This window comes from Trueperella abortisuis (assembly GCF_030811095.1).
In the GTDB taxonomy this organism is placed as follows: Bacteria; Actinomycetota; Actinomycetes; order Actinomycetales; family Actinomycetaceae; genus Trueperella; species Trueperella abortisuis.
Genome location: NZ_JAUSQL010000001.1, coordinates 1890718 through 1946493 on the forward strand (window position 1 = coordinate 1890718; position 55776 = coordinate 1946493).

Here is a 55776-nt window from a genome sequence, read left to right on the forward strand (position 1 = left end):
CTATCCCGGCGGTTTACCGGGCAGGGCGGGGAGGGGAGACCTGCCCCCCTTAGTCTAAACTACGACACAATAAAAAAGAAACACTTTTCCGATTTCATATCCGCGACAGCTTCGCTCAGCCTTTCAAACCTGGATGCTTTTCTGCAGGTCTTAGCCGCGTGCGAGCCCGGCTGCGCGCTGCGGCCTCCCGTGCAGTCTTAGCCTGGTGACAAGCTTTCGATAGCCATTGCAGATTTGCGAGGCTGTGATCGTCGCCGGGAATGATGTGGTCGCATTCGGCGCCGGTGCCGGGGCATCGTGGGTGGTGGTGGGTGGCCTGGCATTGCCCATGGGCTCGATCGCGCACTTGGGTGCGACGTTTGGCCCAGTCTTTGGGGAGTCGCTTGCTGCGCGTTGAGGTTGCCCAAGCCATTACTTCACCACCGTGGTCGGGTGTCGTGGTATGGAAAATGGGCGCACTGGACGCCCATAGCCGTGAGTATAGCACATGGGCGGGGTGTGATGGGTTTTCGTTGAGGGGCTGGTGGTGCCCCACCTTGCGTATGCATATATAAATGTGTATACTGGTGGTGTTGGAAGAAAGGAGGACAGCGATGGACACACTAACCGGGACCGCAGCGATCATCGCGGCACTAGCCGCACTCATCAAAGCGGTAGCGGACCTTATCGAAGCCCTGACAAAGCGAAAAGATAAGAAATAACCCGCTCGGCGCCCAGTCTACACCGATTGGGCGCCGCCCGCCATCGCCGAAAAACAATGACCACATGGCTTATCATCTTCGCCGCAGTTCTCACGATCCTGGCCACCATCAAAGGAGCCAGCACCCTCGCGTTCATCAGCGGGGTCATCACTCTCGCGGCCACAGTCGTATCCCTCATGGCCAAGCGAGTTGATCGCCGTGAGTGAGGTATACCTATCCCGATCCGAGTTCGCTCAGCGCATCGGCGTGAAGGTTGGCACCTTATCGCGCTACAACCTGCCAGCGCCTGACGTGATCGTCGGATCAGGCAAGCGCCCCACCTTCGGGTGGAGCAAGCACACCATCGACCAATGGCAAGCCTCCCGACCATCAGCCAGGGCAGCTACCTCCGGCGGGGTAAGGCGCGTAGCTCCGCCGTGCTGACCAGGCCACCGTCTGGGTGGAGGTTACCCGCCCTGATATGCCATTTAATCTGGTCGCGCGTGAGACCGAATAGGGCACAGGCGGTTGCCCGGTCGACCCATAGGTCGGCGGATCGGATGCGCCACAGTGCAGCGTTTCGGACGTGCTCGACCGTGCCGGTGTAGTCGCAGGCGGGGCAGCGGTAGAGGCGCTCTGTGTGGTGCCAGTGGAGTGTGGTGGTGCCGCAGGCGGGGCATAGGTGGTCTGACGCTTCGGTGTCTGGTGCGGCCGCTGTCTTCCAGCGTGCATGGATGCGTTCGACGTCGGCTTGTAGGTCGGGCCAGGCGGCGAGTGTGGTGGCGTGCTCAGCGAGCACCACGGCCACTTTGTCGATAGGTGTCTGGCCGTGGTCGGTGTCGGCCAGGACGCCCGCGATCTGTCGCAGCTCACCGAGCTCATGTTCGAGGCGCTCGCGGGCGTAGGTGGCGCGCTCGGGGAGGCTGTCGGCTTGGGTGCCGGTGGTGTGGGCTGCCGTGTAGCGGATGGCGTGGAGGGTGGGTTCGGTGAGGTCGAGTAGGTGCTGGTAGAGGGTGGGTAGGTCGGCACAGATGGTGGTGATGGTTGGGTTTTTGTTCATTACGATTCTCCTACATTAGTTGTCTATAGGGCTTGACTTGCGCAAGTCTATGGGGGTAGAATAAAGTTATGAAGCGGAGAGACCTCATCAAACAGCTCGACAAGATCGCCAAGGCTAAGGGCGAAACGCTCCACCTAACTGAAGGAGGAAACCACACCCGGGCCACCATCGGAACCTGGAGCGAACCAATCCCCCGCCACCGCGAGGTAAACGAGCTCACCGCGAAAGCAATCATCAGAAGGGCAAAGAAATGACACACGTTAACGCAACTGCCACCCGCTGCGATGGGTGGTGGGCTGCCGACTTCACCGTAGACGACCACGAATACTCCACCCAGGCTCGCCGCCTGGATCAACTCGAAGCGATGATTAAAGACGCTGCGGCGCTCATGACCGGCCAGCCCGAAGAAAGCTTCACTGTCAGCATCGAACCGTGCGGGCTTCCGGTCGAGGCTATTGACCGTTATAAGAGCGCCACCAAAGCCGCCCAGGAAGCAGAACGCGAGCTTTCCGATTCCTCGCGCACAGCAGTGCAACTGTTGACTCGCGCAGGGCTTTCCATGCGTGACGTGGGCACGATCATGGGCGTATCTGTCCAACGCGTCTCCCAGCTGGCAAAGGCCTAACATGGATCTGCCTACGTGGATTAACGCTGGAGCCGCCGTTGTGTCGCTCGTAGGCGCTGCCTTCTCGTGGTGGCGCTCGAACCTGTCAAAGCAGGCGCGAGAACAAGCCCGCCTCGACAAAGAAGCAGCACAGGCCGCGACAATCCAGGCGGATGCGTCCCAACGCCAAGCCGAAACAGCAAAGACTGCTGCTGAGCAGTCAGCCCGGCAAGGCGTTGAGCAACTGCAGCGCTTGGACGAAATGACGACGAGCTTGAACCAAATCGTGCAGGCCCTCAGGGAGTCTGGGGCACGCCCCGACGTGGTTGGCTTTCCTGCGGATGCCCCTTCTGGGAGGCGCTTCATTGAACGCGCCGGGAAGACGATGCTCGTCATCAAAAACGACTCGGCCGCACCCTTCCATGTCGAGCATGTGAGGAACCGAGACCAGTTCGCGCGAGTTGAGCTGAATGATGACTTCATCATTCCTCCGTTCGGTCAGAAGAGTTTCTTTGCGCTTGAGGCATGGGGCTATCCGTTCCCGGACCATTTGGTTCTCGATGAGGTGGGAAGCGACGAACCGACGTATCTGGCGATCCCTCGATGACTGCCTGGTAGGCGAACCATGCGGACACGAAAGCCCCACCGATTGAAAAGATCATGAAGATGACGCTCACTTTTCCTCCTCGTCTTCGTGGGTGCCGTGTTTGGTGCAGCTAGGCCGGGCATAATGCTGTTCGGTCATGGTTTTCCTTTCATTGATTGAGTTCGGCCTTCACCGCATCAATAAGCGCAGCCTGCGTCGTGTCCTTCTTTCGGATAGAGAGGGGTCACGTCCTCAAGTTCGGACCAGTGCGCCTTGAACTCTCCCTGTTGGAACGGCCATTCCCACATGCCTTCACCGCCGGGTATCCATAGCCCGATCGGCTCTGTGTCTGCGCAAAGAGGGTGACTGGCGAGCACGGCTGGTGCGTCGAGCCAGTCCGGTTCAGGGTCTGGCAACGGGTCGAGCGTGCGGAATACCGGCGCGAGGTCGGGGTCGATCTTGATGTCGCACTGTGCGGTGTATTCCTTCAGCCCGGAGTCATAAAATTCCAGAAATCGATCGCCTTTGGGGATGACCTGCCCCGGTTTCACTTCGTGCGCGAGTTCCCATGCGAGGTCGAGTGCTTCACTTGCCGTAACGGGCGCAGACGGGTCGAGCGCGAAATCACGAGACGCTACTTCTTCGTCGCTCAAATAGCCCCCCCTCGGGGTGATCCAATACTGGCCGCCGTCGTTTATTTTCATGACCCGGAGGCCCATCGTCTCGTGGGTCGCCGTCGCGCCGACTGGCGCGTTCTCAAAATCTTTAATCGTGCTCATTTCGTCTCCTTGTCCTGTGGGTAAATAACTGTGAGTGGTAGCAGTCGTGGGCTCGTGACTGGGGAGTAAACCATCGTCGCGTCGGTGCGCGCCCAATACCTGTTGCCGCGTTTTTCTTCCGGGGTGGCATGCCCGGACAGTATGCGGAGTTGTGCGGCGATGCCGTCGCCCATGATGACGACCGCGTCGAGTGGGAGAGCGTTTTCGTCCCAGCCCGCGTGGTGTTCGCCCTCAAGTGTCATGTTTTTCGTCATTAGTGCTGCTCCTCGATGAGTTCTTCTAACAGGGTTGCGATGATTGGGTTCATTCCTGGTTTTCCTTTCGTGTGCAGTAAGGGCATGTGATTAGCCGGAGTGTTTTCGAGTCACGGACAACCCCAGACCCGCGACACTTACGACAACTACTGCTGGCTGTCACGGTGTGCCTCCTGTGCTAGTTCTGTTTTGACCGCTTCGACAAGCGCGGCCTGCGTCGTGTCCTTCTTGTCGAGTGAGGCGAGGACTCGGGCGTCGATCGTGTCCTCGGCGACAAGGTGGGTGATGGTGACGGGATGTTGCTGGCCTTGCCGGTGCAATCGCGCATTGAGTTGCTGGTAGAGCTCGAGGGACCAGGTGAGGGTGAACCACACGAGTAGGTGTCCGCCCGCTTGGAGGTTCAGGCCGTGCCCAGCCGAGGCGGGGTGGATCAGTCCGATCGGGATCAGGCCCTTGTTCCAGTCCTCAAAATCTTGTGCTGTGTCTAGTAGGCGGGCGTTCGGGAAACGGTCCTTAATCCTCGCAAGGTCATGGGTGTACCAGTAGGCAACGAGCAGGGGCTGGCCGTTGGCTGCCTCCACGAGGTCTTCGAGGCCGTCGAGTTTGGCGTCGTGCACGTCGACCCATTCGGCGCTGGTGGGGTCGGTGTAGATCGCTCCGGCGGAAAGCTGGAGGAGTTTACCGGCCAATGTGGCTGCACTGGAGGCGTCGATCGTTTCGGTGTTGATGTGGGTGACGAGGTCGCGTTTGAGGGTGTCGTAGGTGGCGCGTGCTTTGGGCGGTATGGCCACCGCATGATTCACGAAAATTGCTTCTGGGACGTCCAAATAATCCTCGGCGGTCATAGATATGGTCACTGGTCTGATCGCTTCGTAGATCGCGTCCTGTGCACCCTGGCGGGGTTCCCACCCGACCGGGCGGCCATACACGTATGTGGTCGGCTGAAAATAACGCTCACGGTATGTGGTGATGCGGGTGCCGAAGATCGACGGGTCGATGAGTTTGTATTGGCCGAAGAGATCTAGGAGGCCGTTGGGTGTGGGTGTGCCGGTCAGGCCGATCATGCGGTGGATGTGTGGACGGACGCGGCAGAGTGCCCGGTTGCGTTTCGAGGACGCGTTTTTGAAGCTGGAGAGTTCGTCGATGACGACGGTGTCGTACGGCCACGCATTGCCGAGGGTCTGGACGAGCCAAGGGATGTTCTCGCGGTTGATGATGTGCAACGGGGCAGGATCCTCGAGTAGCGCCTGGCGTTTAGCTGGCGAGCCGGTGAGGACCACCGCATCAAGCCCGGCCAAATGATCCCACTTGGCAAGCTCTGCCGGCCAGGTATGAGTGGCGACGCGTTTGGGGGCGACGACAAGCACTTTGTGGGCGAGCTGGTTTGCCAGGAGGCTTGTGAGGGCGGTGAGGGTGATGACGGTTTTCCCGAGGCCCATGTCCAAAAGGAGGACGCTGTTGGGGTGGAGGAGGATGTGTGCGATGGCTTGGCGTTGGTAGTTATGCGGTGCGAATCGCATCGAGGGCCTCCTGTATTTGGTCGGGGTGGTCAATGATGAGGGCGGTAGCTCCAAGGGCGTGGAGTTGGTGGATGCGGTGTTGCTGGATTGGTCGTGGTTGTTGCCCGGGGGCTTTGACTTCAATGAAGCCGACATGCCCGCCGGGGAGGATCACGAGCCGGTCGGGGACTCCTGCGGTGCCGGGGCTGGTGAATTTCCAGCACAGCCCACCGGCGGCGTGGACTGCCCGGATCAGGGCTTGTTCGACGACGGTTTCACGCATAGGGGTTCCTTTCTAGGCGGCGAGAGTGTTGGCTGCGATCGTGTAAAGGTCACGTGCGGCGGGCGGGGTGACGGCGTTGCCCCACATCCGCACCTGCTCACGGCCATTTCCCACGGCTTGGTAGTGGGCGGGGAAAGCCATGCCGAGTTTGACCTCGTCTGGGGTGAGCATCCGAAAATAGGTGTCCTCAATGCGTGGCGTAGTCCAGCTGGTTGTGAGGGCGTATCTGTCGGTGGTGGTGATCATCGTGGGGTCTCCTTTATGAAGGGTGGGTTGGGGTGCCTGAAACGGACGCGCTACAGGTGCTACAGATGTTTTTGAATCGGTCGTGAATATATGGTTTTTACTCTCTAACCTGTGGATAAGTGGCACATATTCTGTGGATAACTCTTTTTCTTTATGCGCATAGATTTAGATCTATCTGTAGATCTGTAGCGGTCGTTAATGAAATAGCTAGATAGCAACGAAAAGTGGGCACTACAGATCGTGAAAAAATCTGTAGCGATCTGTTGCATCTGTAGTGTTCCACTACAGATCCACTACAGATCCACTACAGATCAATCCAGGCATCTGTAGTGAGCTTGCATTACTCATCGAGGGCCTCCTGGAGGGAGTCATCCGGCAGCGACAAGCCAACATAGAAACGCGCCCTATGGCCGACCTTGTTTTCGACACCTTCCCGCTTCATGCGCCTGCCGAACACGATCGGGGCCACCGGCGTGTACCCGTTCTGCTCACACCACCGCTCGTAGGCTGCCCGCACCTTAGGGACAGGGGCCTGGAAGAGGTCCTTGTTGGTTTCGTGCAGGGTGCATACTTCGGTGAGGAATTGGCGGACGGTATTCTGGTCGGCTTCGTAGTCGACGGTAGCCCTTGTGACGGCGGCCGGGTCGGGTAGGCCGTGCGTGAGGTAGTCGAGGGTGCCGTTGATGACCCATTGCAGGATGCCGGGAGCCTCCTGGAGTAGTTCGTTTTCGAGGTTGGGGTTTCTTTCTGGTTTGGGGACGACGTAGAGGAAGGGGATGAGGCGGACGCGGCGCCATAGGGCCGGGCTACCGCCGCCGGGGGTTTCGAGGGTGGTGTTGGTCAGGGCGACGATGGTGTGGGTGGGTGTGAAGGTGAAGAAGTCTTTGCCCATGAAGCGGGCGGTGAGGGTGTCGCCGCCGGTGAGTTCTTTGGTTTTTGCTTCGGCGATGCGTTGTCCTTCTTCGAGTTCGGAGACGACGGCGAGGCGGACGCCTGAGAGTGCGGCGATTTCGGTGGGGTGACGGTTGGTGGCGGTGAGGATTTCGGCGGGGCTGGTGGTGGAGTAGCCGGTTTGGCCGGTGCCGAGGATGGTTTGGAGGACGTTGAGCATGGTGGTTTTGCCGTTGGCTCCGGTTCCGTAGAAGAAGGGGAGGAGTTGTTCTTTGGTTTGGCCGATGATGGCTTGGCCGAAGAAGCGTTGGATGTAGGTGATGAGGTGGGTGTCGTTCATGAAGATTTGGTCGAGGAATTGGTTCCAGCGGGGTGTGGGGCAGTTGGGGTTGGGTGCGGTGGTGGTGGAGCGTAGGCAGAGGGTGTTGGGGTTGGGTGGGGTGAGTTGGCCGGTGTGGAGATCAATGGTGCCTTTGGGGGTGTTGAGGAGGTAGGGGTCGGCGTCGTATTGGGTGATGGAGGTGTAGATGCCTTGGGTGTTGCGGGCGAGGGCGAGCATGGCGCGGATGGCGGTGTTGGAGAGGGAGTGTTTGCGGTGGGTTTGGTCTGCTTTGTCATCTACTGGGAGGTTGCGGGCGAGGTGGCGTGCGGCTTCGATTGCTTTGGCGTCGCCTCCGTCGAGGTCCCATTTGTGGCCGTCCCAGTGCGCCCATTTGCCGTGTTCGTTGATGTATTTGAAGGTGGGCGTGTAGGTGTCGGCGAAGCGGAGGGCGTTGCCGTCGTCGGTGCGCGTGTAGGTGTCGGGCTCTGTGATGGTCGGCGTGGGCGTGGCTGCAGCCTCAGGCACAGTGTCAGTGTGAGTGTCAGTGTCAGTGTGAGTGTGAGTGTGAGTGTCAGTGTGTTTGTGGGTGATCCATGCGTCCAACCCGGTCGTGTCCCGCACGTGTTCAGCCTGCCGGCCGTAGCCCTCCTTGGCGAGCTGCTTGGCTGCGGCGGTGTGGTTACCGTCGTGTTCGAGGACAGTATTATGCGAAACGAGACCTTCAGCGATAAAGGTCCTAGTGTCGGTCATAAATGCGGCAACTTCCCGTTCTCCAACGAATTTCACGCTTTTCACGGTTGCGTTGGGGACGGCCTGGGTCCAGGCTCCTCGACCAACCCAACTACGTTTGTCTACGAGGCGGGTAGGTTGGAGGGACCCTAAGAGGCGCATTCCTTCTCCAATGGTCTGAATGAGAATGTTGATAACGCCATCGTTTTGGTGCTGCTTGATATTGGGCTGGAACCCACGTTCTTTGAGTAGAGCGATTGCTTTTTGTGCTATCGGGCCATCTTTTTGGGAGAGTCCGACATTACCGCGGGATGTCCAACCTTCGCCGTCATACATTCCGGAAAGCCAGCCGCTATCGAAATCGTTCGCGGTTTCCCACGTGCCGTCGATTAGCGTGCTGATGCGTTGGCCTTTACGTAGGTTTTGCGTTTGGATCCAGCGCATGTTTCCGCCCTTGCCGGCTGATGAAGCAAGCCATGGATGTTCATCTGTGCATACGATCTTGAGTCCGTTTTCAAGCTCTAGTTCATAACAAGGCAAAATGCGGGTTTCTGCTGCTTCAACTGTTGCGACTCGGAGTTTTCTCTTTCCGTGTTTCTGTGTGGGGTATTCATCGATTCCAACGAGTTCATCACCTTCTTTTACGGTTCCTGCTTCTACCCACGTGAGGTCGGCTGTCAGGATTTTAGTTTCTGGCGCGACACAGTATGCCCCGAATTTTGTGTACGGGGTTTCGGCCTCGAAGGCGGTGGAGGTGGACCATATGTAGAGGCGGTCGCGGTCGGTGGCGTGGCCGGTGGAGGCGCTGATGCCGGTGGTTTTGCCGGGGCGGCGCCAGAAGGTTTCGTTGCCGCGGGTGAAGACGGGGGCCCAGCCGTGGGGGGTGAGAATATCTGCCCAGGTGGTGCGCGTCTCGTAGTCATCCCCGGGCGTGACACCAGTGTGCGGGTCGCGTACTACCGGGGTTTGTGTGGGTTGTGGTGTGGGTGTTTGGTCGAGGGTGCGGAAAACGGTGAGGAGGTCGTCGAGCTCGTCGAGGGTGAAGGTTCCTGCGGTGGTGGGGCCTCCTTGGAGGAGGCTCCATGCGCCTTTGCCGGTGTGGTGGAAGTGCTCCCCGTCGAGGGGTGCGACGACGCTGTAGCCGCCGTTTTCACGGGTCTCAGCGAGAACGCGGCCGTCGGCGGTGCGGGCGAGCTTACGGTTACCATGGGTGTTGTCGGGGGCGTAGATGTACCAGTGGTAGCCCCCGGTGGGGGTGGTTTCCCACCAGCCGAACATGCGGTGCCAGAGGTCTGCCAGGCCGGAGTCGTTGGCGAGGGTGATTAGGTCAGTGAGGGTGTTGGCGGCTTTGCCTTCGAGTTCGATCATCATCAGGCCGCCTGAGATGTGGCCCATGATGACACCGATGCCGTATTCGCCGGTGGCGAACCATGTGTCTATATCGGTGCTGGCCAGGCGCTGGGTTTGGAGGTTTTTCCAGCTGATGGCGGGCCTTTTGTCGCCACGTTCCGGGTCATATTGGAGAATGGGGACGATGGAGATGCCAGCCGCGTAGAGCTCTTTTGCTCTCTGGTATGTGTTCAACGCTTTTTCGTCCTTCCTGTTGTGGTTGTCGAGTTTGGTGGCCGTGCCCGGATTCGAACCGGGATCTTCCCTATCCGTTTTGTGCGCGCGGTTGCTCTACCTCGTTTAGCTACACGGCCGGGGTGCCCGCATGGGGTCCAGCTGCGGGCTGGCTGGCCGCCCCTGGTGTGGGGGCGGGGTTCTTTTGGTTAGTTGTCGCGGATCGCGGCGATCACGGACGGTTCGAGGCCGGTGGCGATGGCGATGGCGGTGTCGTCTAGGCCGACCGCGATGAGCTGGCGGGCCTTGGTGACGGCGTTATCCGGGGACGGTGCCGGTGCCGGTGCTGGTGCCGGTGCTGGTGCCGCAGCCGGTGCCGCAGCCGGGGACGGTGCCGGTGGGGTGGTGTTGAGGGCACCACCAATGTTCGAACGCGGCGTAATCACATACTCATAAAGCTTGACCGCGTTGAACTTGGGTTTCTTCTCGTTCGGCTTCTCACCCCGGTAGGTGACGGTCATCGTGTTGCCGGGTGCGAGGGCGTGGTCGGCGTCCAGTCCAGTGTCACGGATCGCAGCCAGAAGCGCCTGCTTTTGCTCACCCCAGGTCTTGATGTAGATCTTGCCAAGCTCGTCTTCACCGTCGTCGGTTTTGTTGCCGGTGGTGACGGTGATGACGATCTGCATCTGGGGTTTGCCGTCTTTCCAGGTCTTGGGTTCCTGCGTGGAGAAGTCCATGACTTGGCGGGATTCGGCGGCGACGATGGTCCCGCCGAGGGTTTCCCCAATGGTGGTGGGCTTGAGGGTGACTCCTTCGCCGCCGGCGAGCAGAGCATTGAATGACATAATGGGTTTCCTCTTTCTATTGTTGGTTGGTGCCCAGCAGGGCGGTCAGGTTTGTGGTGCCGTCTGGGTTTTTGTGCCAGTCGGCATATTTGGGACAGTCCCAGCAGCCTTTGGCGCGTGGCAGGCTGTTGATCCACGCGTCCCTCGCCTCGGTGCTGATGGTTTCGAGGGCGGCGAGGTTGGTGGCGAGCCGGTTAGCGCGATCGAGTGCGGCTTGGGCGATCTCGGGGCGGTATTGGTCGACCCAGACGTAGCCGTCGCCCAGGGTCATGGCGTTGCGGGGCATGAAGTACACGCACACATGGCTGGTGGGGTGGCCGGCCTCGTTCCAGCCCTTGGCATACAGGTGTGCCTGGGCCTCATATTTGGGGCCTGGGCTGGCGGAACTACGCACTTTGTTAAGCGTGCTGGTGCCGACGATCTTCCAATCCACCGTCATCCCCGCGCTCGCGGTGTCGTATTGGGTGGGCATGTACAGGTCAGTTGAGCCGGTGATGTCAACCCCACCGATTTGACCCACTGTTACTTTTTGTTCGCACCAGAACACCGGCCCGCGCCCCCGGTTTTCTTCCTCCGCGTTGATGGTGGTGAAGAGGTTTTCGAGGTAGGCGTGGACGCAGGTGCCGATGAAGGGTAGCCAGGCCACGCCGGGTTCGTGTTTGTCCCAGCCGGCGAGTTTGGCTGCTAGGCAGTGGTCGCACGGGTCCCCGATTTCGGATGGGCCGATTCTTTTTTGTAGGGACCTGGGTTGGTGGGTGATGTGGTTTTCGATGAGGGTGCGGATTTGTGTCATGACCTCCTGCTGTGTGGTGGTGTCGGGTGGCACGATGGTGGGTTGGAGCCCGATCGTGGTGGTCATCGGATGCTCACCGTTGCTTGTGCCCGGTACTCGTCCAACTGTGCCGGGGCGATCATGGCCTGTGCCTTGTCCTGGTCGAGTACGATTTCTTGCCGGTAGAGTTGGGGGAAGTCAGCCACGGGGTAGGCTTTGCGGACTGTGTTCCAGTTGATGCGGCCGCGGACCATGGTGACCTTGTGGCCGTCAATTTCTCCGCCGTTGGGGAGGGCTTGGGCGAGCTGGGCCTTAACGGTGTCCATTGCGGTTTTGATGGCGTCGGCCTGGGCTTTGAGCTCCAGGTAGGTGCGCATTAGCGTGGCTGGGGTGGGGTTCATGAGTGGTGTTCCTTCCGTTGGGGTTAGATGTTGGGGTCGATATGGGCGTGAGTGTTGGTGCGGGCCCACACACGGACGGTGGCGACGAGGAACTCGAGGCGGCCGGCCACCCGGTCACGGGTGACCTTAGGCCGGCTGGTGGTGAACATGACCAGCTCGTTGTCTGCTAGCCGGTTGAGCAGAGTGTCGAGTAGGTGGTCGAGTGCCTGGTTGTAGTCGTCGTTGTCTTTGAGGCGGGTGCGCATGCTCACCGTGTGTTCGGTGGGGTGGAGCATGTGCTGCGGGGGCGGGGCTTGGGTGAGGTCAGGCAGGTGGGTGTGGTTGTCGACGATTTTGGCGATGGGGACTTGGCCAACGATGTCGGTGAGGCTGCTCTGCTCTCCTTTGGGTAGTTCGGGTAGGTGGGCGACTATGCCGGACCATAAGGCGGTGTGACGGTCCGTGTACAGTTCGAGTGCGCTGGTCAGCCGGTACTGGTTGGCCTGGCAGTGGTCGAACAGGGTGAACGCACTGTGACGCAACCGGAAATCCAACGTGTCGGGGATGGACCGGTCGGGTAGTGGGATTTCGATGGTGATGGGAACCAGCTCACGCCGGGAAAACACATGCACCGGCTTAGGGGTAGCACCCATCACTGCTCCGCCTCCCCAGCCTCGTCACTGTCCCACTTGTCGGCCAGTCTCTGTATCAGGCCGTGGTGGTGGAGCATATGGGTCGCACACATGTCAATGATGGCGAACAAGAGTGGGCGACGGTGTTTGATTTCGTCCCCGGTGGCTTCTGGCCACCCCTCATCCCGGTTAGCCAGGCGGAATAGCTCATCGACGGTGCCCTCCCAGCACCCGATTTTCAGGCGCCACCCGGTGGGGGTCGGGATCAAGGTCGCTGCATAGGGGTAAAGGCCCGTGATTTGCAGGACGCCACCGGCGGCGGCCGCGAGGTTCGTGCTCCGCAGGTAGACGCCGTCCAGGTTAGCGTCCGTCAGGTCAGCATCTTGTAGGCAGGCTTCCGTCAGGCCCGCGTTTCGCAGGTTAGCTAGCCGCAGGTCAGCGGCCCGCAGGTCAGCACCCCCCAGGCTGGCGCCCTGTAGGTCGGCCCTCTCCAGGTTAGCGCCCTGTAGGTTAGCGTCCGTCAGGGCAGCGGCCTGTAGGTTAGCGAACGTCAGAGTAGCCAACCGCAGGTCGGCTCTCCGCAGGTCGGCACGCCGCAGGTCAGCGTCCCACAGAGTGGCTTCCCGCAGGTTGGCGCCCGCCAGGTCGGCACTATGTAGGTTCGCTTTACGCAGGACAGCACCCACCATGACGGCTTCCCACAGTTCGGCGTCCATCAGGGCGGCCTCCGTCAGGTTGGCATCCCGCAGGTCAGCGGCCCGCAGGTCAGCACCCCGCAGGTTGACGTTTCCCATGTCGGCGTCCGTCAGGTGGGCACAGGTGAGGTTGGCGCCTTGTAGGTTAGCGTCAACCAGTGTTGCCTTTTCCAGGAAGGTGTGCTCCAAGGTGGCGCCGCGCAGGTTAGCACCCGTCAAGTCAGCCCTTTCGAGCCGGGCACTTACCAGGTTAGCGTTGTGCAGGTTAGCACCCGCCAGTTTAGCGCCCCCCAGGTCAGCGCCCCGCAGGTCAGCACCCCGCAGGTCATCCACTGAAAGGCAGTCCGAGAGCACCTCGACTGTCAACTGCTCACCCTTGTGTGCGTCTTTCCAGGCTTGGATTTTCTCCGCGTACATCATCGTGTCACCTCCTGTTTGCCGTAAGAGATGGCGCGGGATAGTAGCTCAGCTACGATCTTTTGAGGGTTCATTTTGTGTTTTCCTTTCGGGGTTGGATGAGGAGGAAGTGTGGGTTGGGTCAGTGTGCTCATTGCTGGCGTCTCGGCTGGGATCGCTTTCGGGGCGGTCGTGGTCGCACTGCGCGCTAATAAGATCGCGAAGGATGGTAACCAGATCGCTCAGCGGGCGCAGGGCACTGCGGTTGACGCGAATCGCCTGGCTGTACAGGCCAACGAGATAGCTCGCGACGCGAATTTGATCGCGCAGCGGTCGGTTAATATCGCTGAAGACCAGACTGATTACATCTGGGCTGTCAAGTTCGATCATGATAAGTCCGTCGCTGTTGTCCGCAATGATTCCCGCTTCACTGCTCGTGAAGTGACCGTTGTTGTCCGGTTTGAGGATTCGACGGCGGGTGAGGGTAGGGCCGATGATCTGCCCGGTTTCAGTGAATTTGTTTTCCCGGTTGATGGCGTGCGTGAGGCACTCGCTAAAAAGCCACCTGCTGGCGCTAGTAGCAGTGGTGGTATTACGGTCATTCGTTCGTGCCCCTCGGTGCCGTTGACTGCGTGGATTGCGTGGCTGAGCGAGCTCGGGGTGCGCCGTAGTTGCCGCGTCGAGTTCCGCGCGTCCAATGTGAAGAAAGGCAAGGGTCGGATCTGGTGACTGTCCGCGAGTGCGGGTGAAGGTGTGCACGGGGGTGGTGTTCATTCGTGGTTGGCCTCTTCCTTTTTGAGCCATTCGGTCTCCTTGCGGTCGAGCGTGTTGAGGGCGTGGTGTGTGATGGGCATGAGTGCGGCGCTGGTGAGGCAGAGGGCGATGTAGGTGGCGCCGAGTGGGGCGGCGCGCCATGCCGCGATAGTCCAGGCGATGGTGGGGAGGACCCACAGGTAGCGAAACACGGCTAGCCCTCCATGATCTGGTTGAGAAGGTTGCGGGCCTTAGACAGTTCGGTGATGGTCTGGTCTAGCTGGGAGTCGAGGTTTTCGAATGCGGTTTCTACGCCTGGGTAGATGGATGAGGTGGCGAGCTGGTAGTTGCCGAGCTGTGCGCTGAGTTCGGGTAGGACTTTGGTGTGTAGGGTGTGGACGTGTCGGGCGAGGTAGGCGAGGGTTTCACGGTCGGGGTTCATGGCGTGCTTTCTTGCTAGGCGTCGGGTAGGAGGTTGATGAAGTCGGCGAGTGCGTCTTCGGGGATCAGGTAGTCGTAGCCGCGGCCGCGTGGTCGGCCGCGTTTGGCTGCGAGTGGCGGGTATTGGTATTCGCCGGGCTCGTAGTCTTGGGCGATGATTTTTTTGAGGGTTGGGATGGGGATTGCGAGGCGTTCGGATGCTTCAGCCAGAGAGAAAACACGAGTGCTCATGCCGCGTCACCGCCTTGGCGGGTGTCGTATTCTTCTGCGCGGCGCATGAGTTCTGATGCGGGGACTCCAAGCACCTTGCTGGCTTTTTCTAGTTCGGTTGTCTTGAGTGCTCGTTCGCCGTTGAATGCGCGGGACAGGCGCTCGGGGTATGTGCCGATGAGGGCTGCGAGGTCGCTGATTTTGATTTGTTGCCGTGTTGCTTCGGCTTTGATTTCGAGTTCGATACTCAAGGCTCCACCTCCTTCGGTCTAGTGTTCTATTTGGAACAGATAGCTTAAGGTTAGGTTCTAAATAGAACTATGTCAAGCTTTTAACGCCTTGGTATTTTTATTGACGCACGATTCCCTAAATGGAACAATCGCAGCATGGGACGCAAAGCACTAGAAATTGGCGAGATAGAGCGGATTGCCATCTCGAACCTCGCGCAAGTATTTGAAGAATCTACCCTCACACACCAGGTGGTCGCGGATCGAGCCGGGATTTCGCGTAGTGGGGTACTCAAAACGCTCGCAGGTCAGCGTGCGACGTCGGTGAGTGAGTTCGTTGCCCTATGCCACGCCCTGGGCCTCACCCCGTGGCGTGTGTTGCGCCAGGCTGAGGACGCTGTCCGCGCCCAGGCTGACGACGCGCGTGCCTACACTGCTGAGGCTGAGGCGAAGCTTCAGGCCGTTCTCCAAGGTGGCTACGTGCCGGCTGCTCGCCATCACGAGCCCGACCCGTATGAGGGGGTTGGGGAAGAAAACCAAGACGAGGAAGAAAACTAGCATGCAAGAAATCATCCAGATCGACGGACTCAACATCGGAGTACAACCACAATCCGGTGAAGATTTCATCTCCCTAACCGATCTCGCACGTAAGAAAACAGACGACCCAAAAATCGCTATTGCTAACTGGATGCGCAACCGTAACACCATCGAACTACTCGGCATCTGGGAGACCGTCAATAACCCCGATTTTAAAGGTATCGAATTCGATACCTTTAGAAAGCAAGCTGGGCTGAACTCCTTCACTATGACCCCTACTAAATGGATTAACTCCACCAACGCTCGAGGAATCAGAGTCAAGCGGGGCCGTTACGGTGGGACGTTCGCCCATGTTGATATCGCACTCGATTTCGCGACGTGGATCAGCCCAGAATTCCGCCTCCGCGTCTTCCAAGAATACCGACAGCTCAAAGCCGACGAAACCAGCAGGCTCAACCTCGAATGGCAAAAGAACCGTCTCTTTTCTGCACTCAACTACCGTATCCATACGGACGCGATCAAAGACTCGTTACCTGAAAATGTGTCATCCCAGCTTGCGAGGCTTACCTATGCCCAAGAGGCAGACGTGCTCAATCTTGCCGTGTTTGGCATGACCGCGAAAGAATGGCGAGATAACTGCCCCGGTTCGTCTGGGAACATGCGCGATCATGCTTCGGCCACGCAGCTACTTGTGTTGAACAATCTTGAGGCGATTAACGCGATGCTTATTAGGCAGGGGGTGGGGCGTGAAGAGCGCTATCGGCAGCTCTTTGAGGTTGCTCGTCAGCAAGAGAAGAGTTTCGAGAATCTTAAGCAGTTGCGTGACACCAATGAAAGCTAGCCATCTCTGTTGAAGCGTTGACTTTGTCGAAGCGTTTCCCGTGGGGGATATAGTTAAAGCCAGCTATCGTGCCGTCCTTGCGGACGACCCGAAGAGGATACCGACCCTCTTATCACTGGCAGTTCTAAGTATCCCCTAGGCTGATCGTGCGGGCAAGGCCCGCCTGTATCTCTTTTGTCGGAGGTGGCCCGTATTCTCTGGTGGTATGAGTGAAGAGGAGCTGATCCTAGCCTGCGCACGGGTCGGCGTGCATGTGGTGTTTGTGCCGTTTCCCCTGGCGGGCGCCTACTACCATGATCAGGGGCTGATCGTTATCGATTCTCGGCCTTCTGCGGCCGTACAGCGGGCGGCGTTGGCGCATGAGTATGTTCACGCCACTTTGGGGCATGATGGGCCGCAGGAGGCGCACACAGAGGCGCGTGTGGATCGGCGAGCGGCCTGCCTGCTGGTCTCACCCGCCGAGTACGTCCTGGCTGAGCGTCTCTATGGGTGTGATGTTGGGGCGATTGCTGAAGAGCTCGAGTTGCCAGTGTGGGTGGTGGCTGCTTACCAGACATGGCTAGCTACGCAGCCCCCCGAAGCCCTTTCTGACATCTCGAATCTGAGGGAATCTGCAGCGCCCGACGCTCTGGGCGATGCGCATGCCGACGAGAGCCTACTCGAACCTGCACACTCTCCAGAAAGCTAACTACTCGCCGATTTGTAAAAGGTCTCCGACGGCCGCGAGCGCGTCCCGTTTCATATCCGAGCCTACGGTCATGTATCCGCGTGAGGTCACAATCGATGAGTGGCCGAGAATCGAAGTGATGATTTGGGGATCTACATTAGCGGCGAGCAGTAGGGTGGCGGTGGTGTTTCGTGCTTCATGTAGCACGTACGGCTTTCCACCGGGCTTACTAATGCCCGCGGCGTCTTGCAGCGCGTACCATTCCGCACGATCCCGCGTAGGCGTGCGCAGGTCACCGTCAGGCGCCGGCCACACCAGCCCATACGGTGACTCCGGGGCGAGGTCACGCCAGCGAATCAAAGCCGCCTGCATTTCAGGAATAAGCGGAATGACGCGGTGGCCGGCTTTCGATTTCGGCCGCACCAAATGATAACCATCACGCAGGCGGCGGGCCTCGTACCCATCAGGCACGCGGAAAGTATCGCGCTCGCGATCACCGTAAGGCAGTGACTGGAGCTGCCAGGAAACCTCCAGCTCCCCGCCCGTCAGGTCTACCGCATCCCACGTCAGGCCGAGGGCTTCACCCTGCCGCATACCCTGCAGTAACGCGGCGAGCCAGCGTGTACCCAATGGATCGGCGCTCGCGGTGCGTACCAGGCCGACCGCTTGCTCGAGGGGGATTGCGCCACGGTCGGAGACTGCTTCGGTGGCGATCTTCGCCAGCAGAAAGCTATCGGTCACGGTGTAGCCCTCGGCGCGGGCATCGGTGCAGGCTTGCCGCCACACGCGTTGCGTGTAGCGAATCGTAGTAGTCGATAGGCCAACCTCGCGCATTCGGCGGGCAAGGTCGCGCACATGATGGGCTGACAGGTTCGCGAGTTTTTCCCGCCCGTATTTTGGTAGTACCCATTTTTCGAGCTGCCCGGCGTCGGTGGCGTAGGTTTTCGGGCGTACCCGTGTTTGTCGGTCGGCTAGCCATATGCTGATCCATTCTCCGACGGTCATCGCATCCGACACAGTGAGCACAGACTCCCCCAGATTCACGGCTTTGATTTTGTCGGTGAGTTTTCGCCACGCGGTGTCTTCATCGCGTGATGAGACCGTGTACCGGCGGCGCTTCCCGTTGGCGTCGTATCCGGCTTCGATGACGCCGCGCCAGACCTGCCGGGGTGAGTCCCAGTAGAAAGAGCCCTGGCCGTAGCGAAGCCGGTGGGAGACTTTTGGACGTCGTTTCTTTGCCATGCGATCCTCAATTAGGTGTAGCCATTGGTGTAGCCATTCGGTAAACATCGAGTGGATATCTACTAGCAGTAAGAATAGCAGAATCAAGCCATTTTCCGCCCGTTTTCAAGCCGTTTTCTCTGCCTCCGGAGCAGAAGGCCGCAGGTTCGAATCCTGTTCGGGGCACTCCCCCTCGTCCGCGCAAGCGCGTCGCGCGCTCGTCCCATTGGTTCCTAGGCCGTGCGCAAGATCGACACCGGGTCTCGATTCACGGCCCACGCAATCGGGATGAGCGCGGTCAGCGAGGAGGTCATCACCATGACAAGACCGACGGCGATCGTGAACTGCGGCGGAATCGGGCTCAGCCAGGCGCGGGCGACGACGTCGGCCGCCACGCCCGCGAGCGCCGCCCCGAGAGCTATGGGAAGCGTCACCCGTGCGAGCGTCAGCGCGGCAAGGTCGATCCGTGTGATCCCCAGCGCGCGCCGCCGCCCCAGGAGCCGGCGGTACAACAATACGTAGGCGAGGGATACCACCGTGGTGAGGAAGCTTCCGAGTCCGATGACGGTCAGCAGGATCGACCTCATGTAGCTCGCGAAGTCCCCCGATGTCACGCGGTCGACGATCGCCAGCCCTGAACTCTCGAAGGACAGCTCACCTGGCGTCTCCTCGCCAGCATATGATCGGATCGCCGCCTGGATGGACGGCACGGCGTCAATGGTGTCAGCCATGATGACAAGGCTACGCATATTCGTAAGCTGGCTGTCCTGCACGACGACGGACTCAGCGAAGGCCTCGTAGCCCTCCCGCGCCTTCGCCCCGGCCACCACGGCAAACTCCTGCCCCGCGCCTGTGCGCACGACGCCGGAGGGTACCTCCCAGCCCAGCTTGCCAAGGATCGACTCGTCGATGGCGGCCTCGCCGTCGGCCGGCAGGCGCCCGCGGGTCAGCGCGAGCGGCACCGCGGCGTCGGTCACCCTCCACGCGGTCGTTTTTGCCCCGGGCACGGACGCGTCCGCCTCGGTAACCTCTCCCACTCCGATCACCGATTCCACCCCTCGGGTCGTCCGCAACAGCTGGACCACCTGTGCGTTCAAGAGCTTGCCGGTGGCCTCCCGGACGGTGAGGACCCGCGCCGAGGGATGGTTGAGCTGGTTTTCCAGTGCTTCGCGCTGGGCCACCTGCTGGCCGGCGGTGAGCAGCGCGCCCACCGTCGCACCGAGAGAGACAACGAAGAGGAGGAGGGTGGGGACCACCTGCCGGCGCGCGTCACGCCAGGCTTCGCGTAGCAGCTGAACTAGCTTCACATCTCCTCCCCCACGCTCACGTCGAGCACGTAGTCGCACGACTCGATGACGAACGGATCGTGGGTGGCGACGACGACGGTGCGCCCTGCTTGCGCGGCCTCCTGGAGGAGGGAAAGGATGATCTTTGCGTTACCGCGATCGAGGTTGCCTGTCGGCTCGTCCGCAAGGATGATGGCCGGGCTGTTCACGAGCGCGCGAGCCACCGCGGCACGCTGGCCCTGACCTCCGGATATCTTGGTCGGGCGTTTATCCTCGAGGCCGCTCAACCCGACCTTTGCGAGAAGATCTTTGCCTCGCCCCACGAGCTCGCGATAGGTGGCACCGACGTACAGGCCCGGTTCTACGACGGAATCGAGGATGGGTGAGAAATCGTCGAGCTCGGAGTCTTGAAAGACGAAACCAATGTTGCGCGCCCGAAAGGCGCTACGTTGAAAGTCGCTCAGTCCGCTGACGTCCCGATCCCCGAAGGAGACCAGCCCGGAGCGCGGCTGAAGCATGAGGCCGAGGATATAGAGGAAGGTTGACTTCCCGCAACCGGACGGGCCAGTGAGGGCGGTCAAGGCTGCGGGGGAGAATTCGTAGGAGAGCCCATCGAGCACGTTGGGGGCGTTCTTGGCGTACGCGAAGCTCACGTTCGCGGCGCGTAGCGTATCCATCAGCTCTCCTCGCCGAAGACACGAATCTCGCTTCCCGCATCGATCCCGTTCACGACGGCGAGGCCCTGGGACGCGCCGAGCACCTCGACGTCGTGGCGAGTGCCGGTGGCGTCGACAACATAGGTGGCGCCGGAGGCGTCCGTCATGATGGCAGATCGCGGCACGAGCGGACCGGTGACCTGGGGCACGATGTCGATGGTCGCCTGAAGCTCGCTTCCGGGCGCGAGCCCCTCACAGTCGGCCTCGCACAGGGCGCCGCCGCCGGGCCCGCGGATCTCAACTTCGTAGGTGGAGGATTCTTCGTCCTTTCGGCTCTCGCCCACCTCCCCGGTCCATTCCTGCTCGCCGGAAGTGAGACGAACGTGAGCCTCGGTGGGCAAAAGAGCCTGCTGGGATTCGTTAAGCACGAGGAACACACGCGGGGTGCCGGCCGGCGCGAACACGAGCGTCTCTCCCCCGGCAAGCAGTGCGCCCTTCTTCAAGACCTTCCGGTCGAAGGTGAGTTGAGCGGGAAGGTTCGGGCCGGCAACGAGTTGCCCGAGCTGAACCGTTCCTGTGATGGGCTGACCCGTGGCCTTCTGCCACGCACGCACGTTCTTCTCCGCGATCGGACCGAAGTCGCTGTCAACAGCTCCAGGGAAACCTAGCGTGTTCAGGAAGGCGTTGAGTTGTTTGACGTCCGGGCCCTTCATGCCAGGCGAGAGGTCACGGTAGAAGGGGACATCACCCGGGACGAGTACGACGGGGAGGTCGCCGATCTCGTACAGCGTCTGACCGGCGGAAAACACCTGGTCGTCTGCCACGTACGTTACGACACCGGGGAGCACGTTGGTAGCGAGACTGACACTTTCCACATCAACGCTAGCGGCAAAGCTGAGGCTTCGACCCACGCTTCCCGTCTCCACCGTGACCGTCGCGGGCTCGGCCTCAACCGGCGCTGCCTCTTCATCCCGGAGAATAACGAAGCCCGCGCCAAAGCCGAGCCCGCCAGCGACCAACACGGTCAGGACGAATGCAACGATTCGGCGCATCGCGCACCCCTATCTTTTCGATCGGCAACATATTTCGGTCAAAAGCACTTTTCCAACAGAATAGTATGTTACCTTAATCATACCCGTCAGGTGTTTCAAAGATAGGAATTGAACCATGCACATCAAAAAAGCGATCATCGCATTTTCTGCCTCTCTCGCATTGGCACTGAGCGTCGCTTCTCCAGCGGCAGCGGCTTCGCGTAGCGGAACGGCGACCTGCCCAGCACGGGTTGTCGGCGGCATTTCCGCCTATTCCGAGCAGCGAACTCCCAGTAACTACATGTATTTAAAGGTTGGCACCGTGGTCAAAGACGGCACGGGTCACAGCCGTTTACAGATCGATACAAATTACAAGAGAGCTTTTTGGTATGCCCAAAGCGAGAGCCTCCGTAAAGCCGCCGGCTTCTGTAATCCACGCTAGTAGCATTTAGAAGGAGAAACAGGCGGATGTACAGCTTTTCGCGTAGCCGCAGGACTGTACGCGTGGTGGGTGCCGCGCTTGGCACGCTGGCGTTGCTCGCCGGATGCGCCGTGTCCGACGAGGGCGCGGCCCCCACAACTCAACCCGGAAATCCCCGAGACGTCACCCAATGGTCGCCGTCGGTCGTGCCAACGAGCGCCCCCGTCACAGAAGACCAGCAAGAAAAATCCCGGCTCGAACAGGTGGCACAAATTCTCGAGATTTACGATCTGCCCATCCCCACTTCTGAATCCGAACTGCCGCCGGTTGTACGGCGCGTGAACTACGAGGACTCCGGCCCGCTCATCGCGCAGTGCCTGACCGACAACGGTTTCGCAGCCACGTCGGTTGGAGGCACCATCACTGCCAACGGGGTCACTGACGAGCAGACAAAGACCTACGGAAAGGTCCGCGCCGATTGCACTGCCAAGTACCCAGTCGACGCCAAGTACGCGCAGGAGTGGAGTGCCGAGCAGTGGAAAGTTTACTACGAGTACCTCGTGGGTTATTACATTCCGTGCGTGGAATCCTTCGGCATCTCAATCGACAAGGACAACATCCCACAGGAGCAAACTTTCATAGAAAGCGCCCTCTCTGGAGGAGACATGTGGAGTCCCATTTCCGAATGGTTCGACAATCCTGATTATCGCGATTTGAAGAACGAGACGACACCAGAAGGTGCCGAATTGGCGGAGGCATGCCGGCAAACACCACCAAGTAACAAGCTCTTCGGCTAGGCGTGAGCTCCCCGACGTTCGCCCAGACAAACCGATAGGGTGTCAGAAACGCTCACCTGTTTCTACCGGCAGAAAGGGCCTTCGCAGGAATAACCACATTTGAAGCAACCGTACGGACAGCGACGTTGAGGGACCCATACGACGATGTTTAGCTTTTCGAGCAGCCGCAGGACTGTACGCGTGGTGGGTGCCGCGCTTGGCACGCTGGCGTTGCTCGCCGGATGCGCCGCGTCCGACGAGGGCGCGGCCCCCACAACTCAACCCGGAAATCCCCGAGACGTCACCCAATGGTCGCCGTCGGTCGTGCCAACGAGCGCCCCCGTCACAGAAGACCAGCAAGAAAAATCCCGGCTCGAACAGGTGGCACAAATTCTCCAGGTTTACGATCTGCCCATCCCCGTATCTGAAGATGAACTCCCGCCGGTTGTACAACGCGTCAGCTTTGAAGAGTCTGAGGTACTTATCGCGCAATGCCTGACCGAAAATGGCTTTCCTAGTTCGCCGACCGGTGCAGGCATTCACACCGCCGGCTTGCTTCCAGAACAAGAAAAGACCTTCGGCAAAGCATATGGCGATTGTGTTGCTCAGTATCCGCTCGACGCAAAATATAGGTCACACTGGAACGCTGACCAATGGAAAGTACAGTACGAATATCTTACCGAATACTACGTTCCGTGCGTCGAATCCTTCGGTATCTCGATCGACAAGGACACCATCCCTGAAGAACGAACCTTTATCGAGTCTGCGATGTCCGGTGAAGACACTTGGCACCCAATCCTTGAGTGGACACAAGATAACGAATACCAAGAACTTGCCAATAGTGATACACCGGAGGGAGCAAAACTAGCGGAGGCATGCCGGCAAACACCACCAAGCAACAAGATCTTCGGCTAGTTCACCCCTCCTATTGACCGCCGATCGGGTCAGCGTCGCGCCGTACCGCTGATGACAGTTGTGGGTGGATGAAAGGACGGCGGGCAAGTCGATCGATCACGTATCTCAAACAAGGTATTGGTGTGCGCAAACCTCCAGCTGACGGCCGGGGCGTCTGGTGAAGGATGAGGAACACGATCCACGATCTTTTCAGCGATAAGCGAGAGAGCAGCCCAAATGCTGTCATGTTTCAGATAGTTACCTCGAGTAGAATCAGATACCTAGGATCAGCACGGCAATGAGTCTCTTGCCCGATCGGCCGTACGAAAATGGAGGTTTATCTCATGGCGTCGAATAGGCCGACTATGGCTGATGTTGCCAGGATTGCCGACGTTTCCAAAGCAACTGTGTCGCGGGTCCTCAAGGGCAACTACCCGGTATCGGAAAACACCCGGAAAGCTGTAGCCGACGCCATGCAGAAGCTGAATTACACGCCATCGCATCAGGCATCTGCTCTGGCTACGGGCAGATCAAATATCATCGGCGTCCTCATCACCGAACGATTCGATCTCTTTTTTGAGGACCCAACGTTCCGCACGATCATTCGGGGGGTGCTGTCCGCGTTGTCGTCGTCGCCCCTCGTTCCCGTCATGTTGCAAATGACGAATCGGGACGAGCAAAGTAAGGCAATCAATCTCTTCGAGAACGGCATGTTAGATGGAGCCATACACGTCTCGCCGTGGGGTGACACGTCACTGATCGATGTCATGACGCAACGAGGATGCCCGATCGTCGTCTGCGGTCAACTAGCTACGCAGTATACGGGCCGGAAGATATCCGCCGTCTACACGGACGACCGAGTCGGTGCCAATATGATCGCACGTTACCTCAAGGACAAATCCGCCGAGCGCCCCTGCGCGATCCTAGGAGACGGCGATCAGCCGGCATCCAAGGATCGCCTGGCAGGGTTTCGCGATCAGTTCCCCGTCCTCGACTATCGTGGCCGTGTTTTCCTGGGCGACTGGACCAGCGAGACCGGACGTGCCGGCGTCAAGGAATTCATTGCCCACGGGGTGAGTTTTGATTCCTTGCTGTGTGGCTCGGATGCGATAGCACGAGGCGCGATCGAAGAACTGCACGCTCGCGGCATCTCAGTTCCACACGACGTGCTCGTGACAGGTTACGACAACGCGAAGATCGCAACGGGCAATCCCGGCATTACAACCGTTGCCCAGCCTATGACTGATCAAGGTATCGAGGCGGTCGCAGCCCTGACGCGCCTGCTTGATGGCGGCACACAGGAACGAATCGAGCTTCCAGTCGAGCTTGTCCTTCGACAAAGCGCATAGGGAGCAGGCGCTGGCCCTTTCTGTTGTGGAAGCTCGCCGTTGGTTCAATGTCGCCCTCATTGCCACCCTGTTTTCACTGCAACCTAGATCACTTTCGCTTATTCTAGAGGAATGACGCGTATCACACTGGGAACAGCTTCAGCAGCCCTCCAGATCGAGGGGTCAATGCCGCCCACCCCGTGGCAGGCGTGGGCAGACGGCGGTCACGTGGCCGATGGGACGAGCCCGAATCCGACAACCGATCATTGGGTGCGTTGGCGTGAGGATAACGAGCTCATGGCCTCCCTCGGTTTCGGAATTGCCCGTATCGGGATCGAGTGGGGCCGCCTAGAACCGGTGAGGGGCCAGTTCAATGAGGCGGCCCTGCACCGGTACCGCGAGGAGATCGAAGACCTGATCGCCAAGGGCATCTCCCCTCTCGTCACGCTGCACCACTTTGGTCACCCGCAGTGGTTCGAGGACATGGGCGCGTTCACGAAGGATGCGAACGTGGAGCTGTTCCTCCGGTTCGTCACGCGGGTCATCGACGCGATCGGCGACTTGGTCGATGACTGGATCACAATCAATGAGCCGAACGTGTACGCCTCCCAGGCCTACCTGTTCAAGGAGAGCCCTCCGGGTGAGGTGAGCTGGTCGAAGCTGCGCGCCACACTCCGCAACCTGGCCCGCGCCCACTGCCGCGCCTACCGGATGCTCCACCGGGCCCTCGATGCTCCGGGGCGGACGATCAAGGTTTCGTTCGCGAACCATCGCCGCGTCTTCGAACCGATGAACCCGAAAAACCCGATCCACCAGGTGTTCACCAAGGTGGACGATCTGCTCTTCCACCGCATCTACGAGCGTGCCTTCTACCGTGGCGAGTTCTCTCCGATCATCGGCAAGGCCCCGGATGTGACGCCGGGCTTGTATGCCGACGTCATCGCGATCAACTACTACTCGCGCACGGCCGTCACAGGCCTGTCCGATGGTGTCTTCGAGGGCGTACCAACGACGGACCTGGGCTGGGAGATCTATCCTCAGGGCCTGGCCCAGGTCGGCCGGGATCTCCACGACGAGTATGGGCTAGAGCTGTGGGTGACGGAGAACGGTTGCTGTGACAACCCGGATCCGGCCACCGGTGCAATCGAAAAGTTCCGGTGCGACTTCATCATGGCCCACCTGGATGCGATGGAGGAATCGGGGCTGCCGTTCACCCGGTACTACCACTGGTGCTTCGTTGACAACTGGGAGTGGTCCGAGGGCATGGTCGCCCGCTTCGGAATCGTCCACCTCGGGGAGAATCTTGAGCGTACGATCAAGCCGAGTGGCTATATGCTCGCCGAGATCAACAGGGCGGGCACCGTGACCCCCGAGATCCGCAAGCGTTACTCGGAAGGCTCCCAATGGGCGAGGTAAGCACCCGGCCGCCGGTTCCCCGCTCCTGGCTCATCCACTACGGCCTGCTCTATTTCGGTCAGAACATTCAGTGGGCGGCTCCGGTCCAGATCCTCCTCGGCCTGCAGATCCTCGAGATGTTCCCCGACAACAAGGAGAACGCCCTCGCCCTGCTCATGACCATCGGCGGCATTTTCCAGGCCATCGGCTCCCTGGCTGGCGGCTTCCTCTCGGATCGCACACATTCACGCTTCGGCAAGCGCCTACCCTGGATTCTTGGCGGCAACGCTGTCGCTATCACGGCCCTGCTCGTCACCTCGATCGCCCCGAGCTACATCCTCCTCGTCGGCGCCTGGTCGGTCTTCCAGGTCGCGCTCGCGATCGCCGGTTCCTCGACGATCTCCCTGTCCCCCGACACGGTCCCGCGCTACCAGTTCGGTCTCGTCTCCGGCGTCCTGGGCGCCACCTACACGCTCGGCGTCGTCGGCGGCACGCTCATCGCCGCCTCGCTCGAGGTTCAGACCGCCTACCTGGTCATCGCCGTGCTCGCCGCACTTCTTGTCGGCCAGTTTGCTGTTTCGGGTGCCTGGAAACGCGGCATCGGCACCGAGGGTAACGAGGCCGATCTCATGCTCGCCGAGGGCAACGAATCAACCGCTGAGGGTTACGGGGACTTCCGCTGGGTGTTCATCGCCCGCTTCGCTATTAACCTCGGCAACTACGTCGCCCTGTTCTACCTGCTGTACTACATGAGGGACAGGATCGGTCACCCGGACCCAGACACCGGCGTCCTCATCCTCACCGGCGTGTATGCCGTCTGCACCGTCATCACCACGATCCTCGGTGGCATCGCCTCCGACAAGGTCGGCCGGCGCAAGCCTTTCGTCATCCTCGCCGCCACCGGTGTCACCACCGCCTGCGTGCTCATGGCTATAGCTACGGACATGTGGATGGCGGTCGTGGGCGCCGTCATTCTCGGCGTCGCCTGGGGCGTGTTCACCTCGGTCGATCAGGCCCTCGTCAACGAGGTGCTCCCTGTCGCGAAGGACCGGGCCCGCGACGTTGGCATCATGACCCTCGCGATCGCCGGGGCCAACATCATCTCCCCGATGCTCGCCGCATTCGCCCTGGCCAACCTGGGTGGTTACCCGGGCCTCTATCTAGCCTCGGGCGTCCTCGTCCTCCTCGGGTCCCTCGCGGTCATTCCCGTCAAGTCCGCTCGCTAGCCAGCAGGGCACTGAAGGCTCCTCCAGCATCTGCTAGCTCGCCCCACGTGCCATGCTCGGCGATACGCCCGCCCTCCATGACAATGATCTGGTCGGCGTCACGGATCGTCGAGAGCCGGTGGGCGATGACCATGAGTGTGAAGCCGGCCTGGCTAAGCCGCTCCATGAGCTGGTCCTGGGTGATCGGATCCTGGTGGCTCGTCGCCTCGTCGAGGACAAGGACGGAGCCGCACTGGCGTGCCCGGATGATCGTACGCGCCAGGGCAAGCCTCTGCCTCTGACCACCCGACAGTGCGCTCCCGCGCTGGCCAACCCTCCGGTCCAGCGGAAGCTCGAACCCGGCGAGCCCGCAGGCCGCCACCATCTCCTCCTCGGTCACGGACGTCCCTGCCATGGCCAGATTGTCGGCCACGGTGCCCGAGGCGATGAACGGTTCCTGGTCCGCGACGGCGACGAGCTCGTAGGATCGATCAGAACCGAGCAGGCGAGCATCGACGCCATCAATCGTCACGGTTCCGGCCGGGTCCCAGTGCCGTTGGGCGAGGCGGGCGATCGTCGACTTGCCCGAACCGGTCGCCCCGACCACGGCAAGCATGGCGCCCGGGGTGAGCGAGAACGACACGTCGTCGAGGACCGTTGCGCGACCCGGATAGGAGAAGGTCACACCCTCGAAGCCCACGCGCTCAGAGGAGTCACGAGGCCCAGCCGGATTCTCGGGCTCGTCGACCGAGGGGCGACCGCCGGCAAGCTCGCGGATCTTCCGGGTCGCCTCCAGGCCGGCCGGGAGCGAGGTGGCGAGCCGTTCGATCGTCTCAAGGGAGGTCGCCGAGCCCAGAACGAGGGCAGCGGCAGCCGCCGCCATGGGCAGGGGCGCTCCTGCGAGCAAGGCCGCCACGAGCACGAGAAGGAAACCGAGCCAGAGCCGCAGTTGGCCCACCGCTGCCCGCACGCCCGTCCGGTTGCCGGAGGCGTGAAGAACCGCGGCGAGGCGGCGATCCTTGTCCGCGACAACATCGAGTCGCGCCTGTTCGGCACCAACCTGACGAATATCGTCGAGGAGGCGAACAGTGTCGGCGACCGATTGGGACACATCGGCGCGCAAGGCCGCTACCTCGCGCGCCCGCGCCGCGTTGGAGCGGCTCCCGATGAGCGGGACGACAATCCCGATGATCATCACGAGGGCCATGGCCAGGGCGGCGGCCGGGCCCGCCAGCACGCCCGCGGCAACAGTCGCCGAGGCCGGAATGAGGACGGCGGTGATCGCCGGGGCGATCGTGTGCGCGAAGAACACCTCCACCCGGTCGATGTCACGGACCGCGATTGTGTGAATCTTGGCCGCACCCAGGCCGTCCGTGATGGCCGGCGCCTGCGGGAGCAGAGCATCGATCATCCACACTCGCATCTCCCCCATGAGCCCGAACGCGGCCAGGTGCCCGTAGAGCTGCTCGAGGAAGCGCAGAACGGCCTTGAGACTAGAGGCGACGAGGAAGACAAGAACGACCCGTAAGACGAAACCGTCACCGGCCTCGCCCATCGCCGCGCGCGTGACGGCCCAGGCGGGAAGGGCGATGCAGAGGACGCCCAAAAGATGGCCAGCAATACGGGAAAGAATCGAGATCACGAGCCTGCGGGTTGCTAACTTCGCGAAGCGAAGGAGCCATGCGACGTTATCCACGGGTCACCTCCGCGTCCAGTGCCGCGGCGTAGAAGCCGGGACGGGCCGCCAACTCAGCGGGCGAACCCTGATCGGTAATGCGACCATGCTCGAGAACGACAATGAGGTCAGCATCGGCCACCATGTCGAGCCGGTGAGCGACCTGGACGACCGTGCGGCCCTGGCCAAGCCGAGCCAATTCGGCACGGATTCTGGCCTCCGTCTGCCGATCCAGATCCGCCGTCGTCTCATCAAGTAGGAGGGCCGGGCGGGGTCGGGACATGGCGCGAGCGAGAATGAGGCGGCGGCGCTGGCCGCCCGAGAGCAAGGCGCCGGACTGGCCGACCGAGGTATCGAGACCTTGCGGGAAGTCGGCGAGGTCAAGATGGGCCTGGGCGAGAAGCTCAGCCTTCTCCGCCTCGCTCAGGCCACCTACGAGGGATAGGTTGTCGCCGATCGTCGTCGAGAGGATCCCAGCCCGTTGGGAGACAAGGGTGGCGGCCGCGCGAAGCTCGGCGGCTCGCGCGACCTGCCCGTTGAGGGTCACGCCTGGGGCCTCGACGAGGCCGGCGAGCACCTTGAGGAGCGTCGTCTTGCCAGCCCCAGTGGGGCCGACGAGCGCCACGTGGGCACCGGCCGGGATCGACAGGGAGATATCGGCGAGGATAGGGCGCCCGCCGAGAGACACCGTGAGGCCGGCAAGCTCATAGGCAGCCTGCTCGGGGACGGTGGCCGCGCGGGGGACGAACTCCTCCCCCAGCATCTGATCAACCTGCTCGCGACGGGCGCGGCCGCCGAGGCCGATGTAGAAGGTGCGGCCCACACGATCGATGGGCTCGTGGAGCAAGACCAGGAGGAGGACGGCTGCGATAACGCCCCCGGGCCCGATCTCGCGAGCCCGGGACAGGAGAAGAATGAGGCCCAACCCGGTCATGAGGAAACCGAAGATGAGATCGTTGGCGATGATCATCCGCTGATTCTTGACCAGGAGCGTCCCCAGCGATGCCATCGAGGCGCGGGCCGAGGCAGCGAACTCGTCGCGGGCTCGCGCCGCACCGCCGAGGACCTTGATGGTGCCGATGCCCTCGATCATCTCCACGTACCTGTTCGTGGCCTGCGCTTCCTTCATCCGGTACTCGTGGTTCGATCCCCGCAAGAGCTTGCCCGCGGTCATGATGATGAGGGGCACGAGGGCGACGAAGGCACCGAGGACGAGCGCCGAGACCCAGTCAACCCAGATCGCCCACACGGCAAGGACGATGACGGGGGCGGTGAACGAGGCGAGAGTGGGCGCGAGGAAGCCCGCGCGATACCCGGCGATTCTCTCCGCCCCGGACATCGCAGCATCGACCGTTGCACCATCACCACTGACCGGCGGGCCGCGCCGTGCCGGGGCCTTGAGCGTTCCGGCGAGAGCCGAGGAGAGGATCCTTGCCCGCCAGTGCGATTCTTCGGCGGATTGGATCCGCGAAGGCACAAGCTCGGCGATGGCGGCCGACAGGGCAGCGGCAAGGACGAGGGCGACGACGGCCAGGAGCGGCACGATCCAGGCCGACCCCTGCCACAGGTTAGTCGCGAGCTTCCCAGTGGCGACAGCCGCGAGGGCAAGGAACAATGTGCGCGCCCAGGAGGCCGAGATCACCGCCCATGCGCGTGCCGGCGGGTCAGTAAGAACCTCACGAATCCACATGTCAGCCCTTCAAGATCGTGGCGATAGCGAGCTGTCGTTCGCCGATGCGCAAGCTCGCAGTGCCCGAGGTTGTCTCAAGCGTCAACAGGTTCCATCGTACCGTCTGCGATGGCCGGGACTTCACTGAGCGCGGTCGCCGAGAGGAGTTCCTCAAACGGGCTCAGGCGCTGGTCGTGGACGTCCTAGACAACAACGATCGGGGCTGGCCGGCAGGACCGTCTCCGGGTCGGCGGCACACAGGAGCGCTTCGAGCTTCCAGTCGAGCTTGTTCTTCAACGAAGCGCATAACGAGGAGGCGTTAGCCCTATTTGTTGTGGAAGGTCGCCCCCTCAACGCTCACATGGAGACAGACGACCTCGCCCTCGCCACGAACAACCCGGTAGCCTTCGTCAATCTCGACAATCCCAATCGACCCCGCGTTCAACTCCGTGCTGTCCCCGCACCCTTCAAACGACTCGGTATCGGAAAGGTCTGAGTAGGCGCGCACGCACGTGAGATCCGCTTTTTTGGCGACGCTGACGACGACGAACCCGCTGAGCACGTGCAAGACCGCAAAGTATCGTCTCCTCCCGGTGAAGCGCTGAGAGACCAATTCGCCAGCGGGCGCGACTCGATACGTGAGGCTGTCGCCGATCGAGTATGCCGCTCCGGCCTTGACGACGTCGTGGTTCCCGATCGCTTCCAGCGTCCGCCGCCACCGACGCTGAGAGGCGAGTTGCCTCGAGAACTGGTCGAGGTTTGAAAACACTATCAAGGATCTCTTCCTTTCTATCGATGCTGCTGAAAGGGCCGCAGTGCGAAGCTGAAGGCAAAGTCCTCGAACCTGATGCGATAGCTGTCAAGAACCTCCGATCCCCACGAATTGGACCCGAGCCCTAAGACCGCGTGGTTCAGATTGAGAGTGCCTACATCCCTTTTCTCAAGCTCGCTCAGATGCGTGGCACGGTCGATATCCGCGCAGGTGTATGGCCAGACGGAAAAGTCGAAGTCAGTAGATGCATCGACGGGCTCGAGGCGCCGGGCAAGGAGTCCAACACCATGGGCGTTCGTTACCGCCACCCAGGTGGTTCCCGTCCGATTACCGTAGTTTTGCGGCACGACGTACGGGGTGTACATGTCGTCGACGGTGGCCCTCCACTGGCCGTAAATCTGCGCCGTGCGAGAATCCGGGTAGCTTTCGCCCGGGCCAAGCCCGAGCCACTCGATTCGGTCCATGTCATGAGGAATCGTGAGTGTCAGCCCGATTCGGGGAATGACCTGTGTATAGTGCCCGCGTCGTGCTCCACTGACGCTGACCGACAGCTCGCCGGTATCGGAAACGACGTAGGTCATTGCCAGGTCGAAACCAATGTCCGTGCTGGGCGCGGCCAAGACCCGGTGCATTTCGACAATAACTTTGTGTGAAGTGACGGTGAAGGACGCGCTTCGAGGCGAGGTCTGCATCGCGTCAAGAAGATTCGGCTTCCACAGCTGGTTGAACTCTGTGTGGTGATTGTCGATCAGAGGGGACCAAATACCGACTTCGATGTCTGCGCCGATGAGTTGGCTACCGCGATACTCCCACGATGTGATGGCGCCCGAGATGGCGTCAAAGGTAAACGTCGACTCGCCAGCTAAGACCCTCATGTCAGCTGAGTTTTCCGCGCGCTCTACGCGGATGGGTGCGCGCGCGACGTCGTCGCGGCCATCTGGTACGTCTGGTGGGTAGCGTCCGGGCGATTGGAAACGGCCAAGAACGTGCTCATCGTCTTCGGCACGACCATGCGCGCTCACAGTGACGGTGACCAGGAGTTCCTCCCAGGGGCGGCTATCAGCTCCCAGGGAGAATACTCGAGATTCTTGCGGCGCAATTGCCCCTGGCCTCATGCTGAACGACTGACTTTCACTCGGGGAACTGGCGATGTCAACGTGGAGGGTGACGTCGCTCAGATCCGTGAAATACCGTTTGTTAGAGACCGTCATCCGATCGCCGTCGAATGATATCTTCACCGGACACAGTACCTGTTTGTATTCGATCAAGCCCGGGCTAGGCTCCTGCCAGGGGAACACAAGGCCATCGATACAGAAGTTGCCGTTGTTGGGGTAGTCACCGAAGTCGCCACCGTAGAGGTAGTCTATTGTGCCGTCCGGGTTGACGCGTTCTACGCCGTGATCGTTCCACTCCCACAGGAAGTGGCCCTGAATTGAATCCCACCGGTCGATCACGGCTTGATACTCGGCGAGGCCGCCGGGGCCGTTTCCCATGGCGTGCCCGTATTCGCAGAGAATACGCGGCTTTCCCATCGGATATCGCCCCATGTCGTCCATCTGTGAGACGCGGGAGTACATCGTCGAAATGATGTCGACGACGTCGGCGTTGCGGTCTTCCTCGTACATCACGGGCCGGTGCGGATCGAGTTCCTTCGCGCGGGCATACATTGCGCGAAAATTGCATCCGTATCCAGATTCGTTGCCAAGCGACCAGACGGCGATGGAGGCATGATTGCGCTGAGCCAAAACGTGGCGCTCGATTCGGTCAACGTATGCCTTCTCCCAGGCGGGATCATCACTCAATCGGCTGATGTTGCCCGTGGCCACAAAGCCGTGCGTCTCCAGATCGGTTTCCGCGACGACGAAGAACCCGAGTTCGTCGCAGAGCTCGTAGAACCGAGGATCATTGGGATAGTGCGCGGTGCGCACCGCGTTGATGTTGTGCGCCTTCATCATGCCCAGGTCGCGCCTCACCCGATCCATGGACACCGCGCGCCCACGTCGGGGGTCGAAGTCGTGGCGGTTGACGCCGTGCATCTTGAAGTAGACCCCATTGAGGAGGAGACGGCCTCCCTCGATGGTGTAGGAGGCCAGCCCGAGCCGGTGGGGGATGACTGTGGTGGATCCATCCGGGCGCGATTCTTCGATGAGCACCGTGTACAGATAGGGATCTTCGGGATTCCACCACCGTGGGTGCGTGATCGTCACGCTGCTCGACCATGCGCCCTCGCCGTGCGCGTGAAGCGCTGATTGAGCTATCTGATTCCCTTCGGACAAGATGCGCCACGTGACGTCAACATCTGCGTCTTTCCATACATTGAGGTTGACGACGGCGTCGCTTCCGCTTCGCTCCGTCCACAGGTGGAAGTCCCTCACGTGGGCGTTGGGGCGCCGGGTGATGTAGATGTCTCGGAAGATGCCACATGCCCACCACATGTCTTGGTCTTCTAGGTAGGTGGCGTCTGAGTATTGCACAACGCGAATGGACACGAGGTTCTTTCCGGCGCGCACGGCATTCGTGATGTTGAACTCTGCTGTCAGGCGCGAGCCCTTCGTTAACCCTTGGAAGATCCCATTGACAAAGACTTCAGCATAGGACTCCACCCCGTCGATATGGATGATAATGTCCTCGCCGGCGGCCAGCTTCCCGATCGTGACCACCCGCTGGTATACGCCCGTGGGGTTGTCTGCAGGAACCCGCGGCGGATCGACAAAAAATGGGTATCCCTCGTCGGTGTAGTGGAGGCTACCAAAGCCATCGAATTGCCACATGTGGGGAACCGTGACGGTATCCCAAGACGTGTGTAGCTCACCGTGGATCTTAGGCGATACTCGTTCGGGGCGGTCAAAGAGTTTGAAATACCATGAGCCAACCAGGTTGATGAAACCGGTTGACCGCTCCCGATCGAAGGAGAGGGCCTCGTCTGCACCGTCGTAGCGGAAAAAATAGGCGTGTGCGGGCAACCTATGCATCCCGGTGATGTCCGAGTTCTCCCACGGGCGCGATTCGATCATTGAGTCCCTCCTCGACTTTGATTACCGGGCAACAGCGTCGCTCTAGAAACCGCTTACTATCACACTATCCGACCTAGTAGGCGATGGCAACAGGTGAAATATGGGCCGATGGCGCACGCCTGCCGCCGGCGTCCGGAGCGTCATATATCCGTGCTTTAATGGGCGTCCCGGCCAATTGCGGCGCACGGCCTCACGCGGCTAATGTGTGATCTAGGGCACTGCTTGTTGTTGGCCTGGACATGTTCGTTTACGATGTATAGCAACCGGTTTCTACTGAGCGTGTTAGAGGGACCTATGAATCGTAACGTGCAACAGCATTCAGCGTCGATGCTGCCTACGATTGCGCTGATTGGCGTCACCGCCGTGTGGGGCTCAACGTTCTTCATGATCAAGGGTCTGCTCGAGGAGATATCTGCGCTGGACTTCCTCTCGGTACGTTTCGTTCTCGCGAGTGTGGTCTGCGCAATCGTCATGTTCCCAAAACTGCGGAAAGTCGCGCGGCGAACGTGGCTGCGCGGACTGACGCTTGGCTTGATCTACGGAACGGCGCAAGTGTTTCAGACCGTCGGCTTGAAATACACGGACGCCTCCGTCTCCGGTTTCATCACGGGAATGTATGTGGTGCTAACGCCGATCGTTCTCCTGCTGCTTTTCAAGGTGCAGATATCGCCCAAAGTGTGGGGCGCCGTCCTATTGGCCACTATCGGCATTGCGGTGCTGAGCCTGACCGGCTTCGCCATTGGCGTCGGCGAATTCATCACATTCCTGGGGTCGGCCTTTTATGCTGTTCACATCGCCTTTTTGGGTAAGTGGGCCAAAGACGACGATCCGTTCATGCTGGGCATCATTCAAGTCTTTGGAATAGCGCTGCTGTGCACGTTGGGCGCACTCCCCGGCGGCATCGACCTTCCGCAAAGCGGGGGCTCCTGGCTGGCGCTCATCTACATGGCGCTTGTTGCCGGCCTCGCGGCGCTCGTAACTCAGACCTGGGCGCAGTCCAAGATCTCCGCGACAAGCGCGGCCATCATCATGACGACGGAGCCGGTTTTCGCCTCGCTGTTTGCGATCTTGTTCGGAGGAGAAAACCTCACACTCCGACTTCTTATCGGAGGCAGCCTGATTCTTTCGGCGATGTTCCTGACCGAACTCACGCCGAGTAAGAAGCCGGAGCCTGACGGGGCAGACGCTGCCGAAACTGTTTGACACTGTCCATCAACGGATTTTCTCAAGGAGGAGAAATGAAAAATAGGAAACTGAAGCACGCGGCGGCCATTTCGCTGAGCGCGGCACTAGCCGTGGGCATGCTCTCGGCGTGTAGCGGCGACTCGAGCGGAACTGGCGACAAAGGAAGCGTCACGTGGTCCACGTGGGGAACGCCTGACGAACTGAAGGTGTTCGAGCAATTCAACGCCGAATTCGAGAGCCGGCATCCCGATATCAAGATCAACTTCCAGCCCGTGGCATCCTACAGCGATTATCATTCGAAGCTGAACACGCAGCTGACATCGGGAACGGCCCCCGACGTCTTCTATGTAGGAGACGACCAGATTGCAAACCTGGTCGTCAACGGCGTATTGGAGCCGATCGACTCCCACGTCGCGAGCGCAGACTCGCCCATCTCGCTCGCTGACTTCTCCGAATCCATTTATCAAGTAGCCCAACTTGATGGCCAGACGTATGGCCTGCCCAACGACGTCAACCCCGACGCTTTCTGGTACGACAAGCAGGCACTCGCCGCAGCGGGGATCACCGACGATCCGGCCGAGCTGGCCGCTCATGACAAGTGGACCACGGACAAGTTCTTCGAGATGGTTGACGCCCTTCACGGCGCCGACATGACCGGAGCGGCATTTTGGAACTACTGGTCCACAACGGACTCGTTGATCGTTTCTCAGGGAGGCAAGGTCTACGACGACGCCGGCAAGTACGTCGCGAACACCGACTCAGCCTCGGTTGCAGCGCTCGATACCTGGGCGAAGAAGTTCGCCGATGGTCAGTTTGCCGTCGCAGACGTCATGCCTGCCGGCCAGGACCCAGATACTCTCTTTGCTCAGCACAAGCTCGGCTTCCTTGTCCAAGGACGCTACACGGTCGCCTCGATTGAGGGAGCCGGAAACTCGATCGACGATTACGACGTCGTTCGCTGGCCCACCCCGGACGGTAAGGCCGCCCCGTCGGGCGTCGCCTCGTCGTTCCTTGCGATCAACAAGAATGCGGCGGACAAGGACGCGGCATTCACCTTCTTCTCGGAGTTCCTCTCCAAGGACGGGCAAACTCTTCGTCTTTCCGATAACGGTAATGCCCTTCCATCGATCGCCGGGATTGACGAGATCGTCACGGCGACGAATAAGCCCGGCCATGTGGCCTCGCTGATTGACATGCGCGATGTGGGCTTCTCGAACTTCCAGGTTGAGGCCGCGGTTCCGGGTTTGTCCGAGCAGATCTCGAATGATTACATGCTCCCCCTCTACCAGGGAAAGGGCTCTGCGCAGGAGACCTTGGATCACATCGCTGAGCTGGTCACCCAGAAGACGTCGAAGTGAGCCTAGATGTCTGTCGCTACCCGGAAGGAAGAACTCAAACCGCGTTCTTCGACATCTAGGGCGTTCGCCGTGAACCCTGACCCGCGATGGCGCAAGCGCGATCGAGCATGGGCGGCGTTCTTCCTCGCACCGCAGGCATGCGGAATCCTGCTCTTCACGATCCTTCCCTTCGGCTTCGCCTTTATCCTGGCGTTTACCGACTGGAACGGGTTCGGACCGTTGAAGTTCATCGGTTTCGATAATTTCAAGAGCCAGATCTCCGATCCGCTCTTCCTCAGAGCGGTGCTTAACACGTTGATCATCGCTGCCGTGACCGTGCCAATTGGGCTCTTCTTGGCGATTGTCGTAGCGGTGCTGATTAACAAGTTGAAAAACAAGACCGTCTACATGATCTTGTTTTTCGCTCCCGTTGTCACGTCCTCGGTTGCAGTTGCCCTCATCTGGCAGCAGCTCTTGCGGCAGGACGGAATGATCTCCAGCGCAATCTCGACACTCTTTAACGTGACGCCACCGGATTGGTTGGGCAATCCGAAGCTTACGTTGTTCGCAGTGTGTGCTGTCACGATCTGGTCCTCGCTGGGCTTGAACGTGGTGATCTTCCAAGCCGGACTGCAGAATGTCAGTCCGTCCGTTATCGAAGCTGCTTCGATTGATGGCGCGAGCAGCGTTCGGACATTCCGATCGATCATCCTGCCGATCTTGTCTCCGACCATATTCTTCCAGTCCGTTATCGCGTTCATCTCCTCTCTCCAGACGTTCGATATCGTCTTCGTGCTCGTGAAGAACGCTGGGCCAGAGAACGCGACGAGGACGATCGTGTATCACATATACGATCTTGGAATCCAGAAGGGGCAATTCGGTGTTTCCTCAGCGGCCGCGATCTTCCTGATGCTTCTGGCTGTGGTCATCACCGTCGTCCAGTTTGGTTTTGAAAAGAAGTGGGTGCACTATGAACGCTAAAGTCGCAACGCGCAGCGCTTCGCAAGCCCCGGTCGGCGGCGAGCCGAAGGGTGCATCGATATCTCCGGTGAGACTGTGGCTACGGCGCCATCATCTCCTCACCAACCTCGTCCTGATCATCGGCTCGATCGCCATGTTCGGACCGTTCGTGTGGATGGTGCTGACCGGGTTTAAGACCCTGCCGCAGATCCTGAAGGACCCACTGTCCATCATCCCGGATCCGGCAACACTGTCGAACTTCACCGACGCATGGGCACAAGCGCCATTTGGGCGCGCCTACTTCAATTCCGTCTACATCGCTGTGTTGGTGGTAGTCGGAGCTGTCATTACTAGCGCGATGGCTGGTTACGCGTTTGCGCGAATCCCGTTCAAGGGTTCGAAGGCCGTATTCTCCATCGTGCTTGTCGCTCAGATGATTCCCAAGCAGGTAACGCTCGTTCCGTTCTACCTGCTGATGGCTAAACTCGGATGGGTAGACTCCCACCTTGCCATTATTATCCCTGGCATCCTTGTTAATCCGTTTGGAATCTTCTTGGCACGGCAGTTTGTCCTGTCGATTCCACGGGAGCTGGAGGAAGCGGCGACAGTGGATGGCGCATCGCGTTTCCGGATATTCTGGCAAATCATCTTGCCAATGATCCGGCCGGGGCTCGGCGCACTGGCTATCATCGTGGCATTGGATACCTGGAACAACTTCCTCATGCCATTGATCTTGCTCAATAGCACGGATCTGTTTACCGTCCCGCTGCTCTTGGCTCAGTTCCAAGGACAATTCGGCGGAATCAACACCGGCCTGATCATGGCGGCAACCGCTGTATCGACTGTTCCCATGCTGATCGTGTTCATCATTGGGCAAAAGCAGATCGTGTCGAGCCTAGCGACAGCGGGCCTTGGGGGACGCTAGAGGGACAAGATGATGATTTTTGATTTTGTGGATTTTCTAGATATTCCCTTCACTGTGCCGGAATCCAATTTCGTCGTGTGCAAAAGGGGGACATCGTTGGAAATCTACTGCGTCGAGTACGAGAGGCCGCTGGCCGACTGCGTAGTAGCTGAAATTCTCCCGAAGGACACAAGCGCGGACGTGACTGCGCAGGCTGACGGAGGTCATTTTAGTTTCGGCAGTTGCGCAGTGGCCATCTACAGGAACTCTCTCTGGATTCATTCAGCCGGCGAGTTCGTAGTGAAGAGACGCCCACATCATGTATCTCAAACCCTCTCATTTGATAACACGTCAGATGGCGACGTGCTGATCTCCTACTCAGGCTCGCTCGTACCGCCTGATGGGGATCTGCCCACGTCGTGGCATTCGTTTAGAGACACGGCCGACGGCGTCGTCCAGGGTTGGATGGAGAGGATGCCGCAGGTTTCCGAGCAGAGAAAGCCCATGACGGAGCAATGCTGGTGGGTGCTCGGCACGAACCTGGTGAGATTCGTCGATCGGGACGGCGCAACCTGCCGGAGCATCGTCCCGGCAAAGCTTGGGTACGTGGGGCTCTGGCAGTGGGATGCCTACTTCATCGCTATCGGAGTTGCTCACGGTGATTTTGATGCCGCTCTTGAACAACTACGAAATGCCGTCAAGTTCCAAGCCGACACCGGCCAGCTTCCCGACGTGCTCTTCCCCGGCGGCGTGCTCGCCAACTCGTCAGATTTGCCGGAGGCTGACCGCCTCAAACTTGAAGCCGATGGCTCGCCAACCGTTGGCGGGGGCACCGTTCCTTTAACCAAGCCTCCGCTACTGGCGTGGACCATCGAGCAGATTCTTGGAAAGCGAAGCGATGTGGCACGCCAAAAGGTGGTCGAGGAGTTCGCCGACGTCGTGGCCGATAATCAAGAATGGTGGTTTAGCTATTCGGACATCAGAGCCAACGGCCTGCCAGAGTATTTGCACCCGTATTCATCCGGCCTTGACGACTCGCCCGTCTTTGACCACGAGGTTCCCGTCGCCACGGCGGACTTGGCCGCATACCTTGGCGTCCAAGACGCGATCCTCAGCCAATGGTTCTCGGCTATTCCTAAGCGGTCGGCCGCATTCGCGGCGCGAAGCCAGCGCACGCACCAGAAGATGCTTGAGTTGTGGGATGAGACTCTCGGCATGTTTCGATACGGGCACGATGCCCGAATCCCTCAACATCGAACCATTGTCTCGCTGCTCGGCGTCTTCGACGGGCGCCTTCCCGACTCCGTGGTAAGCAGCGTGTTGAGTGATATCCACGATCCCGGGCGATTCGCGACGAACTATCCGCTTCCTACGGTGGCCCTCGACGACGACGGCTATCGGGCGAACATCATGTGGCGAGGCCCGACATGGATCAACACGACCTTCCTTATCGCCGACGGTTTGGCTCGTCAAGGATATCCGGAGGAGGCTCGAAGCCTCCGCACCGCGATCCTAGACAACATTGAGAAGGCCGGAGGGCCGGTCGAGTACCTTAATTCGAGCACGGGAATTCGTTGCGAGCACGCAGTTCGGAGCTTTTCGTGGAGCGCCGCGCTGTACGTAGACTGCGCGGTTCGTGAGTTCTCTGAGTCCGTGGAAGCCTCGCGTGGCGGCGAGCATTATGACAAGGCAAGGCACGTGCTTGTCGAGAAGATCACCACGACCAGCTCGATCGGCTTCGCCCAGGGTCGACTGGTGCCGGTAGCCCACACACCCGAATCGCGCGTTCAGAATCCCGCGGGGAAGTACGCCTAGCCCCGCATCTGGCTGATCACCGATCGGGCCAGCGTCGGTTCGTCGGTGATCAGACCGTCCACGCCAAGCTCGAGTAGCTGGCGCATGTCGGCGGCGTCGTTAACCGTCCACACATGCACCGCCAGCCCGCGGGCGTGCGCCAACGCGACAAACTTCTCGTCCACCACCTGGATGGTCTTGAACAGCTCGGGGACCTGCACACACTCCACGCCCCGTTCCGGTCCCGGAAGCCGGTAGGCCAGCGCGCGAGGGCCCTTCGCCGCCAGCACGAGTCGCGCGATCGCGGAAGTCCCCATCGAGGAGCGTACCCCCGGTAGTCGCCTGCGCATTCGCGCCAAGCGCAGCTCCGAGAAGGAAGCCAGGCTTACGCGGTGAGCGGCGTTCTGCCGGCGGATCGTCTCCACCATCGGCAGCGCCGTCGCGTTGTTCTTCGCATCCAAGTTGAAGATCATGTCCGGAAACTCCTCGAGCAAGTCGTCGAGGCGCACCAGCGGGTTACCCGAATGGTCGCGCACGTGGCGCAGGTCCCTCCACGACCACGACGAGACCGGCCCCGAAGCGTCCGTGAGACGATCCAAGATCGGATCGTGGAGGATGATCACCGTCCCGTCGGCAGTCACGTGGCAGTCACTCTCCACGTAGCGAAAGCCCCGCTCACGCATCGCATGGAACGCAACGATCGTGTTTTCCGGGGCCTCGTTGCCGCCGCCGCGGTGGGCGAGGACCGTCGGCTCGCTGATTCTCCACATTCGCTGATGAACCATGCCATCAGCCTACGCCTGCTAGCAGATGTCTGACAGATCGACCGCACCGAAGTCCTCGAGGGCCTTCATCGGGTCGATCACGTTGTCGTCGGTCTCAGTGTGCAACTCGTGGCCCTCGTGGACCTCAAAGTGCAGATGCGGGCCGGTCGACCAGCCCTGGGAGCCGGCGTCGGCGATGTGCTGGCCAACCTTGACCTTATCGCCCTTCTTGACGTGGACGCCGTCGTCGTACATGTGGACGTACCAGGTGGTGTATTTCTTGCCGTTAATCTCATGGGCGATGACGATCACGTTCGATGAGCGCCCCTCGATCCCCTCGCCCGCGTAGATCACTTCGCCGTCGGCCATCGCGTAGATGGGTGTGCCCTTGGCCGCCGCGAAGTCCTGACCCAGGTGGAAGGAGGAGGTGTAGGAGATCGGGTCGATGCGCCAGCCGAAGGGCGAGGTGAGCCGGTAGGTGCCCTTCGCCATCGGCATGACCACCAGGTTGTTCTCCCCCTCGAAGGCCGCGGACAGTGAATTCGCGCCCCCGCGTAGCCCGCACTGGATGACCGCCCCATCATAGGAGCGCTCGAATCCGCGGTACCGTGCCGAGTCCGCGGCGCCGTTCGTCTTCTTCAGCGTGTCCGGGACCGTGGGCTGGGGGGTAGCAACCGTGGAGGTGGCCAGCGTGTCCGCGCCCTGAACGGCGGACGCACTGTAGAGGCCTCCAAAGGCGACGCCGGCGGCGGCCGAGACGGCGACGACGGCGCTCAGTATGCCCGCGAAGGCAGGCCTCTTCGCCTCGCGGATAACTCGGTCAAATAGGGAGGAAGCCGGCCCGGAATGAGATGCGCTCTCGGTGACGACCTGGGAGACTTCGATCACCTCGGTGGCCTGGGTGTCTCGAAGCTGAGCCTCCCTGGCGAGGCGGAGATCGCGGCGCGACGGTCGCACTGTTTCACGCTCAGCCAATCCCGCCCCTCCTTTTTACCTGCGGTGGATAACCGGGATAGACTCCCGAACACCCCCAATGATAACGGTTTGATAACGGTGGCGCGAGCGGTATCCACCACCTTGGGACCGAGCGCCCTATGATGTCAGCCACTTCCCGGCTCTCGCCAGCCGCGAGGGTCACAGAACGATCTCGGACAGTTACTTCTGCATAGCGTCGCGAACCTCGCCGATCAGCTCCTCGAGGATGTCCTCGAGGAAAAGGACGCCCTTGATCTCACCCTCCACGACGACGGCCGCAAGGTGGGTGCCGTCCTTCTGCATGGAACGCAGCGCCGTCTCGATTTCGTCATTCGAATCCACCTTCGACATGGTGCGGATCTTCCACGGCGCCAACGCCTCGTTGCGCCACCCCGGCGCCACGTCAATGATGTCTTTGATGTGGACGTAGCCGACGATCTCGCCGCCGTCGGCCACCGGGTAACGGGAGAAACCATGCTGGGCGATCTCCGCCTCCACCTCGGCCGGCGTGGTCCGCGGCGTGACCATGACGAGCTCACCCGTTGCCACCATGAGGTCGCCCGCCGTGTACTCGGAAAACTCGAGCGCGGAGGAGATTAGCCCGACGTCGGCGTCGAGCACGCCGGCGTTCTTCGAAGCCTGCACGATGGAGGCCACCTCATCCACGGTAAACGCCGCGCCCACCTCGTCCTTCGGCTCCATGCCGAAGATCCTGATGATGTGGTTGGCGAACCAGTTCAGCGAGAAGACGACGGGGTGGAAGATCTTCGAGATGAGCACAAGCGGCGGGACAAGGATGTAAGCCGCGCGCTCCGGCGTCGTGACCGACATGTTCTTCGGCACCATCTCCCCCAGCACCACGTGCAGGTAGACCACCAGAGCGAGCGCCACCACCAGCGCGATGGGGTGGACGAGCGAGTGTGGGACACCCACCGCGTCCAGCGGCCCCTCGATCCAGTGCGCGATCGCCGGCTCCGAGATGGCGCCGAGCGCCACCGACGCGAGCGTGATACCGAGCTGACAGGTGGCGAGCATGAGCGTGACGTTCTCCAGGGCGTAGATGACCGTCTTGGCCGACTTCTTGCCCGCGTCGGCGAGCGGCTCCACCCGCGAGCGCCGCGCACCCATGACGGCGAACTCGCCGCCCACGAAGAATGCGTTGGCCAGGAGCAGGAGCCCCGTGACCAAGAGTGCCGTACCGATGCTCATTCATCCACCCCGCAAATCCGCACCTGCTCGATTCGGCGGCCATCCATGGTGGCCACGACGGCGCGCACGCCGCCCTCTGCCACCTCGTCGCCGACCTCGGGCATCCGCCCGAGCCGAGCCATCATCCAGCCTCCCACCGTCTCCCACGGCCCCTCGTCGGGCACGTCGAGGCCGAGCTCGCGGGCGACCTCGTCCGGGCGCATGGCGCCGGGAATCATCCAGCTGCCGCCGGAGACGATGTGGGTGCGCACACGACGCCGGTCGTGTTCGTCCGCGACGTCGCCCACGATCTCCTCCACCGCGTCCTCGAGAGTGACGATGCCGGAGGTGCCCCCGTACTCGTCGACGACGACCGCCATTTGCAGGCCCTCGGCGCGCAACTGGACAAGGAGAGGGGCGAGCTCGATCGTCTCGGGCACGCGGGTGGGTTCGACCAGGAGGGAAGAGGAGGTCACCCGCACCTGGCCGCGCGCCTCATAGGGGATTGCAACCGCGCGGCGCAGATGGACGAAGCCGCGCACGTCGTCGAGGTCCTCGCCAATGACCGGGAAGCGTGAGTGGCCGGTCTCGGTGGCAAGGGTGATGACGTCCGCCGCCGTGTCCTCCTCGTGAAGGGTGGCAACCCGCCCGCGGTCGGTCATCACGTCCACCGCAGTAAGTGCCCCGATGTCGATCGACCGGGTCAGCAGGCGCGCGGTGGGCAAGTCGAGCGTGCCCTCCTCCGCGGAGTGACGCACGAGGGCCGCGAGCTCGGAAGCCGAGCGCGCACCGGACAGCTCCTCCGCCGGCTCGATGCCAAACTTGCGCAACACCCAGTTCGCGGTCTCGTTGAGCAGGACGATCACAGGCTTGAACACCGCCGTGAAGAGGCGTAGCGGCAGGGAGACAAAGGCGGCGGTATTCAGCGGCTCGGCGAGCGCCATGTTCTTCGGGATCAGCTCGCCAAACAGCATGGAGGCCACGTTGATGATGATGAATGCGAGTGTCGCGGCTGTGCCCACGGCCGCTGCCGGGGCCAGGCTACCGAGCAGGCCGGTGAAGAAGTGCTGCAGCGGCGCCGTCGCCACATAGCCGAGCAGGATCGTCGTCATCGTGATGCCCACCTGGCACGAGGAGAGCTGGAGGGAGAGTTGGTGCAGAGCCTTGCGCACGCGCACCGCCTTCGCATCCCCGGACTGGGCGCGGTCGTCGATCGTGGCCGGATCAAGGGCAACGAGCGAGAATTCGGCGGCAACGAACAGGGCGTTACCCGCAATGAGTACAAGGGCAAGACAAAATAGTATGAGATCAGTGGCCACGGGCCACCTCTTGTCGTCCTTCCATGTTCACCATCGTAACCTAATGGCCCAGCGCTCGAGCTCTTACCCGCAGAGGAACTCTTGAAACATCGCGGGAGTTTTCTTGACACTAAGAGAAATTGACCGGCGAAAACACCCCAATTTGGAGGCAAGTTTGGGACTTAGCGCCCCTCTACGAAAGAAAGATCACTAGGCTTGGAGCTACAGGTCATCCAACGAACAAGTGAGGCAGACAGTGTCGTCAACCAACTCCGATGATTTTGGCGCGAACCAGGGTTTTATCGAAGATCTTTACGCGGCATACCTTCAAAATAAGGACGGGGTCGGCCCGCAATGGGCCGAAATGTTCCGTAGCTGGGAACAGCAGGGCCGCAAGCCGGCGAACGGCTCGCCCGCCAGCCCCGACCCCCAGCCCAAGAAGGAGGTGACGCCGGCCCAGCGCGCCGTCCACTCCCAGGCCGACCGCGCCTCCACGCCCACCACGAACGTCACGCGATCCGACCTGCCCCCGCAGCCGCGGGCCGCGGCCGCCCCCGCCATCACCCCCTACGCCAAGTCCTACAGCCTGCGCCCGGCCAGTGCCGAAGAGGACATGGATCCCAAGGCCAAGACGGTCACCGCACTCAAGGGCGGGGATCGCGGCCTGGCGAAGAACATGGACGCCTCACTGTCCATCCCCACCGCCACCTCGCTGCGTGCCATACCCGCGCGCGTCATGTTCGACAACCGCACCGTCATCAACCGCTACCTCGCGTCCACCCGCGGCGGCAAGATCTCCTTCACCCACCTCATCGCCTACGCCATGGTCGAGGCCCTTGCCGAAATGCCCGAGATGAACGTGTCCTACTCGACCGAAGGCGGCAAGCCCTCGCTCGTCGAACCCAAGCACGTCAATCTGGGCATCGCGATCGACGTCGTCAAGCCCGACGGGACCCGCACGCTCGTCGTGCCCTCCATCAAGGCCGCCGAAACCAAGACCTTTTCCGAGTTCGTCTCCGGCTACGAGGAGCTCGTCGACCGCGGGCGCAACAACAAGCTCACCATCGAGGACTACCAGGGCACCACCGCTACCCTCACCAACCCCGGTGGGATCGGCACCACCGAATCCGTGCCACGCCTCATGGTTGGCCAGGGCCTCATCGTCGGCGTCGGCTCCATGACCTACCCGCCCGAGTTCCAGGGCACCGCTGACGAGACGATCGCCCGCCTCGGCGTGTCGAAGGTGGTTCACATCGGCTCCACCTACGACCACCGCGTCATCCAGGGCGCCACCTCCGGGCGCTTCCTTCGCCTCATGGAAAACAAGCTCCTCGGCCAGGACGGCTTCTACGAGCGTGTTTACCTCTCCTTGCGCGTGCCCTACACGCCGGTCGTGTGGGAGAAGGACGTCGAATACGACGCCGAGCGCGAGCTCGGCAAGCCCGCCCGCATCGCCGAGCTCATCCACGCCTACCGCTCGCGCGGCCACCTCATCGCGGACACCGACCCGCTCTCCTTCCACCTGCGTCGCCACCCCGACCTGGAGATCGGCTCCTACGGGCTGAGCCTGTGGGATCTCGACCGCTCTTTCCCCACCGGCGGCTTCGCCGGCACCAGCCACCTCACCCTGCGCCAGATCCTCACCAACCTGCGCGAGGCCTACTGCCGTACCGTCGGCATCGAGTACATGCACATCCAGGACCCGGTCCAGCGCAAGTGGTTCCAGGAGCGCCTCGAGCGCGCCCCCGAGGCCACGACGCCGGAGCAGCGTGTTCGCATCCTCGAAAAGCTCAACCAGGCCGAGGCCTTCGAGGTCTTCCTCCAGACGAAGTACGTGGGCCAGAAGCGCTTCTCCCTCGAGGGCGGCGAGTCGCTCATTCCCGCCCTCGACTCGATCCTGGGCGGCGCCGCCGACGACGGCCTGCAAGCGGTCGCCATCGGTATGGCCCACCGCGGCCGCCTCAACGTGCTGACGAACATCGCCGGCAAGTCCTTCGGCCAGGTCTTCTCCGAGTTCGACGGCGTCATGGACCCGACGAAACCCGGCTCCGGCGACGTCAAGTACCACCTCGGCACCGAGGGCACCTACACCTCCGCCCAGGGTGACCAGGTCGGGGTCTACCTCGCCGCGAATCCGTCCCACCTCGAGGCCGCCGACGGCGTACTCGAGGGCGTGGTGCGTGGCATGCAGGACCAGCTCGACGACGACGGCGCCGCCGTGGTCCCCCTCCTCATCCACGGCGACGCGGCCTTCTCCGGCCAGGGCGTTGTCACGGAGGTGCTCAACCTGTCCCAGCTGCCCGCCTACCGCACCGGCGGAACCATCCACATCATCGTCAACAACCAGATCGGCTTCACCACCGCCCCGTCGAACTCGCGCTCCTCGCGCTACACCACCGACATCACCAAGGGCTTGCAGCTGCCGATCTTCCACGTCAACGGTGATGATCCTGAGGCCGTGTGCCGCATGGCCCGCATGGCCTACGAGTACCGGATGGAGTTCAAGAAGGACGTCATCCTCGACATCATCTGCTACCGCAAGCGCGGTCACAACGAGGGCGATGACCCGTCGATGACCCAGCCGATCATGTACTCCTTGGTCAACGAGAAGCGCTCCACGCGCCAGCTCTACCAGGAGGCCCTACTCGGGCGCGGGGACATCTCCGAGGAGCAGGCCGCCCAGGTCGAGCAAGGATTCCACAATCTGCTCGATAAGGCGTTCCAGGATGCGCGCGAGGCGGAGAAGCGGGCCGAGGCGAACGAGGCGGAAGCCGCCGACTCGCTCGGCATGCCCGCCTCCCAGCAGGAGGACGCCGGCACGATGGTCGGCTGGTCCACCGTCGTCTCTGCCGAGGTCCTCCGCCGCATCGGCCAGGCTCACACCACCCCGCCCGAGGGTTTCACCCCGCACAAGAAGATCATGTCGCTGTTCGAAAAGCGCAACAAGATGGCCCACGAGGGCCACATCGACTGGGGATTCGGCGAGCTGCTCGCCTTCGGCTCGCTCCTGATCGAAGGCGTACCGGTACGCATGTCCGGCCAGGACTGCCGGCGCGGCACGTTCACCCAGCGCCACGCCGTCGCTCACGACCTGGTCACGGGCGAGGAGTGGACCCCGCTCATGAGCCTGACCGAGGATCAGGCGCGCTTCAAGATCTACGACTCGGCCCTCTCCGAGTACTCGGTCATGGCATTCGAGTATGGCTACTCCGTCCAGCGCCCCGACGCGCTCGTGCTGTGGGAGGCCCAGTTCGGCGACTTCGCCAACGGCGCCCAGACAGTGGTGGACGAGTTCATCTCCTCCGCCGAACAAAAGTGGCACCAGGCAGCCTCCATCGTGCTCCTCCTGCCCCACGGCTACGAGGGCCAGGGCCCGGACCATTCTTCGGCCCGCATCGAGCGCTACCTGCAGCTGTGCGCTGAGGAGAACATGATCGTGGTTCAGCCGTCTACCCCGGCAAACTACTTCCACATGCTGCGCGAGCAGGCCTACCGCCGCCCACGCAAGCCCATGATCGTCTTCTCCCCCAAGCAGCTCCTTCGCCGCAAGGGCGCAGACTCGATGGTGGAGGACTTCACCTCCGGCACCGTGCGCAAGGTGATCGGCGAGAGCCATCAGCTCGCAGACGTGGATCGGGTGTTGCTGTGCACCGGCAGGATCTACTACGACCTCCTCGAAGAACGCACGAAGAAGGGCGACGACCGCACCGCGATCATCCGGATCGAGCAGCTCTACCCGAACCCCGTGGAGGAGGTCCGCGCCGAGCTGGACAAGTACCCGAACGCCGAGGTGTTCTGGGTGCAGGACGAGCCCGCCAACCAGGGCGCCTGGGCGCACTTCGCCCTCGGCATGTTCCCCGAGCTCGGCCGCGCCGTCACCCGCATATCCCGCCCTGCGGCCGCCTCGACGGCCGCAGGCATGATCGGCCGCCATCGTATGGAGGGCGAGGAGCTGATGCGCAAGGCGTTCGCGCGATAGCCCGCCGGGCCCGAGGTATCCGCCGGGGGCCGGAGTTGCCCTCCAGACCCCGGCAGCAATGCGATACCTGACGCGGCCGTGGAGTTGCCGCCACGTGGCCCCTACCGGAAGGCGGGGGCCACGTACTCTATAATGAACGTGTGAGCATCCGAGTATTTTTCGTAGGCGACGAACTGGTGGCGGGCTATGGCGACGCCCGCGCCCTAGGCTGGGTGGGGCGCACCATCGCCCGCTCCCCGAACGACCCGCCCATCATGCCGATCACGCTGGCCTACCCCGGCGAGACCACGGACCGCCTCGTCACTCGCTGGGAGGGTGAGGTTCTGCCCCGGCTCGAGCGCGAGGCCGACAACCGGCTGGTCGTCGGCCTCGGCTCTCACGACCTCTCGGTCACCTCCACGTCCCGCTCGCGCCTGTATCTGGCCAACATGCTCGACACCGCCGTGCGCAAGGGGCTGAGCCCGTTCGTCGTCGGTCCGCCACCTCGCCTCGACGTTACCGCCCGCGACCAGGCCGAGCTCACCCGCGCCTTCTCGGAGGTATGCGAGCGGCGTCAGATTCCGTTCGTGGACACCTACAATCCGCTGCGCGACCATGAGCAGTGGCTGACCGACATGGCCACCTCCGCCGACTCCTACTGCCCCCGCCAGGCCGGCTACGGCCTCATGACGTGGCTCGTGCTCCACAAGGGCTGGCACCGCTGGCTCGGCATCGAGCCTCCCACATCCCCGCAGATGTAACGCCAATCCCCCAGATGTCACGCACAATACCGGGAAAACAACGCGACATTTGGGGGATTGGTGTTACGTATTAGGAACGCAAAAGAAATGGCCGGAGAAAACTCCAGCCATTTAACTTAGGCGTTTGGGCGCTTGCCGTGATTCGCGCTCTTCTTCTTGCGATCCTTACGCTTCCGTCCACGCTTCGACATGTTTACTCCTCCGGTAGATAGGTCTCAAGTGTATCTTTTCCGGCCATATCCTACCAACCTACTCGCCCACCATGTGTGTGATCTTCGTACGCAATGACTGCGGCGCCTCCTCACACTGGCAACCCCGCCGGATGACCCGGCGAACCACGATCTCCTCCTCGATCCTCGTGGCGCACGCGCTGCACGTGGCTCCGTGGCGCAGGAGGCGGCAGGCGTCGGCGTCGCTGATCTCATCGTCTACAAGCGCAAACAGGTGATCGAGGAGGTCCTCGCAGCCGCACTGGGCGCAGGTGCACTCCTCGCGGCAGCTACATGCCTCCAGCTTGCTCATGAGCTCGTCAAACTCTTTCATCACGCGTTCTCCTTCACATATCCAAGATCGCGCGCGTAGTCGCGCAGTGCCTCACGCAATTGGGTGCGTCCCCGATACAGGCGCGACATGACGGTACCGATCGGGGTGCCCATGATGTCCGCGATCTCCTGGTAGCTAAAACCTTCGACGTCGGCGAGGTAAACCGCCGTGCGCCGATCGTCGGAAAGCTGGTCGAGCGCCTCCTGAATCTCCTCGTTCGGAAGCAGCTCCAGGGCGAGCACCTCCGCGGATTCAAGCCCGCGCGAATGGTGCAGCGAGGCCCTGTACTCCTGCCAGTCTTCCACGTCGGCAGAGGCCTCCTGGGGGCGGCGCTTCTGCTTGCGGTAGTTGGAAATAAAGGTGTTGTTGAGAATCCGGTAGAGCCACGCCTTGAGGTTCGTGCCCGGCGTGAACTGGTGAAACGAGCCAAAGGCCTTGGCGAAGGTCTCCTGGACGAGGTCCTCGGCGTCCTGCTGATTGCGGGTCAGCCGCAACGCCGCGCCGTAGAGCTGGTTGAGGTAGGGCATCGCGTCGCGCTCGAAGCGGGCGGTGCGCTCCTCGTGAGTCTCCTCAACCGTCAATGGCATCTCCTTCTTATCCGACACTCACGCAACGCACCGGGCGCCGCGGCTTATTCCCGCGGCGCCCTGTGAGCTACCTTGCTACGCCCTCGCGCACGATTGCTGTGACCTCGAGGTCCTCGGTGAAGACGACGGCGTTGGCCGGCTCGCCCACCTTCCACTCAAGGGTCACGCCCGGGTCGGCCTGGGTCAACCCCACGGCATGGGCGGGCGCGCCGACGCCGCACCGCACGGCGACCCCCATGTCGAGGTAGCCGCCGCGAACCATTCGCTGGATCTCCTCGGCCACGCGAGCCGTGCCGCCGGCGATCGCGCCGTTGCGCGACAGCCGCGCCACCCCCTCGACGATGTCAACATCCTGACCGCCGAGGACGTACTTGCCGTCGGGCATGCCCGCGCCCTCCATTGCGTCGGTCACGAACACCACACCGAGCGGGTTCTCGCGCTGGATGAAGGTGACAACGTCGGAGACCAAGTCGGGGTCGACGTGGACGGTGTCTGCCACGAATTCGACGACCACCTCTCCCCTACGCGCCGCCGCGATGAGCTCGCGGACCGGGCCCGGGGCGCGGTGTCCGAGCGGTGGCATCGCGTTAAACAGGTGGGTCGCCATCTGCGGCGGCTTGCTCATGCCGATCTCGGCCGCGTAGGCGGAGGTGGCGGCGACCACCGCGCGCGTCTGCTCCGAGTCCGCCGAGGTGTGGCCCCAGGAGGGCACGGCCCCGTAGTCAAGGAGAAGCCTGGCCGCCTCGATGGCGCTGTCCACCTCGGGGGCGATCGTCATCGTCTTAATCCAACCCTTGCCGGCTTCGAGCCAGGAACGCAGCTCGTCAAGGTCGGGCATCCGGATCGCCGCGGGGTTCTGTGCGCCGCACTTGGCGGGCGAGATGTAGGGCCCCTCCAGGTGAATGCCCGCCAGTTTGCCCTCCTCGCATGCCTGCGCCAGGCCCCTGATCGGGGTCAGCGTGTCGATGAGCGAGACGGTGGAGGCGATCAGCGCCGTCGTGCCCATCGAACGGTGTGCCTCGACGGCCCTATCTACACCCTCCGGGCTCGGGTCGTCGGGGAAAGAGGCCCCGCCTCCGCCGTGACAGTGGACGTCGATGAAGCCGGGCGTCACCCAGCCCGCAACGCCCTCCTGCGCGGGAAAGATCTCGGCTACGACGCCGTCCTCGAGCCGAATTCCTGAACCAACCAGCTTGCCGTATCCGTCCAGCAGCTTGCCACGATACTCGGTCACTTGAGGGTCTCCCAGCGCGTGCGGTACATGTCGATGTTCTTCAGCTTCGATGCCGCAGCCTCGTCGCAGAAGACGACGACGGACGGGTGCATCTGGGCGATCGACGCCGGGCAGGAGGCCGTGACCGGGCCCTCCGCCATGCCGGCGATGGCGTCGGCCTTGTTCTCGCCGAGCGCAATGAGCAGCAGATGCTTGGCCTCCATGATCGTGCCCAGACCCTGGGTGACGCACTTGTCCGGGACGAGGTCGAGGTTGCCCTCAAAGAAGCGGGCGTTGTCCTTACGGGTCCGCTGGGTCAGCGCGTCGACGTGCGTGCGCGAGACGAGGGAGACGCCCGGCTCGTTAAAGCCGATGTGTCCGTTGGCCCCGATGCCGAGGATCTGCAGGTGAACGCCCCCGTTGGCGCGGATGTCGGCGTCGTATGCGGCGGCCGCCTCGTACGGGTCGTCCGCCTGGCCGTTCGGGGTGTGCAGGTTGTCCTCCGTTAGGCCCGTCTTGTCCTCGCCCACCAGCTCGGCGCGCAACACGTTGCGGTAAGCCTCGGGGTGGGCCGGGTCAATGCCGACGTATTCATCGAGCGCAAAGGCCTTCGCGTCCGCCAGAGTGAATTCCCCGGCGGCGTGGGCGGCGCGCAGCTGAGCGTACAGCCCGAGCGGGGTCGAGCCCGTGGCGACGCCGAGGTTCTTCGGCTCGGCGCCCCTCATCGTGGTCATTAGATAGGCGGCGGCAGCCTTCGCCAGTTCCGTCTCGTCGCCAAAAACTCCGATCTGCATATCTTTCTCTTTTCTTACTTGATGGCATCCGAGAACCACGAGGTGATCGTGGTTGGGTGGGTAATGGCGGTGCCGACGACGACGGCGAACGCTCCGGCCTCCATGACGGCCCTGGCCTGCTCGGGGGTGTGCACACGCCCCTCGCAAAAGACCGGCACATCGGGGAAGGCCGCCACGATCTCGCGCAGGAGCTCGAGGTCGGGGCCGTCCGTCTTGGGGCGTTCGCCCGTGTAACCCGACAGGGTGGTGGAGAGGATGTCCGAGCCGGCGTCGGCGGCCATGACGGCGTCGTCGAAGGAGCCGCAGTCAGCCATGACCAGGGCCTCCTCCTTCTTCAGCTCGGCCACCGTCTCGGCGTAGGTGCGCCCGTCCGGGCGCGGGCGGCGGGTGGCATCGAGCGCCACGATGTCCGCGCCGGCCATGATGCAGGCGCGCGCGTGGCGCAGGGTGGGGGTGATATAGACGCCGTCGTGCCCCTCCTTCCACAGGCCAATGACGGGCACATCCACCTGTCCCTTGATGGCGGCGATGTCAGCGAGGCCCTGGCAGCGTATCGCGCCGGCGCCGCCGCGCTCGGCCGCGAGCGCAATCTGGGCCATGGTCTCCGGGTGGCGCATGGGCTCGCCCGGGTAGGCCTGCGCGGAGACGATCAGGCGCCCACGCAGCGATTCAATGAGCTGATGCATTTAGACTTCTTTCCTCATGAAATTGATCGCCGCGCCGTACAGGGGTGCGGCGGAACCGAGTTCACCGAGTTTGATCGGCACGGTGGCAACCGGATCCATGGCGCGGGCAAGAAAGCCCTCATGAACATTTTGCCACCATTCGTCGCCCGAGCGGGTCATCGAGCCCGATAGGACGATGACGGATGGATCGATACAGTTGGCGAGCGTGGCGAGGGACTCGCCCGTGGCGTAAGCCGACTGGTTGAAGACGTCGCGCGCGAGCTGGTTGCCGCGCTCGGCCAAGTCTTGCAGCTCCTTGCCGTTGGTAACCTCCGGATCGGAAGGCCCGCGCCGGGAGTTGTACCAGTTGGTGATGCCGTGCCCGGAGGCGATGGCCTCGATGTGGCCGGTGCGTCCGCACGAGCAGGGCATGCCGACGGCGAGATGGTGGTGGATGTGGCCGTAGTGGCCGGCGAGGAAGTGATCGCCAAAGTCGATCTCGCCCTCCCGGATGAGCGCGCCACCGATCCCGGTTCCCAGCGCCATCGACACCACGGACGCTGCGCCCTTGCCGGCTCCCACGATCGCCTCCCCCAGGCCGTGTGCGTGGACGTCGTTGATGACGTGGACGGGCAGGCCCGTGGCCTCGGCAAGGATTTCGCCGAGCCGGGTTCCGGCCCATCCCGGCATCGTGTTCGTAGCGGAGACGATCGTGCCGCTGGCCGGGTCGACCACGCCCGCGCTGGCGATACCGATGCCGAGGAGAGAGCGGTCGGCGCACGCATCCACCACCATGTCGCGGATGCGCCGTGCCACATCGGCACCGCCAGCGTGAGCGAGGGTCTTCATGGATCGGCTCTCGCCGACGCTGAGACGATCGGCGTCAGCGAAAGCCCACCCCACCTTGGTGCCACCAATGTCGATCGTCAGGATCTCGGCACCAGTCATGGTTTCCTCCTACTTCAGGTGCCCGGTTTCCCGCAGCACTCGGGCCACGGCCTCCACGTTCTCACCCTCGAGGGCGAGGACGGGTTCGGGCATCGTGTTCGTCTCGAACACGCCAAGCAGCATGAGCGCCGTCTTGAAGGCGCCTACACCGGCCGCATAGCCGAACTCGCCAGAAGGGGCTTGGACGATCCGCATGAGGCGAGTCGCCTGGTCCTGCAGCTCGCGCACCCGGCTCCAGTCGCCGGCCTGGTAGGCGCGCCACTGTTCGACGTAGACGACCGGGTCGACGTTGCCCAGGCCCGGCACCGAGCCGTCGGCGTGGGACATGTAGGCGCCGTCGACGACGACTTCGTGGCCGGTGAGCAGGGAAAGCTCCAGGCCCTCCTCGTCGCGCGCTTGGGCGAGGAAACGGAAGGAGACGTCGTCGCCCGAGGAATCCTTCACGCCCGCCAGCACACCCTCGCGGGCCAGCTCGAGGATGAGCGCCGGCGAGAGCTTGACGTGGACGCACACGGGGATGTCGTAGGCGAACAGCGGCAGGTCCACGGCCTCGTGGACCAGCTGGAAGTGACGCTTGATCTCCTTTTGCCCGAGGATCGCATAGAAGGGGGCGGTGGCGACGATGGCGTCGGCACCCAGTTCCTTCGCCTCGCGGGCGTGCTCGATGGTGCGGTTGGTCGTGATGTCGATGACGCCGACCAGCACCGGAACGCGGCCGGCGACGATGCGCACGGCGTTCTCGATCACCTCTCGGCGGCGGGCATCGGAGGAAAAGGCGACCCCACCGGAGGAGCCGAGGACGAACAGGCCGTCGACTCCGGCGTCAATCATGCGGTTAATCGAGCGCTCAAACGAGACGACGTCGAGGGCGCCGTCCGCGGTGAGCGGGGTGACAACGGGAGGGATAACTCCACGGAATTTCATTGGTCTTCCTTAACCTAATTGGGGGTGTAGAAGCGACGGTGCCGCTCCCAAGAGTTTCTTGGTGTAGGGATCCTGCGGGTTGGCAAGCAGCTCCTTGGCCGGGCCCTCCTCCACGACCTTGCCCTTGTTCATCACCGCGATGCGATCGGAGATGTAGCGGACGGTCTGGATGTCGTGAGAGATGAAGACCATCGCGAGGCCGAGCTCGTTCTTCAGGTCCATGAGCAGGTTGAGGATCTGCGCGCGCACGGAGACGTCGAGCGCCGACGTCGGCTCGTCCGCGATGATCGCGTCCGGGCGCAGGGCGAGCGCACGGGCGATCGCCACGCGCTGACGCTGGCCGCCGGAGAGCTGGCCGGGTAGCGCGTCGAGCGCCGACTGCGGCAACCCGACCTGGCCGATGAGTTCCTCGACGCGGGCATCGCGCTCGGCCTCGGTGCCGATCTTGTGCACGCGCAGCGGATCGAGCAGCTGGTCACGCACGTACATGCGGGCGTTGAGCGCCGTGGCCGGATCCTGGAAGACGACGGAGACGACGCGCCCGATCTTGCGCCGGTCTGACGCCGAACGCTTCGTCACCTCCTCGCCCTTGAAAAAGACCTGACCGGTGGTGGCCTCCTGCAGGCCGCACATGACGTTCGCGGTGGTGGACTTGCCACACCCCGACTCGCCCACGATGCCGAGCACCTGGCCGGGCATGACCTTCATCGACACCCCGTCCACGGCGTGGACCTTGGTGGGGT

58 protein-coding genes and 2 tRNA genes (1 of these 60 only partly in view) are annotated in these 55776 nt (G+C 61.8%); 22 read left to right on the top strand and 38 right to left on the bottom strand.

Going from position 1 to position 55776, the window contains the following annotated elements; genetic code table 11:
• The first annotated feature begins 757 nt into the window (after positions 1–757).
• Positions 758–907 (top strand): hypothetical protein, encoded by a 150-nt coding sequence (locus J2S45_RS08515; RefSeq protein WP_307635107.1) that lies wholly within the window; start codon positions 758–760, stop codon positions 905–907.
• A 176-nt stretch (positions 908–1083) separates the two neighbouring features.
• Here J2S45_RS08515 and J2S45_RS08520 read toward each other — a convergent pair whose 3' ends face one another.
• Positions 1084–1740 carry a Clp protease/crotonase-like domain-containing protein gene (locus tag J2S45_RS08520; protein ID WP_307635108.1) on the bottom strand — a complete coding sequence of 219 codons (657 nt, stop codon included), beginning with the start codon at positions 1738–1740 and terminating at the stop codon, positions 1084–1086.
• 68 nt (positions 1741–1808) lie between these two features.
• Here J2S45_RS08520 and J2S45_RS08525 point away from each other — a divergent pair, with 68 nt between their 5' ends.
• From J2S45_RS08525 to J2S45_RS08535, 3 genes are read left to right on the top strand one after another with little or no spacing between them, the layout of a single operon-like run.
• Entirely contained in the window at positions 1809–1994 is a 186-nt protein-coding gene (locus tag J2S45_RS08525) for a hypothetical protein (RefSeq protein WP_296931934.1), read from the top strand.
• Positions 1991–2365 (top strand): hypothetical protein, encoded by a 375-nt coding sequence (locus J2S45_RS08530; RefSeq protein WP_296931936.1) that lies wholly within the window; start codon positions 1991–1993, stop codon positions 2363–2365. Before J2S45_RS08525 ends, J2S45_RS08530 begins: the two co-directional genes overlap by 4 nt.
• Before the next feature lies 1 nt (position 2366).
• Positions 2367–2951, top strand: coding sequence for a hypothetical protein (locus J2S45_RS08535; RefSeq protein WP_307635109.1), 585 nt, complete (start codon positions 2367–2369; stop codon positions 2949–2951).
• A 176-nt stretch (positions 2952–3127) separates the two neighbouring features.
• Here J2S45_RS08535 and J2S45_RS08540 read toward each other — a convergent pair whose 3' ends face one another.
• The 12 genes from J2S45_RS08540 to J2S45_RS08595 all read right to left on the bottom strand — a co-directional run bounded on the left by J2S45_RS08540 (position 3128) and on the right by J2S45_RS08595 (position 13240).
• Positions 3128–3709 carry a hypothetical protein gene (locus J2S45_RS08540; protein WP_307635110.1) on the bottom strand — a complete coding sequence of 194 codons (582 nt, stop codon included), beginning with the start codon at positions 3707–3709 and terminating at the stop codon, positions 3128–3130.
• On the bottom strand, positions 3706–3963 hold the full coding sequence (locus J2S45_RS08545; RefSeq protein ID WP_307635111.1) for a hypothetical protein: 258 nt from the start codon (positions 3961–3963) through the stop codon (positions 3706–3708). The genes J2S45_RS08540 and J2S45_RS08545 overlap by 4 nt, the downstream gene beginning before the upstream one ends.
• A gap of 146 nt (positions 3964–4109) precedes the next feature.
• Positions 4110–5483 (bottom strand): DEAD/DEAH box helicase, encoded by a 1374-nt coding sequence (locus J2S45_RS08550; protein ID WP_307635112.1) that lies wholly within the window; start codon positions 5481–5483, stop codon positions 4110–4112.
• Entirely contained in the window at positions 5464–5745 is a 282-nt protein-coding gene (locus J2S45_RS08555) for a PDDEXK family nuclease (protein WP_307635113.1), read from the bottom strand. The genes J2S45_RS08550 and J2S45_RS08555 overlap by 20 nt, the downstream gene beginning before the upstream one ends.
• Positions 5746–5757: 12 nt before the next feature.
• The gene (locus J2S45_RS08560) at positions 5758–5991 is read right to left on the bottom strand and encodes a DNA cytosine methyltransferase (RefSeq protein WP_307635114.1); all 234 of its coding nucleotides are present in this window, start codon (positions 5989–5991) and stop codon (positions 5758–5760) included.
• A gap of 340 nt (positions 5992–6331) precedes the next feature.
• Positions 6332–9517, bottom strand: coding sequence for a phage/plasmid primase, P4 family (locus tag J2S45_RS08565; RefSeq protein ID WP_307635115.1), 3186 nt, complete (start codon positions 9515–9517; stop codon positions 6332–6334).
• A gap of 35 nt (positions 9518–9552) precedes the next feature.
• Positions 9553–9636 (bottom strand) — tRNA-Val (locus tag J2S45_RS08570).
• Between the two features lie 69 nt (positions 9637–9705).
• Entirely contained in the window at positions 9706–10341 is a 636-nt protein-coding gene (locus J2S45_RS08575) for a hypothetical protein (protein WP_307635116.1), read from the bottom strand.
• 16 nt (positions 10342–10357) lie between these two features.
• Entirely contained in the window at positions 10358–11200 is an 843-nt protein-coding gene (locus J2S45_RS08580; protein WP_307635117.1) for a hypothetical protein, read from the bottom strand.
• Positions 11197–11514, bottom strand: a complete 318-nt coding sequence (locus tag J2S45_RS08585; RefSeq protein ID WP_307635118.1) for a hypothetical protein — start codon at positions 11512–11514, stop codon at positions 11197–11199. The genes J2S45_RS08580 and J2S45_RS08585 overlap by 4 nt, the downstream gene beginning before the upstream one ends.
• Before the next feature lie 23 nt (positions 11515–11537).
• Positions 11538–12146 (bottom strand): hypothetical protein, encoded by a 609-nt coding sequence (locus J2S45_RS08590; RefSeq protein ID WP_307635119.1) that lies wholly within the window; start codon positions 12144–12146, stop codon positions 11538–11540.
• Complete coding sequence (locus tag J2S45_RS08595) at positions 12146–13240, bottom strand: pentapeptide repeat-containing protein (protein WP_307635120.1); 1095 nt, start codon at positions 13238–13240, stop codon at positions 12146–12148. Before J2S45_RS08595 ends, J2S45_RS08590 begins: the two co-directional genes overlap by 1 nt.
• Positions 13241–13348: 108 nt before the next feature.
• Here J2S45_RS08595 and J2S45_RS08600 point away from each other — a divergent pair, with 108 nt between their 5' ends.
• Entirely contained in the window at positions 13349–13945 is a 597-nt protein-coding gene (locus J2S45_RS08600; protein WP_307635121.1) for a hypothetical protein, read from the top strand.
• 41 nt (positions 13946–13986) lie between these two features.
• Here the strand turns inward: J2S45_RS08600 and J2S45_RS08605 are convergent, their stop codons facing one another.
• Genes J2S45_RS08605 through J2S45_RS08620 form a run of 4 tightly spaced genes read right to left on the bottom strand, consistent with a single transcriptional unit; the run spans position 13987 to position 14871 of the window.
• The gene (locus J2S45_RS08605; protein ID WP_307635122.1) at positions 13987–14181 is read right to left on the bottom strand and encodes a hypothetical protein; all 195 of its coding nucleotides are present in this window, start codon (positions 14179–14181) and stop codon (positions 13987–13989) included.
• A gap of 2 nt (positions 14182–14183) precedes the next feature.
• Complete coding sequence (locus tag J2S45_RS08610) at positions 14184–14411, bottom strand: hypothetical protein (protein WP_307635123.1); 228 nt, start codon at positions 14409–14411, stop codon at positions 14184–14186.
• A 14-nt stretch (positions 14412–14425) separates the two neighbouring features.
• Entirely contained in the window at positions 14426–14641 is a 216-nt protein-coding gene (locus tag J2S45_RS08615) for a hypothetical protein (RefSeq protein WP_307635124.1), read from the bottom strand.
• A complete protein-coding gene (locus J2S45_RS08620; RefSeq protein WP_307635125.1) occupies positions 14638–14871 on the bottom strand; it encodes a helix-turn-helix domain-containing protein in 234 nt (77 codons plus the stop codon). Before J2S45_RS08620 ends, J2S45_RS08615 begins: the two co-directional genes overlap by 4 nt.
• A 135-nt stretch (positions 14872–15006) precedes the next feature.
• On the opposite strand from J2S45_RS08620, the gene J2S45_RS08625 reads away from it, so the two are divergent.
• The 3 genes from J2S45_RS08625 (at position 15007) to J2S45_RS08635 (ending at position 16913) form a co-directional block, all read left to right on the top strand.
• Entirely contained in the window at positions 15007–15405 is a 399-nt protein-coding gene (locus tag J2S45_RS08625) for a helix-turn-helix domain-containing protein (RefSeq protein WP_307635126.1), read from the top strand.
• A 1-nt stretch (position 15406) separates the two neighbouring features.
• Entirely contained in the window at positions 15407–16225 is an 819-nt protein-coding gene (locus J2S45_RS08630) for a KilA-N domain-containing protein (protein WP_307635127.1), read from the top strand.
• 205 nt (positions 16226–16430) lie between these two features.
• On the top strand, positions 16431–16913 hold the full coding sequence (locus J2S45_RS08635; RefSeq protein WP_307635128.1) for an ImmA/IrrE family metallo-endopeptidase: 483 nt from the start codon (positions 16431–16433) through the stop codon (positions 16911–16913).
• Here J2S45_RS08635 and J2S45_RS08640 read toward each other — a convergent pair whose 3' ends face one another.
• Positions 16914–18182, bottom strand: coding sequence for a tyrosine-type recombinase/integrase (locus tag J2S45_RS08640; protein ID WP_307635129.1), 1269 nt, complete (start codon positions 18180–18182; stop codon positions 16914–16916).
• On the opposite strand from J2S45_RS08640, the gene J2S45_RS08645 reads away from it, so the two are divergent.
• Positions 18167–18299, top strand: a tRNA-Arg gene (locus tag J2S45_RS08645). The genes J2S45_RS08640 and J2S45_RS08645 overlap by 16 nt on opposite strands.
• Before the next feature lie 47 nt (positions 18300–18346).
• Here J2S45_RS08645 and J2S45_RS08650 read toward each other — a convergent pair.
• Genes J2S45_RS08650 through J2S45_RS08660 form a run of 3 tightly spaced genes read right to left on the bottom strand, consistent with a single transcriptional unit; the run spans position 18347 to position 21107 of the window.
• A complete protein-coding gene (locus J2S45_RS08650; protein ID WP_307635130.1) occupies positions 18347–19420 on the bottom strand; it encodes a hypothetical protein in 1074 nt (357 codons plus the stop codon).
• On the bottom strand, positions 19417–20076 hold the full coding sequence (locus tag J2S45_RS08655; protein ID WP_296930667.1) for an ABC transporter ATP-binding protein: 660 nt from the start codon (positions 20074–20076) through the stop codon (positions 19417–19419). The genes J2S45_RS08650 and J2S45_RS08655 overlap by 4 nt, the downstream gene beginning before the upstream one ends.
• The gene (locus J2S45_RS08660; protein WP_307635131.1) at positions 20076–21107 is read right to left on the bottom strand and encodes a peptidoglycan-binding domain-containing protein; all 1032 of its coding nucleotides are present in this window, start codon (positions 21105–21107) and stop codon (positions 20076–20078) included. Before J2S45_RS08660 ends, J2S45_RS08655 begins: the two co-directional genes overlap by 1 nt.
• A gap of 115 nt (positions 21108–21222) precedes the next feature.
• Here J2S45_RS08660 and J2S45_RS08665 point away from each other — a divergent pair, with 115 nt between their 5' ends.
• The 6 genes from J2S45_RS08665 to J2S45_RS08690 all read left to right on the top strand — a co-directional run bounded on the left by J2S45_RS08665 (position 21223) and on the right by J2S45_RS08690 (position 27126).
• Positions 21223–21528: a hypothetical protein gene (locus J2S45_RS08665; protein ID WP_307635132.1), complete on the top strand. Its 306-nt coding sequence runs from the start codon at positions 21223–21225 to the stop codon at positions 21526–21528.
• Positions 21529–21554: 26 nt separating this feature from the next.
• Positions 21555–22304, top strand: coding sequence for a hypothetical protein (locus J2S45_RS08670; protein ID WP_307635133.1), 750 nt, complete (start codon positions 21555–21557; stop codon positions 22302–22304).
• Between the two features lie 144 nt (positions 22305–22448).
• Positions 22449–23198, top strand: a complete 750-nt coding sequence (locus tag J2S45_RS08675; RefSeq protein WP_307635134.1) for a hypothetical protein — start codon at positions 22449–22451, stop codon at positions 23196–23198.
• 344 nt (positions 23199–23542) lie between these two features.
• Entirely contained in the window at positions 23543–24526 is a 984-nt protein-coding gene (locus J2S45_RS08680) for a LacI family DNA-binding transcriptional regulator (protein WP_307635135.1), read from the top strand.
• A 111-nt stretch (positions 24527–24637) separates the two neighbouring features.
• On the top strand, positions 24638–25921 hold the full coding sequence (locus J2S45_RS08685; RefSeq protein WP_307635136.1) for a glycoside hydrolase family 1 protein: 1284 nt from the start codon (positions 24638–24640) through the stop codon (positions 25919–25921).
• A complete protein-coding gene (locus J2S45_RS08690) occupies positions 25909–27126 on the top strand; it encodes an MFS transporter (RefSeq protein WP_307635137.1) in 1218 nt (405 codons plus the stop codon). Before J2S45_RS08685 ends, J2S45_RS08690 begins: the two co-directional genes overlap by 13 nt.
• Here the strand turns inward: J2S45_RS08690 and J2S45_RS08695 are convergent.
• The 4 genes from J2S45_RS08695 to J2S45_RS08710 all read right to left on the bottom strand — a co-directional run bounded on the left by J2S45_RS08695 (position 27110) and on the right by J2S45_RS08710 (position 34235).
• On the bottom strand, positions 27110–28801 hold the full coding sequence (locus J2S45_RS08695) for an amino acid ABC transporter ATP-binding/permease protein (protein WP_307635138.1): 1692 nt from the start codon (positions 28799–28801) through the stop codon (positions 27110–27112). The genes J2S45_RS08690 and J2S45_RS08695 overlap by 17 nt on opposite strands.
• Positions 28794–30470, bottom strand: a complete 1677-nt coding sequence (locus J2S45_RS08700; protein ID WP_307635139.1) for an ATP-binding cassette domain-containing protein — start codon at positions 30468–30470, stop codon at positions 28794–28796. Before J2S45_RS08700 ends, J2S45_RS08695 begins: the two co-directional genes overlap by 8 nt.
• Positions 30471–30774: 304 nt before the next feature.
• Complete coding sequence (locus tag J2S45_RS08705) at positions 30775–31218, bottom strand: hypothetical protein (RefSeq protein WP_307635140.1); 444 nt, start codon at positions 31216–31218, stop codon at positions 30775–30777.
• Positions 31219–31238: 20 nt separating this feature from the next.
• Positions 31239–34235, bottom strand: a complete 2997-nt coding sequence (locus J2S45_RS08710) for a glycoside hydrolase family 2 TIM barrel-domain containing protein (protein WP_307635141.1) — start codon at positions 34233–34235, stop codon at positions 31239–31241.
• A gap of 294 nt (positions 34236–34529) precedes the next feature.
• Between J2S45_RS08710 and J2S45_RS08715 the strand changes: the two genes are divergently transcribed.
• The 5 genes from J2S45_RS08715 to J2S45_RS08735 are packed head-to-tail and all read left to right on the top strand — an operon-like array spanning position 34530 to position 40436.
• A complete protein-coding gene (locus J2S45_RS08715; RefSeq protein WP_307635142.1) occupies positions 34530–35438 on the top strand; it encodes a DMT family transporter in 909 nt (302 codons plus the stop codon).
• A gap of 35 nt (positions 35439–35473) precedes the next feature.
• Positions 35474–36778, top strand: a complete 1305-nt coding sequence (locus J2S45_RS08720) for an ABC transporter substrate-binding protein (RefSeq protein ID WP_307635143.1) — start codon at positions 35474–35476, stop codon at positions 36776–36778.
• A gap of 6 nt (positions 36779–36784) precedes the next feature.
• The gene (locus tag J2S45_RS08725) at positions 36785–37738 is read left to right on the top strand and encodes a carbohydrate ABC transporter permease (protein WP_307635144.1); all 954 of its coding nucleotides are present in this window, start codon (positions 36785–36787) and stop codon (positions 37736–37738) included.
• Positions 37728–38642: a carbohydrate ABC transporter permease gene (locus J2S45_RS08730; RefSeq protein ID WP_307635145.1), complete on the top strand. Its 915-nt coding sequence runs from the start codon at positions 37728–37730 to the stop codon at positions 38640–38642. Before J2S45_RS08725 ends, J2S45_RS08730 begins: the two co-directional genes overlap by 11 nt.
• Positions 38643–38651: 9 nt before the next feature.
• Positions 38652–40436, top strand: a complete 1785-nt coding sequence (locus J2S45_RS08735) for an amylo-alpha-1,6-glucosidase (RefSeq protein WP_307635146.1) — start codon at positions 38652–38654, stop codon at positions 40434–40436.
• On the opposite strand, the gene J2S45_RS08740 is transcribed toward J2S45_RS08735, so the two are convergent.
• From J2S45_RS08740 to J2S45_RS08755, 4 genes are all read right to left on the bottom strand, one after another.
• Positions 40433–41200: a glycerophosphodiester phosphodiesterase family protein gene (locus J2S45_RS08740; protein WP_307635147.1), complete on the bottom strand. Its 768-nt coding sequence runs from the start codon at positions 41198–41200 to the stop codon at positions 40433–40435. The genes J2S45_RS08735 and J2S45_RS08740 overlap by 4 nt on opposite strands.
• Before the next feature lie 18 nt (positions 41201–41218).
• Positions 41219–42154 carry a M23 family metallopeptidase gene (locus J2S45_RS08745; protein WP_307635148.1) on the bottom strand — a complete coding sequence of 312 codons (936 nt, stop codon included), beginning with the start codon at positions 42152–42154 and terminating at the stop codon, positions 41219–41221.
• Positions 42155–42334: 180 nt separating this feature from the next.
• Positions 42335–43363 (bottom strand): hemolysin family protein, encoded by a 1029-nt coding sequence (locus J2S45_RS08750; protein WP_307635149.1) that lies wholly within the window; start codon positions 43361–43363, stop codon positions 42335–42337.
• Entirely contained in the window at positions 43360–44661 is a 1302-nt protein-coding gene (locus J2S45_RS08755; RefSeq protein ID WP_307635150.1) for a hemolysin family protein, read from the bottom strand. Before J2S45_RS08755 ends, J2S45_RS08750 begins: the two co-directional genes overlap by 4 nt.
• Positions 44662–44896: 235 nt before the next feature.
• Here J2S45_RS08755 and J2S45_RS08760 point away from each other — a divergent pair, with 235 nt between their 5' ends.
• Together J2S45_RS08760 and J2S45_RS08765 are read left to right on the top strand one after the other, a co-directional pair.
• Complete coding sequence (locus J2S45_RS08760) at positions 44897–48619, top strand: multifunctional oxoglutarate decarboxylase/oxoglutarate dehydrogenase thiamine pyrophosphate-binding subunit/dihydrolipoyllysine-residue succinyltransferase subunit (RefSeq protein ID WP_307635151.1); 3723 nt, start codon at positions 44897–44899, stop codon at positions 48617–48619.
• Between the two features lie 146 nt (positions 48620–48765).
• Positions 48766–49359, top strand: a complete 594-nt coding sequence (locus J2S45_RS08765) for a GDSL-type esterase/lipase family protein (protein ID WP_296929303.1) — start codon at positions 48766–48768, stop codon at positions 49357–49359.
• Positions 49360–49475: 116 nt separating this feature from the next.
• Here the strand turns inward: J2S45_RS08765 and J2S45_RS11155 are convergent, their stop codons facing one another.
• The 9 genes from J2S45_RS11155 to J2S45_RS08805 form a co-directional block, all read right to left on the bottom strand.
• A complete protein-coding gene (locus J2S45_RS11155) occupies positions 49476–49550 on the bottom strand; it encodes a 50S ribosomal protein bL37 (protein WP_099981265.1) in 75 nt (24 codons plus the stop codon).
• Between the two features lie 58 nt (positions 49551–49608).
• On the bottom strand, positions 49609–49902 hold the full coding sequence (gene rsrA, locus J2S45_RS08770) for a mycothiol system anti-sigma-R factor (protein ID WP_307635444.1): 294 nt from the start codon (positions 49900–49902) through the stop codon (positions 49609–49611).
• Positions 49902–50489: a sigma-70 family RNA polymerase sigma factor gene (locus tag J2S45_RS08775; protein WP_296929260.1), complete on the bottom strand. Its 588-nt coding sequence runs from the start codon at positions 50487–50489 to the stop codon at positions 49902–49904. The genes rsrA and J2S45_RS08775 overlap by 1 nt, the downstream gene beginning before the upstream one ends.
• 67 nt (positions 50490–50556) lie before the next feature.
• A complete protein-coding gene (locus tag J2S45_RS08780; RefSeq protein ID WP_307635153.1) occupies positions 50557–51723 on the bottom strand; it encodes an N-acetylglucosamine-6-phosphate deacetylase in 1167 nt (388 codons plus the stop codon).
• Complete coding sequence (locus J2S45_RS08785) at positions 51720–52496, bottom strand: glucosamine-6-phosphate deaminase (protein WP_307635154.1); 777 nt, start codon at positions 52494–52496, stop codon at positions 51720–51722. Before J2S45_RS08785 ends, J2S45_RS08780 begins: the two co-directional genes overlap by 4 nt.
• Positions 52497–52510: 14 nt before the next feature.
• Complete coding sequence (locus J2S45_RS08790) at positions 52511–53182, bottom strand: N-acetylmannosamine-6-phosphate 2-epimerase (protein ID WP_307635155.1); 672 nt, start codon at positions 53180–53182, stop codon at positions 52511–52513.
• On the bottom strand, positions 53183–54109 hold the full coding sequence (locus J2S45_RS08795) for an ROK family protein (protein WP_296929266.1): 927 nt from the start codon (positions 54107–54109) through the stop codon (positions 53183–53185).
• A 9-nt stretch (positions 54110–54118) separates the two neighbouring features.
• A complete protein-coding gene (locus tag J2S45_RS08800) occupies positions 54119–55033 on the bottom strand; it encodes a dihydrodipicolinate synthase family protein (RefSeq protein WP_296929268.1) in 915 nt (304 codons plus the stop codon).
• Between the two features lie 9 nt (positions 55034–55042).
• Positions 55043–55776: the 3' portion of an ABC transporter ATP-binding protein gene (locus J2S45_RS08805; RefSeq protein ID WP_270975481.1), read on the bottom strand. The gene runs 73 nt beyond the window's last position; only the last 734 of its 807 coding nucleotides appear in the window; its start codon lies beyond the right edge, outside the window; it ends in the stop codon at positions 55043–55045.

Bases quoted from the DNA above. Each gene is read 5' to 3' on its own strand.
- J2S45_RS08515 (WP_307635107.1), top strand. From the start codon at position 758: ATGACCACATGGCTTATCATCTTCGCCGCAGTTCTCACGATCCTGGCC.
- J2S45_RS08520 (WP_307635108.1), bottom strand. From the start codon at position 1,740: ATGAACAAAAACCCAACCATCACCACCATCTGTGCCGACCTACCCACC.
- J2S45_RS08525 (WP_296931934.1), top strand. From the start codon at position 1,809: ATGAAGCGGAGAGACCTCATCAAACAGCTCGACAAGATCGCCAAGGCT.
- J2S45_RS08530 (WP_296931936.1), top strand. From the start codon at position 1,991: ATGACACACGTTAACGCAACTGCCACCCGCTGCGATGGGTGGTGGGCT.
- J2S45_RS08535 (WP_307635109.1), top strand. From the start codon at position 2,367: ATGGATCTGCCTACGTGGATTAACGCTGGAGCCGCCGTTGTGTCGCTC.
- J2S45_RS08540 (WP_307635110.1), bottom strand. From the start codon at position 3,709: ATGAGCACGATTAAAGATTTTGAGAACGCGCCAGTCGGCGCGACGGCG.
- J2S45_RS08545 (WP_307635111.1), bottom strand. From the start codon at position 3,963: ATGACGAAAAACATGACACTTGAGGGCGAACACCACGCGGGCTGGGAC.
- J2S45_RS08550 (WP_307635112.1), bottom strand. From the start codon at position 5,483: ATGCGATTCGCACCGCATAACTACCAACGCCAAGCCATCGCACACATC.
- J2S45_RS08555 (WP_307635113.1), bottom strand. From the start codon at position 5,745: ATGCGTGAAACCGTCGTCGAACAAGCCCTGATCCGGGCAGTCCACGCC.
- J2S45_RS08560 (WP_307635114.1), bottom strand. From the start codon at position 5,991: ATGATCACCACCACCGACAGATACGCCCTCACAACCAGCTGGACTACG.
- J2S45_RS08575 (WP_307635116.1), bottom strand. From the start codon at position 10,341: ATGTCATTCAATGCTCTGCTCGCCGGCGGCGAAGGAGTCACCCTCAAG.
- J2S45_RS08580 (WP_307635117.1), bottom strand. From the start codon at position 11,200: ATGACCACCACGATCGGGCTCCAACCCACCATCGTGCCACCCGACACC.
- J2S45_RS08585 (WP_307635118.1), bottom strand. From the start codon at position 11,514: ATGAACCCCACCCCAGCCACGCTAATGCGCACCTACCTGGAGCTCAAA.
- J2S45_RS08590 (WP_307635119.1), bottom strand. From the start codon at position 12,146: ATGGGTGCTACCCCTAAGCCGGTGCATGTGTTTTCCCGGCGTGAGCTG.
- J2S45_RS08595 (WP_307635120.1), bottom strand. From the start codon at position 13,240: ATGATGTACGCGGAGAAAATCCAAGCCTGGAAAGACGCACACAAGGGT.
- J2S45_RS08610 (WP_307635123.1), bottom strand. From the start codon at position 14,411: ATGAACCCCGACCGTGAAACCCTCGCCTACCTCGCCCGACACGTCCAC.
- J2S45_RS08615 (WP_307635124.1), bottom strand. From the start codon at position 14,641: ATGAGCACTCGTGTTTTCTCTCTGGCTGAAGCATCCGAACGCCTCGCA.
- J2S45_RS08625 (WP_307635126.1), top strand. From the start codon at position 15,007: ATGGGACGCAAAGCACTAGAAATTGGCGAGATAGAGCGGATTGCCATC.
- J2S45_RS08630 (WP_307635127.1), top strand. From the start codon at position 15,407: ATGCAAGAAATCATCCAGATCGACGGACTCAACATCGGAGTACAACCA.
- J2S45_RS08635 (WP_307635128.1), top strand. From the start codon at position 16,431: ATGAGTGAAGAGGAGCTGATCCTAGCCTGCGCACGGGTCGGCGTGCAT.
- J2S45_RS08640 (WP_307635129.1), bottom strand. From the start codon at position 18,182: ATGTTTACCGAATGGCTACACCAATGGCTACACCTAATTGAGGATCGC.
- J2S45_RS08655 (WP_296930667.1), bottom strand. From the start codon at position 20,076: ATGGATACGCTACGCGCCGCGAACGTGAGCTTCGCGTACGCCAAGAAC.
- J2S45_RS08660 (WP_307635131.1), bottom strand. From the start codon at position 21,107: ATGCGCCGAATCGTTGCATTCGTCCTGACCGTGTTGGTCGCTGGCGGG.
- J2S45_RS08665 (WP_307635132.1), top strand. From the start codon at position 21,223: ATGCACATCAAAAAAGCGATCATCGCATTTTCTGCCTCTCTCGCATTG.
- J2S45_RS08670 (WP_307635133.1), top strand. From the start codon at position 21,555: ATGTACAGCTTTTCGCGTAGCCGCAGGACTGTACGCGTGGTGGGTGCC.
- J2S45_RS08675 (WP_307635134.1), top strand. From the start codon at position 22,449: ATGTTTAGCTTTTCGAGCAGCCGCAGGACTGTACGCGTGGTGGGTGCC.
- J2S45_RS08680 (WP_307635135.1), top strand. From the start codon at position 23,543: ATGGCTGATGTTGCCAGGATTGCCGACGTTTCCAAAGCAACTGTGTCG.
- J2S45_RS08685 (WP_307635136.1), top strand. From the start codon at position 24,638: ATGACGCGTATCACACTGGGAACAGCTTCAGCAGCCCTCCAGATCGAG.
- J2S45_RS08690 (WP_307635137.1), top strand. From the start codon at position 25,909: ATGGGCGAGGTAAGCACCCGGCCGCCGGTTCCCCGCTCCTGGCTCATC.
- J2S45_RS08700 (WP_307635139.1), bottom strand. From the start codon at position 30,470: ATGTGGATTCGTGAGGTTCTTACTGACCCGCCGGCACGCGCATGGGCG.
- J2S45_RS08710 (WP_307635141.1), bottom strand. From the start codon at position 34,235: ATGATCGAATCGCGCCCGTGGGAGAACTCGGACATCACCGGGATGCAT.
- J2S45_RS08715 (WP_307635142.1), top strand. From the start codon at position 34,530: ATGAATCGTAACGTGCAACAGCATTCAGCGTCGATGCTGCCTACGATT.
- J2S45_RS08720 (WP_307635143.1), top strand. From the start codon at position 35,474: ATGAAAAATAGGAAACTGAAGCACGCGGCGGCCATTTCGCTGAGCGCG.
- J2S45_RS08725 (WP_307635144.1), top strand. From the start codon at position 36,785: ATGTCTGTCGCTACCCGGAAGGAAGAACTCAAACCGCGTTCTTCGACA.
- J2S45_RS08730 (WP_307635145.1), top strand. From the start codon at position 37,728: ATGAACGCTAAAGTCGCAACGCGCAGCGCTTCGCAAGCCCCGGTCGGC.
- J2S45_RS08735 (WP_307635146.1), top strand. From the start codon at position 38,652: ATGATGATTTTTGATTTTGTGGATTTTCTAGATATTCCCTTCACTGTG.
- J2S45_RS08740 (WP_307635147.1), bottom strand. From the start codon at position 41,200: ATGGTTCATCAGCGAATGTGGAGAATCAGCGAGCCGACGGTCCTCGCC.
- J2S45_RS08750 (WP_307635149.1), bottom strand. From the start codon at position 43,363: ATGAGCATCGGTACGGCACTCTTGGTCACGGGGCTCCTGCTCCTGGCC.
- rsrA (WP_307635444.1), bottom strand. From the start codon at position 49,902: ATGAAAGAGTTTGACGAGCTCATGAGCAAGCTGGAGGCATGTAGCTGC.
- J2S45_RS08775 (WP_296929260.1), bottom strand. From the start codon at position 50,489: ATGCCATTGACGGTTGAGGAGACTCACGAGGAGCGCACCGCCCGCTTC.
- J2S45_RS08785 (WP_307635154.1), bottom strand. From the start codon at position 52,496: ATGCAGATCGGAGTTTTTGGCGACGAGACGGAACTGGCGAAGGCTGCC.
- J2S45_RS08790 (WP_307635155.1), bottom strand. From the start codon at position 53,182: ATGCATCAGCTCATTGAATCGCTGCGTGGGCGCCTGATCGTCTCCGCG.
- J2S45_RS08795 (WP_296929266.1), bottom strand. From the start codon at position 54,109: ATGACTGGTGCCGAGATCCTGACGATCGACATTGGTGGCACCAAGGTG.
- J2S45_RS08800 (WP_296929268.1), bottom strand. From the start codon at position 55,033: ATGAAATTCCGTGGAGTTATCCCTCCCGTTGTCACCCCGCTCACCGCG.